Consider the following 55731-nt stretch of genomic DNA (forward strand, 5'->3'; position numbering starts at 1 on the left):
GCGCCCAGACCCCCTCCGGCATCCCGGTCACCATCACCGCGCCCGTCTCCGACCGGCCCAAGCGCAGCACCAACTCCGCGCGCGGACGCCGCAGCCGCCCCGCCCAGGAGCGGCGTCGCTCCATGGGCATGGCCGCCTGACCGAACCGGACGGCCGTCCCCGGCGGCTTGCGAGCCGCGGGGCGGCCGGTTCCCGCGTTCCCGCCGTTCTTCGCAGTCTTCCTTCCTGCCTTCCCCCGTCCCAGTCTGTGAGGCATCATGCGCTTCGTCATCGCCCGATACCCCTTCGACCTCGAAAAGACCGAGGTCGAGCAGAAGATGAAGGGAATCAAGGCCGAGCCCATCACGGGGGCGTCCGTGATCATCAGCCGCCGCTCCTACCCCGTCAAGCAGGTCGGGGAGGTCATCACCCGGCAGGACCGCCGCGACTTCACGGCGGCCGAGGTCACCCGGGCGCTCTCACGCCTCGGTTTCACCTGCCGCGACCTTGCGGTGCCCGTCCCGGCGACACCCCTCACCCCGCTCCAGGCGGCCTCGGCCCTCCTCGGAACTCCGGCCGGGGCCTGACCGCACTTGCTAGAGTCGGTGTCCATGTCGATCCCTGATGACCTGCTCATCGATCTCGCTGCCATGGTGGAGTCGGAGCAAAGCAATCAGATGTCCCTGACGGTCGTGGTTCACGGCGCGGTCATCACAGGCCGCCTCGCTCCTGAGCGCGTCTGGCGCCAGCGCGTGGCCGAGGTCCTCGAAGACTCCGCGCGACTGAGGCCGTTCGCCGGCATCTTCCGGGAGTCCGAACAGACCGGCCGCGACCGTCCGGCCTCCGGACCCCCCTCCCACCTGCACTTCCATGTCGCCAGGATCCTCCAGGGCACCCTGGGCATCCCGGAGACCGGCGGGATGTACCGCATCGCCGTCAAGGACGTCAGCGCCTGGACGGTCGGGGACTTCAGCTACTCCGACAAGTGAACTACTCAGCCACGTGAGCGCCGCCGACACGTGAGCGCCGCCGCCGCCCCATGAGCCCCTCGTACGCCCGCCTTCCGGCGGTGTGGACGGGGGGCTCGGTCGTGGAGCCCGCGCCGGGGGCGCCTACTCGCTGCGACCTCTCCTTCACCCCCGGTAGAGGAAAAGCGGCGGCCCTCCCCGGACGGCGGACCGCCAGGTGGTAGGTGATGCGTGGGGTACGTCATGATGTAGGCGGGTATATCCCCTGGGTCAGCGCGACGACGACCCCCGTCCATCGGGACCACTCCGTCGGAGGAGCGCAGCCGCATGCACCGTACAGACCTCACAGACGTCGCAACCCACGAGGCCAGGGCCTTGTCCGTGTCCCTGTTCCGGAGACTGGCGGAGCTGGAGGAGGGCAGCGCCGAGTACTCGTACGTCCGCAACACCCTAGTCGAGCTCAACCTGAGCCTCGTGAAGTACGCGGCCCGTCGCTTCCGGGGCCGCAGCGAGCCCATGGAGGACATCGTCCAGGTCGGCACGATCGGCCTGATCAAGGCCATCAACCGGTTCGACCCGGACCGCAAGGTGGAGTTCACCTCGTTCGCGATGCCGACGATCGTCGGGGAGATCAAGCGCTTCTTCCGGGACACCAGCTGGGCCGTGAAGGTCCCGCGCAGGCTCCAGGAGCTGCGGATCGACGCCGCGAAGGCGCACGACGCCCTGGAGCAGGATCTCGGGCGGGAGCCCACGGACAGCGAGCTCGCCGGGCACCTGCACGTATCGCCCGAGGAGCTCGTGGAGGGGCGGAAAGCGGCGCATGCGTACTCCGCGCGCTCCCTGGACGCGCCCGTGCAGGAGGACAGCGAGCGGGACCCCTACGCCGGGCGGCCCGCGCTCGGCGAGGAGGAGGCGGCGTACGACCGGATCGAGTGCCTGGAATCCCTCAAGCCGATCCTGGCGGAACTTCCCGAACGGGAGCGCACGCTGCTCGCGCTGCGGTTCGGGCAGGAGCTCACCCAGTCCGAGATCGGCGACCGGCTGGGCCTGTCCCAGATGCACGTGTCCCGGCTCCTGACCCGGACCCTCGCGCAGCTGCGCACCGGGCTCCTCAGCGACGAGGTCCCCGAGCTCCCCGATGCGACTCGGCAGTCGACCCGGGAACCGGTTCAGGAGCCGGTCCGGGAGCCGGTTCAGGAGCCGGTTCAGGAGCCGGTTCAGGAGCCGGCCCCGGAGCCGCCCCCGGAGTCCGCTCCCGCGCCCCCCGCCCAGGAGCCGGAACCTCCAGCCACACCGTCTTGCCGGGCCGCCCGCCCCCGGACGGCGCCGAGCCCCAGCTCCGCGAGAGCCGTTCCAGCACGATCAGCCCGTGCCCTCCCGGCAGTGCGCGGTCGCCGGGCAGGCGGCGGCGCGGAGGCTCCGGACTGTCGTCACTGACCTCCACGCGCAGTCGCTCGGAAGAGTGCCGCAGGACCAGTTCGCGGGGGCCGCCCGCGTGCAGGCACGCGTTGGTCACCACTTCGGAGACCAGCAGGAGCACGTCCTCCATGGCCTCCGGCGCCCTCAGCCACTGCCAGTCGGTCAGCGCCTGCCGGGTGAAGTCCCGGCACCGCGTCACCACTCCGGCCGTGGCGCCGCCTAGCACCAACCTCCGCGTCTGCTCGGCCACAGGGGCCTCCTGTCTCCGCGCCGCACCTACCCCTGCCGAGGATCCCAATCCTAGGCTCGCCAGTCCCAGCCTTCCCTGGTCTCGGCCTGCCATCCCCCCGCCTTTATTCCGCATGACGGAAGATATATTCCGGAATGCGAAAAGTGAGATTCCATCCAGCCGACCCCGGAGCGAGCCGGGCGCGGCCGACGAACGACGGGCGACGTCCTCACCCTCGACGGCGGTCGGCACCTCGTCTGAGCCGGAGGTTCCGGACGTCCACATCCTGGACAACTACGCTCGGAACATGAACGCAGAAGCCGACGCCCTCACCGCCGTGAAAGACGCCTCGAAAGAGAGCGTGAAAGACGCCGACCGGAAGCATGTCTTCCATTCCTGGTCGGCGCAGGAGCTCATCGACCCGCTCGCCGTCGCCGGCGCCGAGGGCTCGTACTTCTGGGACTACGACGGCAACCGGTACCTCGACTTCTCCAGCGCCCTCGTCTACACCAACATCGGCTACCAGCACCCCAAGGTCACCGCGGCCATCCAGGAGCAGGCGGCCAAGCTGTGCACCGTCGCGCCCGGCTTCGCCGTCGACGTGCGCTCCGAGGCGGCCCGGCTGATCGCCGAGCGCACCCCGGGCGACCTGGACAAGATCTTCTTCACCAACGCCGGGGCCGAGGCCGTCGAGAACGCGGTCCGCATGGCCCGGCTGCACACCGGCCGGCCCAAGGTGCTGTCCGCGTACCGCTCGTACCACGGCGCCACCTCCACCGCGATCAACCTGACCGGCGACGCCCGCCGCTTCGGCAACGACACCGCAACCGCCGGCGTGGTGCACTTCTGGGGACCCTTCGCCTACCGCTCGCCCTTCTACGCCACGACCCCGGAGCAGGAGTGCGAGCGGGCGCTGCGCCACCTCGAGGACACCATCGTCTTCGAGGGCCCGCAGTCCATCGCGGCGATCATCCTGGAGACCGTCGGCGGCGCCCCGGGCGTGCTCGTGCACCCCGACGGCTATCTGGCGGGCGTGCGCGAGCTCTGCGACCGCCACGGCATCGTCTTCATCCTGGACGAGGTCATGGTCGGCTTCGGGCGCACCGGCGCGTGGTTCGCCGCCGACCACTGGGGCGTCACCCCGGACCTGCTCTGCTTCGCCAAGGGCGTGAACAGCGGGTACGTACCGCTGGGCGGCGTGGCCATCTCCGCCGCCATCGCCGAGACCTTCGCCCGTCGGCCCTACCCGGGCGGGCTGACGTACTCCGGGCACGTGCTGGCCTGCGCGGCCGCCGTCGCCACGATCAACGTCATGGAGGAGGAGGGCATCGTCGAGCAGTCCGCCCGCACCGGCGCCGAGCTGCTCGGCCCGGGCCTGCGCGCGCTCGCGGAGCGCCACCCCTCGGTCGGGGAGGTCCGGGGTATGGGCACCTTCTGGGCGCTGGAACTCGTACGGGACAAGGAGACGCGGGAGCCGCTCGTCCCGTACAACGCGGCCGGCGCCGCCAACGCCCCCATGGCCGAATTCGGGGCCGCCTGCAAGAAGGGCGGGCTGTGGCCGCTCATCGCAGGGAACCGCATCCACATCGCGCCCGCCTGCAACATCGCGGAGCAGGACGTCTCCAAGGGGCTGCGGATCCTCGACGAGGCACTGTCGGTGGCGGACGCCCACACGGCCTGACCTGCGCTTCTGCGAGGTCGCCCAAGACGTCGGTGCGGGTATCGGAGGATCCGTACGGTGATCGACGCCCTGTACACATGCTGCAATCCGTGCAGGCCGTGACATCACTGGCCAAGTACCTACGGACCGGGATGCACGTCAGTCCCGGGGCGGTCCTCCGGGACCGAACGGCGGGGAGCGGGCCGACCGCTGGACGCCGGGCGTACGGATCCAGACAACCGGACTCCGTGTTCCCGAGTACCCGAAGGAAGACAGCATGAGCAAGCACGTCCTGGCGCAGAACCAGTACGGCAAGGCCGAGAACCGCATCGTCAAGGTCACCCGCAAGGGCAACGACGGGTCCTGGCACGAGATCCGCGACCTCAACGTCTCGGTCGCGCTCCGCGGCGAGTTCCGCGACGTCCACCTGACCGGTGACAACGCCAACTGCCTGCCGACCGACACCACCAAGAACACGGTGTACGCCTTCGGCAAGGAGCACGGCATCGCCTCGCCCGAGGCCTTCGGCATTCTGCTCGCCAAGCACTTCGTCTCCTCCCAGTCGCCGATCCGTGAGGCGCAGATCCGCATCGAGGAGTACGCCTGGGAGCGGATCCCGGTCCCGACGCGCAAGGAGCAGCACTCCTTCGTCCGCAAGGGGCAGGAGGTCCGCACCGCGCAGATCACCTACAGCGAGACGACCGGGCTGCAGGTCATCTCGGGTCTGAAGGACCTGACGGTGATGAACTCGACCAACTCCGAGTTCCACGGCTACATCAAGGACAAGTACACGACGCTGCGGGAGGCGTACGACCGCATCCTGGCGACCAAGGTCACCGCGCGCTGGGCGCACTCGGCGCTCGCCGCCGACGACGCCTCGTACGACTGGGACCAGTCGTACAAGAAGGTCCGCAAGAACATGCTGGAAGCCTTCGCGGAGACGTACTCGTACTCGCTGCAGCAGACCCTGAACCAGATGGCCGAGCGCGTGCTCGACAACTGCCCCAGGGTCAACGAGGTGCGCCTCAACCTGCCCAACAAGCACCACTTCCTCGTGGACCTGGAGCCCTTCGGTCTCAAGAACGACAACGAGGTCTACTTCGCGGCGGACCGGATGTACGGCCTGATCGAGGGCACCGTCCACCGCGACGGAGTGCAGCCGGTGATCGCCACGTCCGACTGGATCGTCGCCTGAGAGTGCCGCCCAGACCGCGCTGAGGGCGACTTTCGGCCTGGCCTTCGGTTTTCTAGCCGAGCGGGCCCTTGTGCCGGCCCCCACGCCCAAGGAGGCTGTGCTGCCGATGCGTTGACGACGAGGGGGCCGGTAGTTCATGCCGACGGCGATCTGGGAATGGCGGGGCTGGACGGGCGCGGCCCCGTTCTGGCTGAACTCGTTCCTGCTGCTCCTGGCCCCCTTCACCGCCGTCACCCTGCTCGCGCAGATCGGTGTCATCACGGCTCTGGCCGCTCTGGGGGGCCTGGCCCGGCACCTCTGGTTCGGTGACTACGGCCACCCGGCCATCCACCTCGCCGCCGCGCTGATGGGCGCGGCGGCGGCAACCCTCGTCGTGGTGTGAGCCGCCCCCGGCCGGCGGCTTCGAGGTGCCTGCGGAGGGGCGCTCGCCGCCCTCGGGCTGTCCGGCCACCACTGTCCTGGCTCGGCTGACCGGGCAGCGCCCCACCCACTGACCTCGGCGTCCCTCGCCTCGGCCGGCTGTCCGCCGAGGGGGGTGTCTTCCTCCGCCGGTCGGGGGCATCTTCGGGCCCATCCGGGAGCCGCCCGGCGTGTCGGGGCACACCCGACGCATGAGCGGGACACGGCGCGATCGGACGGTTCGGGCCGCACGGGCGACCCGTGCGGTACGGACGCTGAGAACAGCACTGACCAGGGCCCTGACGGCTGCCTGCGTGGTACTGCTCTGCGTGTTCGGCGCCGGGCCGGCCGCCGCGATGGCCGCCGAGCACCGCCCCGCCTCCAGCGCCCCCCTGGAACCCGTCGAGGGCCAGTCCGATCCGGCCGCTGAGCCGGAGACACGCGCCGCCGTACGGACGTTCGCGCGCTGGGGACCGGGCGTACGGCAGCTGCCGCTGCCGGTGTTTCACGTGAAACATGCGGACCGCCCCTCGTACGGCCACGCGTCGGGGCCGTCCGGACCGGCACTGCCCTCGCGGGCGGCGCGGAGTGTGGTCCTGCGCTGCTGAGCGGACCGAGCAGCAGTACGCGACCCCCACACCCCCTCGAACACACGTGAGGTTCCGCCATGCCCATCGACCCCTACACCGCCCTGAACGCCATGATCCGCGCCGAGGCCGTCCGCTACACCCCGCCGACCCGCCAGGCCGAGCCCACAGCGCCGAAAACCCCGTCCGCAGCCGTCGAGTCCGAGAGCGAACCGCAGCAGGAGAGCGCCGCCGCCGACACGGCCGTGTAGGAGCTCCGCCCGGAAAGGGGGAGGCGCCGGCTCCCATGCCCTCGGCAACGGAGCGTGGTCAGGTGAGGTTCGACCACGGGCACGGGAACCGGCGCCGCTTTCAGTCTCCGCTGCGGGGCCCACCGCCCGCCTCGGCCGGAGGTACGGAGCCGCGGGGCCGAAAGTACGGCTCCTCGCGGGCTCTTGCGATCAGACCGACGGCCAGCATCACTTCGGAGGCGACCGTGTAGCGCGGCATGTCGCCGAGCAGGTAGCCGCCGTCGACGGCCCTCGTCTCCCCGAAGACCTTGACGAGGCCGGCGGTCTCGATCGCGTGCCCGGCGGAGGCCGTGGGACTCAGTCCTCGTGGGTGTAGTAGCGGTAGAAGGCCACCACGGCGACGCCCGCGCCGACCGCGAGGGCGATACCGGTGGCGCGGAGCACACTGGCGGCGGTGAGGCTGTACAGGTAGCCCATGGCGATGGCCGCGAAGGCGCCGTAGGCGGCGGCGTGGAGCTCGCGCTCCAGCCGGGGGCCGATGCGGGCCAGGGCGATCAGGCCGGCGGCGAAGAGCACGCCGCACAGGATCCCGAAGAGGACGTTGCCCGCGTCGACCGGGCCCGTCTGGCGCTTGATGAAGGCGGCCCAGACGCCGTAGACGAGTCCGAGGAGCAGCGGGCTCAGGAGCGCGCTCCTGCCGGGGCGGGCCGTGTCAGCCGTCCGCCGCCGGCGGTACCACCTGGGGGCGGTGGGTGCCGCGTGTGCCATGACGGGCTCCTCTCTCCCATCCTCCAGGGCACACCCACTGCCACCGCCCGGCAACTGGATCAACCGCCGGTCCCCGCTCAGGGCGTGCGTACCGCCACCGCGTCGATCTCGAAGAGCATCCCGGGCAGGGCGAGGGCGGCGACGCCGATCAGGGTCTGGGCGGGCAGTTCGGCGCCCCAGGTGGCGTGCAGGTGCTTGAGGAGGACCTCCAGCTTCCGCGGGTCGTGGCCGACGATGTACGTGCCGATGCGGACCACGTCGGCGGGTGCGAGGCCGACCGCCGCGAGGGCGGTGCGGAGGTTGGCGAAGGCCCGCTCGACCTGGTCTCCGAAGTCCTCGGAGACGACGTGGCCGCTCTCGTCGGAGCCGTACTGGCCGGCTATGAAGACCTGCTCGCCGGGGGCGGAGACGATGTGGCTGTAGCCGTAGTCGGTCGGGGTGTGGAGGCCTGCGGGGTTGCTGATGCTGCGCGTCATACCGAGCTCCTTCGAGTCCTTGGGTCCGTCTTCTCGTGCCCGGCGGGGCGGCGAGGCGGCCCGCGTTGCCGCCCACGTCGGCCTGGGTGCGGCCTGCCTTGTCCTACGGGGTGCGTGTCCTACGGGGTGCGTGTCCTACGGGGCTGCGAGCCAGGCGCGGAGCCGTTCCGGGGCCTCGGGGGCCTGCCGTTCTGCCTGCTGCCGGATCTCGTCGAGGTCCTGGGCCGCCAGCGCCCGGCGCCAGGCCAGTTCGGCCCGGGTCATGGCGTGCGCGATGGCGCACCGGGGGGTCACCGCGTCCGATGCGACCGGCGAACCCGGCGCGCCCGCCGGCTCGGCCCCGGGCCCCTGCCCCCGGATCTCCGCGCACCGGAAGGCTTCCTCGGGCCCCTCGATCGCCGCGACCACGTCCATGAGTGAGATGGCTTCGAGCGGCCGGGCCAGCCGGAAGCCGCCGCGGGGGCCGGGCGTGGAGGTGACGATGCCCGCCCGGGCCAGTGCCTGGAGCTGCTTGTTGAGGTAGGCGGCCGGCAGGTCGTGCCACGCGGCCAGGCGCGCCGCCGAGACGGCCCGTCCGGGGCCGCTCCAGGCCAGGTTGACGCAGCTGTGCAGCGCCCACTCGACGCCCTCGCTCATCTTCATGATCCTGGATACTAGATATCCAGGATTAGGAAGGCAAGGAAGACGACACGTCGAACCCACCACCCGCCCGCAGCAACACCGCTCGCGCCGCGCGGCGCCCCGGCTTTCCCTGGTGACGTGCGCACCATCCTGTCGGCGGTACTCCTCATCCTCGTGGCCCTGCTGGTGCCCGCGAGCGCCGTCGCGTACTGGGCCGACCACGAGCTGGGCGACGCCGACCGGTACACCGCCGCCATGTCCCCGCTGGCCGCGGACCCCGCCGTACAGGGCGTCGTCGTCACCCAGGCCGGCCGCGCCCTCGCCGGCCAGATCGACGCCGGCCCGTTCCAGGGCGGCGTGGACGCCCTCCTCGGCGAGGCCCTGCGTTCCTTCACCGACACCCCGGCCTACCGGACAGCCTGGGACGCGGCCAACCGCGCCGCCCACGCCGCCTTCCTCCAGGCGCTCACCACCGGCCACGGCGACGCCGTCACCATCGAACTCGCGCCCGTCATCGCCCAGGTCAAGGGGGAGCTCGTCGCCGACGGCGTGCCCTTCGCCGACCGCATCCCGGTGACCCGCCTCTCCGTGAAGGTCATGGAGTACGACAACCTCGGCGCTCTCCGGAAGGGCTTCCGCATGCTCCAGATCGCCGGCGTCTGGCTCCCCGTACTGACGCTGGTACTGGCCGCGGCGGCCATCGCCGTCGCCGTCCGGCGGCGGCGGGCCGTGATGGCCACCGGGCTGGGGCTCGCGGTCGGGGCCGGACTGCTGTGGATCGCCGTGGGCCTGTGCCGGCGGCTGACTCTGGACGATCTGCCCGCCGACATCGACCGGTCGGCCGCCGAGGCGGTGTACGACGCCCTCACCGCGTTCCTGCGCACCACCGCCTGGGTGATTCTGGCGGTCGGGCTCGCCGCCGCGCTGGCAGCCTGGCTCCTCGGCCGGCTGCGCCGCACCCCATAAGCTCGGAAGGTGCCCACACGTACGCAGAACGCCCCACAAGCACGCAGACGACGTACACCAGGGCCTGGGCCGGCGCCTGGAGCAGCACGTGAGCCACAGCGCGCACCAGCGTCCGGACCAGCGCGCGAGAACCGATTCACCAGCGGCGCACGGAAGCGGGCATGAGCACCGAACGCACCGACCCCACGGAACCCCCGGAACCCACCGAGCGGATACCGTCCGGGCGAGCCCGACAGCATCCGCTGGCACCGCCCGCCTGGCTGCTTGAGGGGCTGCGGCCGAACAGCGCCCCGATCCCCTGGGCCGCCGTCGTGCGCGCGGCCATCGCGCTGGCCGCCCCGCTCGCCGTCGGATTCGCCCTGGACGAGCCCGAGTACGGGGCGCTCGTCTCCATGGGCGCCCTGTCCGGGGTCATCGGCGACACCGCCGACGCCTACCGGATGCGGATCCTGAACATCGCCGTCCCGCAGCTCTTCGGCGCCGTCGGCGTGGCGCTGGGCACCCTGGTCTTCGGTCGCGGCTGGCTGGCGGTCGGCGCCCTCACCCTGATCGCCCTGGTCTCCGGGATGATCTCCTCGATCGGCACGGTCGCGTCGGTCTCCGGGCTGCTGCTGCTCCTCAACGCGGTGGTCGGCGCCGGACTCGCGATGCCCGAGCCCTGGTGGACCGCCCCGCTACTGCTGAGCACGGGCGGGCTGTTCGTCCTCGTCCTGACCCTGCTGGGCTGGCCCCTGCGTGGCCGCAGGCCCGAGCGGGCCGCCGTCGCGGCCACGTACAGGGCCCTCGCCGCGACGCTCGAAGCCGCGGGAGGGCCCGGGTACGAGGAGCGCCGCCGACAGGTCACCCAGGCCCTGAACCACGCCTACGACCTGATCCTCGGGCGGCGGGGCCGGGTACACGGCCGCAGCCCCTCGCTGGTGAGGATGCTGGCCCAGCTCAATGTGGTGATCCCGCTGGTGGAAGCCGCGCCGGCCGCGCACCTGCGCGGCCGCCCGCTGCCGCCCGAGATCCCGGCGGCCGTACGGGAGCTCGCCGCAGCCGTCGAGGAGGGCCGCACCGGGATCCCCGTCCTCACGCTGCCGGCGCCGCACGGCCCGTCCGAGCGGGCCCTCGACGCGGCCCTGCGCCACGCCGCGACCATCGTGCACCTCGCCGAACCGGACCCGTACAACGTCGACGACCGCCTGGGCCGGCCCGCCGCCCTGCGCATCCGGGCCCGGCGGGCGGTGCGCGACATGATGCTGTCCGCGGCCTCCTGGCGGTACGGACTGCGGCTCGCGCTGTGCATCGGGCTCGCGCAGTCGCTCGTGTCGCTCATCGAGGTCGAGCGGTCGTACTGGGTCGCTCTGACTGTCACGTTCGTCCTCAAGCCGGACTTCGGCTCGGTGTTCTCCCGGGCCGTACTGCGGGCCCTCGGTACCGCGGCCGGCCTGGTGGTCGCCGCCGCCGTGCTCGCCGAGGTCCCGCGCGGCTGGTGGGACGTGCCGGTGATGGTGGGGCTCGCCGCGCTGATCCCCGCCTTCTCCGTCAAGGGGTACGCCTTCCAGACCGCCGCGATCACCCCCGTGATCCTGCTGCTCTCCGACCTGCTCAACCACCAGGGCTTCGACCTGATCCGCCCGCGGCTGCTGGACAGCCTGATCGGCTGCGCCATCACCCTCGTCGCGGGCTACCTGCTGTGGCCGGAGAGCTGGCACTCCCGGATCGGCGACCGCCTCGCCGACACCGTGGACGACGCCGCCCGGTACGTCGAGCGGGCCTTCGGCGCCCCGCAGGACGCCGACAACGCCGAGGACGCCGGCTCCGAGGCACGAGTGCGGGCGGCCCGGACCGCCCGGCTCCAGGCCCGGCGGCGGATCTACCGGGACCTGTCGGGCGTACGGAGCGAATTCCAGCGGGCGCTGACCGAACCACCGCCGACCGGGGCGCGGGCCGCCGCCTGGTGGCCGCTGGTGGTCGCCGTCGAGCGGATCGTGGACGCGACCACCGCCGCGCGGGTCCGGGTCAACCACGGGGCGCAGCCGCCCGCGGCGCCCGAGGTCGAGACGATCACCCGGCAGCTGCGGGCGCTGGCGGAGCGAGTGCGCAGCAGCCCGACTCCGGCAAGGGCCGAGGTGGAACCGCAGGGCGACGAGTCGAGCGTGCTGGCCCCGGTCCGCCAGGAGATCGCTGCGGCCCTCGCCGTCGCCTCCCCAACGTCCCCGACCTCCCCGAGGCCCCCGTCCTCCCCGACGCCTCCGTCCTCCCGGACCGCACCCGGCCCGCCCGGCGCCTGACCCCCCATCCCCCGCCGGCCCCCGCGACGGGACACCGGCGGCCCTTCAGGGGTCACCCGTACGGCTCACCGCCCGGGCCCGGCGGGCTCAGCCGGGAGAGCATCGGTACATGCGCCACCTCTCGCGCGCCCTGGTCATACCCGTCCTCGCCGCCACCCTGGCGGCCGCGGCCGGGTGCGCCGACGTGGAGGGCCTGCAGAGCCGCGGCGACCTAGGCACGGTCCACGCCCCGCAGAGCCTGTGGAAGGACATCCACCCCGCCCCGCCGGGCCCCGGGGAGCGGCCGGGAGCGGCCGCCGTGGTGCCCGGTCTGCCCAAGGCGGACGGCCCGACCATGCGGGGCGTGAACGCGCTGGCCGTCGTACGCGCCGACATCACCTCCGCCACCACCGAGGACGGCGGCACCGGCCGCCTCGTCGACCCGCGGGCGGTGCGGCGGCTCGCGCTCTGTACACAGGCTGTGGACGGCGGTCCCGACTGCCCGGTGCGGCCCGGTGTCCTGCACGACTTGACGGGCGACGGCAAGGAGGAGCTGATCACCGCCCTGGACATCGACGGCCGGCTCAGCGAGCTGCGCGTCTACACCGTCCGAGAGGACGGGTCCATCGCCCGGATCCTGTCCCGGCGGGCGATCCTGGAGGGCGTGGAGGTGGCCGCCGAGCACCTGGCGGTGCGCGAGCCGACCTCCAACCCGACGTACGTCTCCATCTCCGACTACGTGTGGGATCCGGAGGCCGGGATCATGAACCTGACCCAGCTCACCCTCGACGAGTGCCCCGGCCTCAAGGACGGCTCCACGCTCTGTTCGCCGTCGAGCGCCGCCTGAACGGGGGCGGGACGCGATGCGGGCCTTCAGCAGTCTGCGGTGGAAGATCGCCCTGACCACCACGGCCGTGTGCTGCACGGTGGCTGCGGTGCTGGGGATCCTGGTGCACAACGTGGTCGCCCGGCAGATCGTCGGGGAGGTCCGCAAGGACGCGGACCGGGACCTGGAACACGCCCTCGGCCACTACCAGTACGGCACCGTGCACGGCGATGTGAACGCCGGCCTGGACCCGCCCGGGCTGCCGCAGCGGCTCCGCGAGCTGGTCGCGCGCGGAGAGACCGGCACCATGGTCGGCGAGCACCAGGGCGAACCCTTCATGTGGGCCGCCGCCCCCGCCGACCGGAAGGCCCTCGCCGTCTGGCTCCCGTACGAGACCACCCGCGACCGGCTGCGGGACATGGACACCGCGATCCTCGCCTCCTCCGCGCTCGCGGCCGGAGTGGTGGCGCTGGCCGGGCTGTTCCTGGCCGGCCGGATCAGCCGGCGGCTGGTGACCACGGCCGCGGTGGCCCGCCGGATCAGCGGCGGGGACCTGGACGCCCGGGTGAACTTCCCGGCCGACGGGGACGGGCAGGGGCCGCCCCACTCCCGGGACGAGGTACGGGACGTGGCGCGGGCACTGGACTCGATGGCCAGCTCGCTCCAGGACCGGCTGGAGGCGGAGAAGCGCTTCACGGCGGATGTCGCGCACGAGCTGCGCACCCCGCTCACCGGCTCACTGGCCGCGGCCGCCCTGCTGCCGGAGGGCCGGCCGAAGGAGATGATCAACGACCGGCTCCAGGCCCTGCACCGGCTCACCGAGGACCTGCTGGAGATCTCCCGCCTCGATTCGGGCGTCGAACGGGCCGATCTGGCCCAGGTGGAGCTCGGGCGCGCCGTGGAACGGGCCGTGGCAGGGACCCGTCTGCCCGCGACGGTACGGGTGATCCGTGACGCCGTGGTGCTCACCGACCGGCGGCGCCTGGACCGGATCCTGGCCAATCTGCTGGTCAACGCCCACCACCACGGCCGGCCGCCGGTGGAGGTCACCGTGGAGGGCCCGGTGGTGAGGATCCGCGACCACGGGCCCGGCTACCCGCCCGAGCTGATCGAGCAGGGCCCGCAGCGGTTCCGCACCGGCGACCCGGGCCGCGGGCGCGGCCACGGGCTGGGCCTGACGATCGTGGCCGGCCAGGCTGCGGTACTGGAGATCGCGCTGAGCTACGCCAACGCCCCCGACGGCGGTGCGGTGACCACGCTCAGGCTTCCCGTCGGGCGGCTGCCGAACGGAAGTTGACCCTGTCGGACGGCATGTTTCACGTGAAACATCCGCCGGGCCGGTGGGCCCGTGTTTCACGTGAAACACGGGCCCACCCGACAAGTACCGCTGTTCAACCGGCCCGGTCAGACACCGATGTTGCGACCGTCCTTGCGCCAGACGGACACCACCGCCGGGCGGACGAGCTTGCCGGGGCCGTCGGGCCACGTCGACTGCGGCTTCTCGACGGATGCGCCGTCGACCTCGCCCGGGTGCTGGACGGCGACCAGGACACGCTTGTCCTGAATGACCGGTCCGCAGGTCTCGGCACCGCGCGGGACGGTCAGGAACTGCTTCAGCTCACCGCGGCGGTCACCGGTCGTCGCGACACCGAACAGGCCGTCGTGGCTGCCGAGCTGGTTGCCGTCGGTGGAGATCCACAGGTTCCCGTGCGCGTCGAAGGCCACGTTGTCGGGGCAGGAGATCGGGCTGACCTTGTCCTTCGGGAACCCCGCGAAGTAGGTGGCCGGGTCGTTCGGGTCACCGGCGACGAGGAAGAGCCGCCAGGCGAAACCGTCACCGGCCGGGTCGTCGAAGTTCTCGGCGAACTCCAGGATCTGGCCGTGCTTGTTGCCGTTGCGCGGGTTGGCCTCGTCCGCCGCGGCCTTGCCCGCCGCGCCGCGGTCCTTGTTGTTGGTGAGCGCGACGTACACGCGGCCGGTGCGCGGGGAGGGCTCGACGTCCTCGGGGCGGTCCATCTTCGTGGCGCCCACCTTGTCGGCGGCCTGGCGCGTGAAGACGTACACCTCCTCGGCGGTCATGCCCTCGACGTGCGAGACGTTGCCGGTGGCGAGCTTGATCCACACGCCGGAGCCGTCGAACTCGCCGTCGGCGGGGAGCTTGCCCGAGCCGTCGATCTGGCCGGCCGGGGCGTCGCCGGTGAGCTTGGCGACGTAGAGGGTCCCTTCGTCGAGCAGCGTGAGGTTGTGCTCCTTCGCGGCACGCGACGTGCCCTTCTTCATCTGCTTCGAGGAGACGAACTTGTAGAAGTAGTCGAAGCGCTCGTCGTCGCCCATGTAGACGACGGGGCGGCCGTCCTCGGTCAGGCGGGGCTGCGCGGCCTCGTGCTTGAAGCGGCCGAGCGCGGTGTGCTTGCGCGGAGTGGAGTCCGGGTCGTACGGGTCGAGCTCGACCACCCAGCCGAAACGGTGCGGCTCATTGGGCTCCTGCGCCACGTCGAAGCGCTTGTCGAACCGCTCCCACTTCCGCTCGGAGGCGGCGCCGCCGATGCCGTAGCGCTTGAGGCGCGCGGCCTGGACCGGGTCGGTGACACTGCCGCCGTTGGCGAAGTACTGGTTGAAGTTCTCCTCGCCGGACAGGATCGTGCCCCACGGAGTGGTGCCGCCGGCGCAGTTGTTGAGGGTGCCGAGCACCTTCGTGCCGGTACGGTCGGCCGAGGTCTTCAGCAGGTCGCCGCCCGCGGCCGGGCCGGTCAGCCTGAACTCACTGGTCGCGGTGAGGCGGCGGTTGAGGTGGTGGCGGGTGACCGCGGTCAGCTTGCCGCTGCGGTGGTCCTCCTGGACGACGACCACGGACAGGCCGTGCGCGGCCCAGCCGATCTCGACCTGCTCGCGGGTCGGGTTGGCGGGGTCGTACCCCTTGAACATCAGGTTCTCGTCCGTGTACTCGTGGTTGGCCACGAGCAGCTGCCGGCGCTCGTAGTCGCCGCCGAGCGGGAGCAGGCTGAGGAAGTCGTTGTTGTAGCCGAACTGACCGGCCTGGGCGGCGGCGGTCTGCTTGTCGGCGTTGAAGCCGGGGGCGCCCTTGAGGATCGGGTCGCCCCAGCGGATGACCACGTTCTGCTCGTGGCCCGCGGGGACGGTCACCCGGTCGTCGGTGTTCGGTGCGACCGGGGCGAAGCGCAGCCCGCGGGCGGCCTCGCCGTTCGCACCGGGGCCGGCGCCGTTGGTCCCGGGGAGGGAAGAGGCGTTGGCCGGGGAACCGTTGCCACCCAGGGTGACGGCGGTACCGGCGGCGGCTGCGACCGTGACGACGGCGGCCGAGCGCAGCATCGAGCGGCGGGAATACGCGCGGGCTATGAGATCTCCCGCATACTCGTTGTCACTCGTGTTCGGCACCTCGTGGAAGCAGGCGTCGCCACAGCGGTAACGGCAGGTGAGAGCGGAACGTCCGCTCCCATGGGGGTTGCCGATGAGCGGCAGGAGCTTGCGCACGAGTGTCCTCCGATTAGCTGCGTGGGCGCCGACAACGTGTCGGAATCAATCCAGCGGTGACGCTAGGCGCGAGGTGCGCCGAAGCGGCGGCGGAGGGATGAACGCCTGGTGAACCCAGCACGTCGAGGCGGAAGTTCGCTGAGGGTGGGAGGCTGTTCGCGCAGTGGACGCCACGAATGGCGCCCCTGCCGAAGATCCAGCCGAGCGGCCGATAACCTTACGTGTCCACTCTGGGCAGGGATCATCCGCGCAGCACGGACAAATGACGCACGCACTCATGAGAAAGGCCTGGCCCATGGGTATTCGGAGCTTGTTGCGCAAGGTTTTCGGACGGTCTGCGGAACCCGTTCCGGAGACGACGGACGCCGCTTCCGCGGCCCTCCCCAGCCAGGCGGATCGCACCCCCCTGGACGCGGCGGCCGAGTTGGTGGCGGCGTCCTTCGACAATCCGACGGTTCCCCCGCAGTCCGCTCCGCGGGACCGCGAACCGGGTACGGTCCTCACCGCTCCGGCCCCGGCTCCGGCCGCGGACCCGACGGTCCCGGAGGCCCGCCGCCCGGTCCCCACCACCCCCTCGGAACCGCACCCCGCGCCCACGCCTGCGGCCACCCCGCCGCAGACGGCCGAGGCCGCCACCACACCGGAGCCGCCGCAGGCCGAGCCTGATGCGGAGCCCCCGACCGCCCCCGCGGCCGAACCGGCCGAAGGCCAGGGCTCCGCCGCCAAGGCGGCCACCGCGCCCGAGCCGGTGGCCGACACCACCACGCCGGAGGCGGAGCCGCTCGCCGCCGCTGCGGCCGAAGGCCAGGACGTGCCCGCGCCCGAGGCGCAGGCCGAGGTCCCGGCCGAGCCCCTGGCCGCCGATGCCGAACCGGCCGCAGGCCAGGAACCCACCGCGCCGGAGGCGGATACCGCCGACGCGCCGGCGGAGCCCGCGCACGCGCTCGCCGCGGTGAAGCGGCGGGCGCCCGGGCTCGCCGGGGCGTACAAGGCCGCCGGGCAGGTCCTGCGGGCCAAGGAGAAGGCCGGCGCGCGGGCCAAGGTGTACCTCGTCCTGGACCGGTCCGGGTCGATGCGCGGGTTCTACAAGGACGGCAGCGCCCAGCACCTCGCCGACCACGCCCTCGCGCTCGCCGCGCACCTCGACGACGCGGCGACCGTGCACACCGTGTTCTTCTCCACGGACGTGGACGGCACCGCCGACCTCGACCTCGACAGTCACGACGACGCCTGGGTCGAGGCGCGCCACGCCGAGCTCGGGCACATGGGCCGGACCAGCTACCACCGGGCCGTCGAGGCGGTCCTCGAGCGCTACCAGAAGGACGGCGGCGCGGGCCCGGCCCTCGTCGTGTTCCAGACGGACGGCGCCCCCGACAGCCGCCAGCCCGCCAAGGCCGCACTGGTCGGGGCGGCCGCCGCCGCCCCGGGCATCCACTGGCAGTTCGTCGCCTTCGGTGACCACGATGCCAAGGCCTTCGACTTCCTGCGCAAGCTGGACGCCGAGAACGCCGGCTTCTTCCACGCCGGTCCCGCCCCCCGCGACCTGACCTCGGCCGCGCTCCTCAAGGGCATCCTCGACCGCTTCTGACCCGGGGGCGGCGCCGGAGGGCGCACACGACACCACGGCACGACACGAACACAGGGAAGGGCCCGGGATCCATGGATCCCGGGCCCTTCCCCATGCGTTCCGACGAGCCGTGCGGTTACCGCGCGGCGTCCGGGTGGACCGCCTCGGCGACCGGCTTGGCGTCCGTCGGCTTGGTCTCCACCGGCTTGCGCAGCGCGATGTTCAGCTCGCGCAGGCGGGACTCCTCCAGGACGGTGGGCGCGCCCATCATCAGGTCCTGCGCGTTGCCGTTCAGCGGGAAGGCGATGGTCTCGCGAATGTTCGGCTCGTCGGCCAGCAGCATCACGATGCGGTCCACGCCCGGGGCGATGCCACCGTGCGGCGGGGCGCCGAGCCGGAAGGCGCGCAGCATGCCGGCGAACTCGCGCTCGACGGTCTCCGCCTCGTAACCGGCGATCTCGAAGGCCTTCAGCATGACCTCGGGCTCGTGGTTGCGGATGGCGCCGGAGGACAGCTCGATGCCGTTGCAGACGATGTCGTACTGCCACGCCAGGATGTCGAGCGGGTCCTTCTCCTCCAGGTCCTTCATGCCGCCCTGCGGCATGGAGAAGGGGTTGTGGGAGAAGTCGATCTTGCCGGTCTCCTCGTCCTTCTCGTACATCGGGAAGTCGACGATCCAGCAGAAACGGAAGACGTTCTCCTCGAACTGGCCGGCACGCTTGGCGGCCTCGACCCGGACCGGGCCCATGATCTTGGAGACCTCGTCGAACTCGCCCGCACCGAAGAAGACGGCGTGGCCGGGGGCCAGGCCCAGACGCTCGGTGAGGACCTTGACGTTCTGCTCCGTGAGGAACTTGGCGATCGGGCCGGTCAGGGCACCGTCTTCGCCGACGCGGACCCAGGCCAGGCCCTTGGCGCCGAGCGAGATCGCGTACTCGCCGAGGCCGTCGAAGAACTTGCGCGGCTGCCCGGCGGTGTCCGGGACGGCCAGGGCGCGCACGTGCTTGCCCGCGAACGCCTTGAACTCCGAGCCCTCGAACACGTCGGTGATGTCGACGAGTTCCAGCTTGGCGCGCAGGTCGGGCTTGTCGTTGCCGTACTTCATCATCGACTCGCGGAACGGGATCCGCGGGAAGGGAGAGGTGACCTCGCGGCCCTTGCCGAACTCCGTGAAGAGCTCGGTCATCAGCTTCTCGATCGGCTGGAAGACGTCCTCCTGCTCGACGAAGGACATCTCCACGTCGAGCTGGTAGAACTCGCCGGGCGAGCGGTCGGCCCGGGCGTCCTCGTCACGGAAGCAGGGCGCGATCTGGAAGTACCGGTCGAAGCCGGAGATCATGAGCAGCTGCTTGAACTGCTGCGGGGCCTGCGGCAGGGCGTAGAACTTGCCCGGGTTCAGGCGGGACGGGACCACGAAGTCACGGGCGCCCTCGGGGGAGGTCGCGGTGAGGATCGGGGTCGCCATCTCGTTGAAGCCGAGGGCCACCATCTTGGAGCGGATGGAGGCGATCACGGCCGAGCGCAGCATGACGTTGCGGTGCATGCGCTCGCGGCGCAGGTCGAGGAAGCGGTACTCCAGGCGCCGCTCCTCGTTCACACCGTCGTCGGTGTTGATGGTGAAGGGCAGCGGACCCGCCGCACCGAGCACCTCGACCTCGGAGACCTCGATCTCGATCTCGCCGGTGGGCAGCTCCGGGTTGACGTTGTCCGCGCCGCGGGAGACGACCTTGCCGTCGACACGGACGACGGTCTCCTTGGTGACGCTGCTGAGCGCCTCGTTGGCCGCGGTGCCGGGACGGGCGACGAGCTGCGTGATGCCGTAGTGGTCGCGCAGATCGATGAAGAGGATGCCGCCCAGGTCTCGACGGTTGTGCAGCCAGCCGCTGAGCCGGACGTCGGTGCCGACGTCAGAGGCGCGGAGCTCGCCGCAGGTGTGGGACCTGTACCGATGCATCAGTCATCCAGTTCTTCGCTGTACCAGGGTGGATTCAACCCTGCCAAGGTTACCGCCCGGGCGGAGGGCGGGTCGGGCATGCCCGCCGGGCCTCCGTTGACGCGCCCGGTCGACACCGCGAACAGGCACCTCAGTCGTATGACCTGTAAAGATGACCAGTGTGCGCACCGAGGATGTCCTGGCCGCCATCGCGACGGGCCTGTGGCGATGGGACAACGCCTCCGGGACGGTCACCCTAGACGGCGAGGCCGCCCGGCTCCTCGGGCTGCCCGCCGAGCCCGTGGTGCTTCCGGAGGTGGCCGTACGCTCCCGCTTCCACCCCGTGGACTGGAACGAGATCAACGGCATCGTGACCCTCGCCGTGGCCGAGAACACCCTCGCCGAGGCACGGCTGCGGATCATGGACGGGGACGGGCGGGTGCTGCGGACCGTACGCAGCCGCTCCAAGCCGGTGGAGAACCGGACGGCCGACGGGCGCCTGGACTACGAGCTGATCGGCACCATCCAGGAGATCGCCGAGCCGCAGCCGGGAACCACCGCCGCGCACACCCCGATCACCGGCGACTGGCGGCGCTCCCGCGAGGCGTTCCTGCTGGACGCGGGCCGGGCGCTGGCGGAGGCCCGGTCCACGGCGGAGGTGCTGCGGGTCGCGGCGTCGCTGTCCATGCCCGGCTTCAACCCGGACGGTCTGGCCGTCTTCGGCGTGGCCGGGGACCGGCTGTCGATCATCGGCCACCACGGGCACGACCCCGGGGACGAGGAGCCCTTCACGGACATGCGGCTGGAGACGGACTATCCGGCCGCGGAGGTCGTCCGTACCGGCCGGGCGATCTACTTGCCCACGCCGGAGGAGTACAAACGGCGCTTCCCGCTCACCTGGCCGCTCGCGCAGCGCTTCGGACGGGTGTCCTGGGCGTTCCTGCCGCTCGTCGTGGCCGGGCGGACCATGGGCGCCTGGATGGCCGCCTTCAAGCACCCGGTGACCTTCTCCCCCGACGAACGCTCCGTCCTGACGACGGTGGCCCGGATGCTGGCCCAGGCCCTCCAGCGCGCCGGGGTGGCCGAATCCGAGCGGGAACTCACCACCGGCCTGCAACGGTCGATGATGCCGCAGCTCGGCCCGGAGATCCCCGGCATGAGGATCGCCGCGCGGTACGTCCCGACGGGCGGCGGCCTCCAGGTCGGCGGCGACTGGTACGACATGATCCCGCTGCCGTCGGGGCGGTTCGCGCTGGTCATCGGTGATGTCCAGGGCCACGACGTCCGCGCGGCCGGTCTGATGGGGCAGCTGCGGATCGCGGTACGGGCGTACGCGTCGGAGGGCCATCGCCCGGACGCGGTGCTGTCCCGCGCCTCCCGCTTCCTGGCGGGGCTGAGCTCTTCCCACGAGTCCGACGGGTACGAGGACTCACCCGCGGGCCCGGCCCCGGCGTCAGCCCCCGCGTCGGCCCTGGCCTCGGACTACCAGAGCCCCCGCTTCGCGACCTGTCTGTACGTGGAGTGCGACCCGCAGACCGGAATGCTGGAGGTGGCGCGCGCCGGCCACCCCGATCCCGCGATCCGCATGGCGGACGGCACCGTCCTGATGCGGCCCACCGCGGGCGGCCTGCCCCTGGGAATCGTCCCGGACACCGACTACCCCACGACCCGGTTCACCCTGGAGCCCGGCGAGACGATGATGCTGTGCACCGACGGGCTCATCGAGACCGGCGGACACGACCTGGACACGGGCTGGGCCCGCCTGCGCGCCGTCCTGGAGTCCGGAACGCCCGCGTCGGGAAGTCTGGAGACGGACGCTCTCGAAAAGCTGGCGGACCGCCTGGTCCAGGCCGTCCACGGACCGTCCTCGCACCACACCACCGGCCCGCTGGCCGACCGGCGCGAGGACGACATAGCCGTCGTGCTGCTGTGCCGCGAGGGCGAGGGCTGCGGCTGCGGGACCTCGCTGCTGCACCCGGCGCGCCCGGCGCGCCGTACGGTGCTGACGGTGGCCCAGGCGGAACCGGAACGGATCGCGGGCGCCCGGCGGCAGATCCGGGAACTGCTGCACGACTGGGCGGACGCCGAGCAGGTGGACTCGGCGGTGCTCATGGTCTCCGAAATGGTGACGAACGTCCTGACGCACACCGACGGCGACGCGCTGCTGATGGCGGAGGCGTCGGGCGAGCTGGGCGAGCGCCGGCTGCGCGTCGAGGTGGCCGACTCGAGCGACGAGCCTCCGCACAAGCGGCACCCCGGCGAGATGGCCTCCAGCGGCCGCGGCGTCCTGCTGATGGAGATGCTGGCCGACGCGTGGGGCGTGGATCCCCGGGGCGAGGGCAAGTCCATCTGGTTCGAGCTGAACGAGCAGTCGAAGCCCGGGCCCGACCCGCTGGCCTGACCCCCGGGCCGGCGGCGGCAACCGTGGTTGGATACAGCGGTGTTGACTCCCCCGACTTCGCCGGCGTCCCCCGGCTCCCGCCCGCCCCTGCTCCCCGATCCGGTGCGCCGGCTCGCCGCCTGGTGCGCCGTCTTCCTGCTGGTCACCGGTGTCGTCGCGGTCGCGATCTGGCTGTGCATCGTCCTCCAGACCGCCGTCACACCCGTGCTGCTGGCGCTCCTGGGCACCGCGCTGCTCGGGCCGATGCACCGGCGGCTGGTCGGGATGGGGGTGAACCGCTCCCTCGCCGCCGCGCTCACCTGCCTCGCCGTGGTCGGGGTCGTGGGCGGGGCGGCGTACATCGTGGTCGCCGCGCTCATCGAGACCGGCGACGAGATCGTCGCCTCCCTCCGGCGCGCGGGCCGGGACCTCGCCGAGCACTTCGGGGCGGCCGGGACCTCACTGGAGGACCTCGCGGCCAACGCCAAGGACCTGCTCGCCAAGTTCGGCGGTACGGCCGCCTCCGGCGTCATCAGCGGCATCAGCGTCGTCGGCGAGGTGATCGCCACCGCGATCCTCGCGCTCCTGCTGATCTTCTTCTTCCTGCGCGACTCCGACCACGCCGCCGGCACCCTGCGCTCGCTGGCGCCGCACCGCACGGGCGACATGCTGGAGGCGATGGCCCGGCGTGCCTTCGAGGCCGTCGAGGGCTTCATGCGCGGGACCACGTTCATCGCGCTCATCGACGCGATCCTGATCACCGTGGGCCTGCTGGTGCTGCGGGTGCCGGGTGCCGTGGGCCTGGGTGCGCTGGTCTTCGTCGGCGCCTACATCCCGTACTTGGGCGCGGTCATCTCCGGCGCCGTGGCGGTCCTGGTGGCCTTCGCCGACCGGGGCTGGGTGATCGGTCTGTGGGCCCTCGGCGTGGTGCTTGCCGTGCAGGTCATCGAGGGCAACCTGCTCCAGCCCGTGGTGCAGAGCCGGACCGTCCAGATGCACCCGGCGGTGGTCATGGTGGCGATCACCGCGGGCGCGACCGTGGCCGGGATCCTGGGGATGCTGCTCGCCGTACCGCTGACCGCGGCCGTGTTCGGGGTGATCTCGGAACTCCGGGTCCGGTACGCGCCCCAGGCGCCCGAACCCGCCACCGAGGGGTAGCCACCGCCTGCCCTCGCCGAAGACGGCGGTCTGCCCGGTGTGAACGGGCCGGCGGTCCTCACCCGCGGACCCGCGCCCGGGTTGACCACGCGTGGCCCGGCCCCTGAGGGCCGGGCCACGCGATCGACTCATCTACCGATCACCGGTGCCAGCGCTGGTAGTTGCCCGTGTTGCACGCGTGCGTGTAGATGGCCGGGGAAGAGTTCATGTCCAGACACTTGTTCCACTTCCGGCTGCGGATCTGGTAGCCGTAGGTGTTCTGGCTGAGCGAGAACTCCTGGTAGGTGCCGTCGTTGCACGGGTTCATGCGCACCTTGCCGTCGACGTTCGCGTCCAGGCACTTCAGAGTGGCACTCTGCTTGAGCCGGTAGTAGCCGTTGGCCTTCTTCTCGAACGCCCACTGCTGGTAGTTGCCACCGTTGCACTTGCTCGGGTAGATCTTGGCGCCATCGCCGTCCAGGCAGAAGCCGGTAGACGTGTTGATGAGCTTGCCGTACGTCAACGCCGACGCCGGCGCCGCACCCAGCCCCACAAGAGCCGCGGCCATGGACACGCCACCGAGAGCCAGGGCGGCCTTCTTCTTCATGCTCACGCTCGACACGCTTCCCCCTCAAATGAGTCGCGCAGGGGCGTGCCCCCCGCACGAAGAGAAACGCTAGCTACTCGAACCTCAGTACGCGTAGCGAATTACTGATCACACCCTGTGGCCTGGCTCACTGGCGCAAGGCCCCCCATGCTCGCCGTACTCGGATGGTTCGCAAGCGGAAACCGGGGCCGCGGTCAACCCGCTCGTCTTGCCCTCCGCGTGCCCCGTCTCGCGCATATGCCCTGCACCAAGGGCCCGTCTGCGCCGCGGTCAGATGCCCCCGGCCGGAATGGTCCCCAGTCGCCCCGCCTGGAAGTCGTCGAACGCCTGGGACAGTTCGGCGTGGCTGTTCATGACGAACGGGCCGTAGTGAGCCATCGGCTCGCGGATCGGGAGGCCGCCCAGCAGGACCACCTCGAAGTTCGCGCTGCGCGTGTCCTGCGCCGCGTCCGCACGGATCGTCAGCGAATCGCCATCACCGAAGACGACCGACTGACCCATCCGGAACGGACGGCGCTCGGCTCCGGCCGCGCCACTGCCCGCGAGGCCGTACGCGAGCGCGTTGAAGTCGGTTCGCCAGGGCAGGGTGACCTCAGCGCCCGGGTTCACCGACGCGTGGATCATCGTGATCGGGGTGTGCGTGGCACCAGGGCCGGCGTGGCCCGCGACGTCACCCGCGATCAGGCGGATCAGGGCGCCGCCGTCCTGCGAGGCGAGCATCTTCACGGTGCCGCCGCGGATGTCCTGGTACTTCGGCGCGATCATCTTGTCCTTGGCGGGCAGGTTCACCCACAGCTGCAGGCCGTGGAACAGTCCGCCGGACGCGACGAGCGACTCCGGCGGGGTCTCAATGTGCAGGAGGCCGGAGCCCGCCGTCATCCACTGGGTGTCGCCGTCGGTGATGACCCCGCCGCCGCCGTGCGAGTCCCGGTGGATGAAGGTGCCGTCGATGATGTACGTGACGGTCTCGAAGCCGCGGTGCGGGTGCCACGGGGTCCCCTTCGGCTCCCCGGCTCCGTAGTCCACCTCGCCCATCTGGTCCATCATGATGAACGGGTCGAGGTACTGGTAGTTGACGCCGACGAAGGCGCGTCGCACGGGGAATCCCTCACCCTCGAACCCGCTGGGAGCGGTGGTGACGGCCAGCACCTTGCGCGGGACCACCGCCTGCGGCTCGGCCACACGCGGAAGCGTCAACGGGTTCTCAACAGTCACTGCGGGCATGGTCAGGACCTCCTTCTGCTTCGAGTTTAGTTGAAACTCGAACTTTCTGCCACACCCCACAGAACAGCGGAGCCCCGGAGGACATTCCCCCGGGGCTCCGCCCGGCCTGACCTACGGTCACCCGCGCCGGCCTCCCGGCCGAGGACCGTCCGGCAGTCCCAGAGCTCCTGACCGTCCGGACCACCAGCGGCCCGGAAGCGCCATAAGTCCTGATCATCCCCCCACGGCCGTTAGGCACTAAAAGTGTTCAACGCCTGAAAAGATATCCGAGAATTGTCACGACTTCTCGATAAGCTCGCCTCACAAGCGGTCCGACCGGTGAAGACCCGCCTTCTGCTGTTAGCCTCACACGGTTGTAACCGCAAAACAGGGGAGAGTGAATTGCGCAGCAAGAAAATCGTTCAGGGCGGAATATCCGCACTGACCATGGCGGCGTTCGCAGTGGCCATGGCGCCGGGCTCTGCTCAGGCGGCAATCGACTGGGACCACGGGCCGATGCGTGATGGCGGCAGCGCCGCGGCGGCCTACTTCGAGGAGCATGGCGACCATGTGAAGGTCTGCGACACCAAGACCGACGGCAAGAAGGCGTGGGTCAACGTCTTCGACCACATGACCGGCGATTTCCTGTACAGCCTCACCGACACCCAGAACGACGGGAAGTGCAGTTACCGGAGCGCGTCGGACGGCGGCGTGTACAACCTTCCGGAAAACCACAACATTGGCTTCTCGGTCTCGATTGAGCCCTCGGACAATAGGGATTCCGAGTATTACGTGTACTTCAACGACCACTAGTAATGGTGCAGGTTGAGTGACACCGGGCGGGAACGGCGGGGGCCGTTCCCGCCCGGCCGTTCCGCCACGCATCTCGGCCGCCCGGACACGGTCAACCTCGCGGGATCCTCAGCCGTACATGCGGCGCATCGCGAAGTCGACCATCTGCTCGACCGCCTTCGCGTCGAAGACCATGCGGTGGTCGCCCTCCATGTCGAGGACGAAGCCGTAGCCGGTCGGTAGCAGGTCGATCACCTCGGCGCCGGTGATCACGAAGTACTTGGACTCCTTGCCGGCGTACCGGCGCAGTTCCTTGAGCGTGGTGAACATCGGGATGACCGGCTGCTGCGTGTTGTGCAGCGCGAGGAAGCCGGGGGTCTCGCCGCGCGGGCAGTAGACCTTCGAGGTGGCGAAGATCTGCTGGAAGTCCTCGGCGGCGAGCTGCCCGGTGGTGAAGGCCCGTACCGCGTCCGCGAGTGAAGGCGGGGACGGCTCGGGGTACAGCGGCTGCTCGTACCCCGCGCCGGGCATCTGCTGCTGCGGCGGGGCGTACTGCTGCTGGGCACCCGGGTTCTGGTCGTAGCCGTACATGAGGCGAAGCCTACCGAGCCGCCGCCCCGGCCGGAGCCGCCTTGAGTCCGGCGACGAACGGGACCCACGCGGCCGCGCCGATGATGAGCGCGGGCCCGCCGGGCCTCTTGGAGTCCCGTACCGGGACGATCCCGTCCAGGCCGTCGCCGACCTCGACACATAGCCCCTCAGGGGCGGTGCTGTAGCTGCTCTTACGCCAGCGCGCGGCTCCAGGGAAGCCTTCGGCGATCTCGACGCATTCGCCACCGGTGCCGTTGCTGTAGCTGCTCTTGCGCCAGTAGGCGGACGTCAAGTCAATGTCGGTGCTTGCCATGTCGGAAGTCCTCTGCAGCTGCGTCGATCCTCGCCAAGGACGCCTCAGGTGACAGCGCGGCAGCCCTGAGCAGATCGTACGACCTGCGGTACTCCTGGACGAGCGCCGGATAGTCGATGAGTTGCCCGCTGTGCAGGCTCTCGGTGTACACCACGGGGGGCGCATCCCCGAAGGTCATCAACCTGGCCATGCCCATCATGAACGGGTGGGCGGAAGCGGTTTCCGGAACGATCTGCAAAATGGATCGAGTGGTTCTGATTACGTGCGCGATGTGCTCCAACAGTTCGGCCGTCGCCTCTGCGTCAAGCACCGGCCGTCGGATCAGCGACTCATCCAGGATCGCCCAGTACTCCGGAGGGCTCTCCTGTCCGAACAGCCGAGCCCGCGCCATGCGGGCGGTCACCTTTTCCTCAACCTCGCTGTCGAGCGCCCGGGGCATCGCGGCCCGCGTGAGAGCCCGCGCGTATGCGGCCGTCTGCAGCAGCCCCGGCACGAGCATCGGCGCCCAGTCCTCGATCGTCCGGGCGCCCGGCTCCATCTCCGCGACGTCCGCGAAGTACTCCGCGTGCCCCGACTGCTTCGCCTTGCGCGCATCTTCACAGCGGCGCTCGAAAAAGCCGTCCGTCCCCAGCTTCGCGTCCACGTGCCGGGCCAGATCCGGCGGCATCCGGCGCTCGCCGCGCTCGATCTGGCTCAGGAACGGGACGCCCCTGAAGCTGCCGTCCGCCAGCTGCTCCAGCGTGAGCCCGGCCGCCTCCCGCTTGTAGCGCAGCTCGGCGCCGTAGAAGGAGGGGACATTCGCCGACGCGTCGGTGTCCTTACGAGGGGGCACAACAGACCACCGCCATTTGCCACTTGCCCAGCGCAATCCGAAACCCTTCCCACGGTACGCCGACCCGCGCCAGCCTGTGACCAGTTCGTCACAGTCCGCAAAGGAAGCGAAGGCCCCATGAGCGACCACCCCCACGACCGCGAAGCCATCGACGCCCTCAACCAGCTCCGCGCAGCCCTGGCCGCGCACGGCATCGTGCTGCCCTCACTCGACATCCACCTCCCCTCCTACGCCAGTAGCTACGGCACGCCGCCCCTCATCACCCTCGGCAACTGCAACGTGGCCACCGCCCGGCTCCTGGTCACCGCCCTGGCCACGCGGTGAACGCGGCCCTCACCATCCGGCTGCTCGCCGTCCCCAAAGCCGTCCCCCTCCTCCGCCACGCCGTGCGCGAGCACCTCGGGAGCGAGGCCTGTCCCGACGCGGAGCTGTGCGTCAGCGAGCTGCTGAGCAACGTGATCGCGCACCTCGGCGAAGGCACACCCGTCACCCTGCGCATCACCGGAAGGGCAACCCGTACGCGGGTCGAGCTCACCGATCCCGATGCGCGCGAGTGGCCCGTGCCGCGCCAGGCGACGGACACCGACGAATCCGGGCGTGGGCTGGCCCTGCTCGATGCCGTCGCCCTGCGCTGGGGTGTCCGGCAGGAACCCGACGGCAAGACGGTCTGGTGCGAGCTTTGACCCTGGTCACAGTCGGCCCGGAAGGGTTGCCGTTATTACCCGTGGGTAGCATCATGTTGTTACCGATTGGTATTGCACGAGGAAACCGTCTCACCGAGCCTTAACGGAGCCGTCGCCATGGGGCACTACAAGTCGAATCTCCGCGACATCGAGTTCAACCTCTTCGAGGTGCTCGGACGCGACAAGCTGTACGGCACCGGACCGTTCGGTGAGATGGACACGGAGACCGCCAAGAGCGTGCTGTCCGAGCTGGCCCGCCTCGCCGAGAACGAGCTGGCCGCCTCCTTCGAGGACGCCGACCGCAACCCGCCGGTCTTCGACCCGGCCACCAACACCGCGCCGGTCCCGGCCTCCTTCAAGAAGAGCTACCAGGCCTTCATGGACTCCGAGTACTGGCGCCTGGGCCTGCCCGAGGAGATCGGCGGCACCACCTCGCCCCGCTCCCTCATCTGGGCGTACGCGGAGCTGCTGCTCGGCGCGAACCCGGCCGTCTGGATGTACTCCTCCGGCCCGGCCTTCGCCGGCGTCCTGTGGGAAGAGGGCAACGAGGCGCAGAAGAAGATCGCCGAGATCGCCGTGGAGAAGCAGTGGGGCTCGACCATGGTCCTCACCGAGCCGGACGCCGGCTCGGACGTCGGCGCCGGCCGCACCAAGGCGATCCAGCAGGCCGACGGCTCCTGGCACATCGAGGGCGTGAAGCGCTTCATCACGTCCGGTGAGCACGACATGTCGGAGAACATCCTCCACTACGTCCTCGCCCGCCCCGAGGGCCACGGCCCCGGCACCAAGGGCCTGTCCCTCTTCCTCGTACCGAAGTTCCACTTCGACTGGGAGACCGGCGAGCTGGGCGAGCGCAACGGCGTCTACGCCACGAACGTCGAGCACAAGATGGGCCTCAAGGCCTCCAACACGTGTGAGATGACCTTCGGCGACCAGCACCCCGCCAAGGGCTGGCTGATCGGTGACAAGCACGACGGCATCCGCCAGATGTTCATGATCATCGAGTTCGCCCGCATGATGGTCGGCACGAAGGCCATCGCCACCCTCTCGACCGGCTACCTGAACGCGCTGGAGTACGCCAAGGAGCGCGTGCAGGGCCCGGACCTGGCGAACTTCATGGACAAGGCCGCCCCCAAGGTCACCATCACGCACCACCCCGACGTGCGCCGCTCGCTCATGACGCAGAAGGCGTACGCCGAGGGCATGCGCGCCCTCGTCCTGTACACCGCCTCCGTCCAGGACGAGATCCAGCTCAAGCAGGCCGCGGGCGAGGACGCCTCCGCGCTGGTCGGCCTGAACGACCTGCTCCTGCCGATCGTGAAGGGCTACGGCTCGGAGAAGTCCTACGAGCTGCTCGCCCAGTCCCTGCAGACCTTCGGCGGCTCCGGCTACCTGCAGGAGTACCCGATCGAGCAGTACATCCGCGACGCCAAGATCGACACGCTGTACGAGGGCACCACGGCCATCCAGGGTCAGGACTTCTTCTTGCGGAAGATCGTCCGCGACCAGGGTGCTTCGCTGAACGTCCTCTCCGAGACGATCAAGAAGTTCCTGGCCGAGGCCGTCGGCGGCGAAGAACTGGCCGGCGCCCGGGACGCGCTCGCCAAGGCCGCCGTCGACCTGGAGGCCATCGTCGGCCAGATGATCGTCGACCTCACCGCCACCGGCGAGGACGTCAAGAACATCTACAAGGTCGGCCAGAACACCACCCGCCTGCTCATGGCCTCCGGCGACGTCGTCGTCGGATACCTCCTGCTCAAGGGCGCGGCCGTGGCCGCCGAGAAGCTGACGACGGCCTCCCCGAAGGACGTCCCCTTCTACACCGGCAAGATCGCCGCAGCGAAGTTCTTCGCGGCGCAGGTCCTGCCCGGCGTCTCGGTCCAGCGCCAGCTGGCCGAGGCCGTCGACAACTCCCTCATGGAGCTCGACGAGGCCGCCTTCTAGGCCGCGCCCGCACCCGCGCGCACGGTGGCCGGACCCTCCTCGGCGGGGGTCCGGCCACAGTTGTCAGCGGTTCGTGGGACGCTCTTAGACATGAGTCCAATGGAGCAGCACCGCAGCAGGGGGTACTCCGTCCCGACCGGGCGGCCGTACGCCCTCAAGGAGCTGCAGGCGAACATCGGCGCGCTCGGCGACCGCGTCAAGGACCTGTACGACGGCGCGCACCCCGCCGAGTACGACGGAGTGGCCGACGCCCTCTACGTGGCCTTCCAGACGGCCGCCGCCCTGGCACCCGCCAAGAGCTACACCGGCTGCTCCGAGCACCCCAACGGCGCCCTCGATCCCGAAGCGCCCGACGGCTGGGGCCGCTGCCTCATCTGCAACGACCGGCGCCGGCTCGGCCGTCGGCTGCAGGGCGGCCGGGCGGCGAGCGCCTCGTCCGAGCAGCGGCGCCTGGGCTACCCCGTGCCGGAGCCCCCGTACACCCTCGACGGACTGCGCCACCACCTGCGCACCATCGAGGAGCAGCGCTTCCACCTGACGCTCGGCTCACCCGACCAGGACTTCGTCCGCATCGCCGACGACCTCCACCGCGCCTTCATCGTGGCCCGCGAGCTGTCACGGCCGCGCAACGCCTCGGGATGCTCCGAGCACCCCGGCGCACCGATCGACCCGGACGCGCCCCCGGGCGAGGGCTGTATCTTCTGCGCCGGACGCAAGAGACGCGCGCAGCGCTCCGCGCAGATCCCGGAGATGCTCCCGCGCATCCGCCGGGGCGAGCGCAGACAGCTCCAGCGCAGATTCGAGCGCCCGCCGGGCTGAGACGGGCGGGACCGCAGACCACCGACCTCGCGGACCCCCACCTCTCGGCTATCCGCCGCAGTCCGGCCATGGCGAACACGACCGTCGTTAAGGTGAACCACATGAGCTCTCCCGCCCGCTTCGACCGCGGCCACACCGACGATCTGATGACCTTTTTGACGGCCAGTCCGTCGCCGTACCACGCCGTGGCCAATGCGGCCGAGCGGCTGGAAAAGGCAGGCTTCAGGCAGTTGTCGGAAACGGACGCCTGGGATGCGAGCACGGGGGGCAAGTTCGTACTCCGCGGCGGAGCTCTCATCGCCTGGTACGTCCCGGAGGGCGCGGCCGCGCACACCCCGTTCCGGATCGTCGGCGCGCACACCGACTCCCCCAACCTGCGGGTCAAGCCGCTTCCGGACACGGGCTCACAGGGCTGGCGGCAGATCGCCGTCGAGATCTACGGCGGCACCCTGCTCAACACCTGGCTCGACCGGGACCTGGGCCTCGCCGGGCGGCTGACCCTGCGGGACGGCAGCGAGCGCCTGGTGAACGTGGACCGCGCACTGCTGCGCGTCCCCCAACTCGCGGTCCACCTGGACCGGTCGGTGAACACCGACGGCCTCAAGCTGGACAAGCAGCGGCACATGCAGCCGATCTGGGGCCTGGGCGAGGTCCAGGAGGGTGACCTGATCGCCTTCCTGGAGGAGGAAGAGGGCCTGCCCCAGGGCTCGGTGGCCGGATGGGACCTGATGGTCCACTCCATTGAGCCGCCCGCCTACCTGGGCCGCGACCGCGAGCTGGTGGCCGGCCCCCGGATGGACAACCTGCTGTCGGTGCACGCGGGGATCGTGGCGCTGGCCGCCGTGTCCACGGCCGAACAGCTCGACCACATCCCGGTCCTGGCCGCCTTCGACCACGAGGAGAACGGCTCCCAGTCGGACACCGGCGCCGACGGCCCCCTGCTGGGGAACGTGCTGGAACGTTCAGTCTTCTCGCGCGGCGGCTCGTACGAGGACCGGGCCCGGGCCTTCGCGGGCACCATCTGCCTGTCCTCCGACACCGGCCACGCCGTGCACCCCAACTACGCGGAGCGCCACGACCCCTCGCACCACCCGCGCGCCAACGGCGGCCCGATCCTGAAGGTCAACGTCAACCAGCGGTACGCGACGGACGGCAGCGGGCGCGCGGTGTTCGCCGCCGCGTGCGAGCGGGCCGGCGTGCCCTGGCAGTCCTTCGTCTCCAACAACTCGATGCCCTGCGGCACGACGATCGGCCCGATCACGGCCGCCCGCCACGGCATCCAGACCGTGGACATCGGCGTCGCGATCCTCTCGATGCACAGCGCCCGCGAACTGTGCGGCGCGGACGACCCGTTCCTCCTGGCGAACGCCCTGGTCGCGTTCCTGGAGGGCTGAGGCCCACTGAGCGCCGCGCACTGAGCCCCGCCCGGGGATTTTGGGAGTTCCCTGGGCGGGGCTCGGGCGTACTGCGGCTCCTCGCGGCCCTCGCGCCCCTGCCGCTACTCGGCGTCGAGTCCGGCGAGCACCAGCGGGAGCCGGGCGGCGCCGTCGGCGGTGACCGTCACCGGAACCCCCCAGTCCTGCTGGTGGACATGGCAGGCCGGGTACTCGTTGGACGGGTCGTCGTCGCAGGACGCCGCCATCGCCGAGACGTGCAGGACCCCCTCGGTGAGGTCCGGGTTCAGCGCCAGCTCGCGGAACAGGTCGGTCCCCGCGCCCTCGCCGGCCGCCAGCAGTTCCGGCGGTGTCGAGGAGACCAGCAGCCGGGTGGAGGGCCCGTACCGGGTGTCCAGCTTCTGGCCGCTGGGCGCCTGGAAGACCACGTCCAGCCGGAGCGTGCCGGGCGCCACCTCGGTCGCGGCCCGCTGCGTCCGGTGCGCCACGGACTCGACGCGCACCGCCTCCTCCGGCAGCCGCAGCCGGGTCAGTCGGTGCCGGGCGGACTCGACGACCACGATGTCCTCGCCGGCCAGCACCGCGTCGCTCGGCTCGCGCAGATCGGTCGCGAGCGTCGAGACCTCCCCGGTGGCGGGGTCGTAGCGGCGCAGCGCGTGGTTGTACGTGTCGCACACCGCGACCGAGCCGTCCGGCAGCGCGGTGACGCCGAGCGGGTGCTGGAGCAGGGCCTGGCCCGCCTCGCCGTCCCGGTGCCCGAAGTCGAACAGACCGGTGCCGACGGCCGTCCGGATCACGTACCCGTCGGGCGTGGCCTCCACGTACCGCAGGGCGCTGTTCTCCGAGTCGGCGATCCACAGCCGGTCCCCGGCCGCCGCCAGCCCCGACGGCTGGGCGAGCCACGCCTCGGCGGCGGGCCCGTCGTGCAGGCCCTCACTGGTCGTCCCGGCCGCGGCCCCGACCGTCCCGGCCTCGGGATCCCAGGTCCACAGCTGGTGGACGCCGGCCATCGCGATCCACACCTTGCCCTGCCACCAGGCCACGTCCCACGGCGAGGAGAGGTCCACCTCCAGCGCCGGCCCAGAGGCCGGCGAGCCCTGCCACCACTGCCGCCCCGTCCCGGCGACGGTCTCGACGCGGCCGGTCCGCGGGTCGTACGTACGCAGGGCGTGATTGACGGTGTCCGCGACCACCACCCGCCCGTCGGGCAGCAGCGCCAGCCCCTGCGGCTCGCTGAACCCGTCGGCGCCGAACCCGCGCTCCCCGCTGCCGATCCGCCGTATGACGCTCTCCCCGTCGGCGGCCAGCTCCACGAGCTGGTGCCGCGACGAGTCCGACACCAGGAGGTTCCCGCTCGGCAGCACGAGCGCCTTCCCGGGGAACCGCAGGTCGCTCGCCACCGGCTCGGGCGCCACGTACGGCCCGTCGCCGCGCCGCAGCGTCCCCTTGGCGGCATGCTCCGCCTCCAGCTCCTGCACGAGCCGCGCGATGGCGTGCGCATGCCCTTCACCGGCGTGCTGCGCGACGATGTACCCCTCGGGGTCGATCACCACGAGCGTGGGCCAGGCCCGTACGGCGTACTGCTTCCAGGTGGCGAGCTCGGGATCGTCCAGCACGGGGTGGTGCACCTCGTACCGCTCCACGGCATCGACGACGGCCGCGTGCTCGGCCTCGTGCACGAACTTCGGCGAGTGCACGCCGATGATCACGACGGTGTCGCGGTGCTTCTCCTCCAGCTCGCGCAGCTCGTCGAGGACGTGCAGGCAGTTGATGCAGCAGAAGGTCCAAAAATCGAGAACCACAATCCGTCCTCGCAGGTCAGCGAGGGTGTACGGAGTACCACCGGTGTTCAGCCAGCCCCCCTTCCCGACCAGCTCGGGGGCACGGACACGGGCACGTCGGGGCGCGGGCGCGGGGGTGTGCGCCGGGGCGGCATCGTTCATGGTTCAAGAGTGCCATCCCCGGACATGTGCACCCGCGGGGGTGACGACGGAGAGGACGGTACGACGGAGACGACGAGGGCAGGAGCCTGGCAGCCGGGTCTGACATCAGGCCAGGAAGCCGTGGAGGGACCGGACGAGCGCCGCGACGAAGCTGTCCTGGACGTCCGCCGGGAGCAGGTCCAGGGAGAGGTACGGGTTCAAGTCCTCCAGCTCCACCAGCAGGAGTTCGCCGGAGGGCGCGCGGCAGGCGTCCACGCGCTGGATGCCGTGGGCGAGGGTGTTCCACGCGATGAAGGCGCGCGCGAAGGCCAGGTCCGCCTCGGTCGGTGCGTAGGGCCGGAGGTCCCAGCGGCGGGCCGGGTCCGGGGCGTAGAGGGCGTACTGGAAGGCGTCGTCCACGAAGTAGAAGGAGACCTCGTAAGCGAAGTCGATGCGCGGCTGGATGAGGTTCTGCCCCGCCGGGCCGTCCGGGTGCGCGGTGAAGGTGAGGCCGATGGAGTCCGCGCCCTGCTTGGGCTTGACGGCGTACTGCGGCACCCGCGGCAGCTCCGGCAGTCGCGCCGGGTCGTCGATGGTCGGGATGACCGGGTAGCCGGCGGCCGTCAGGTCGAGCAGGTACTGCTTGCCCGCCATGTCGCCGCGGCCGGTCAGCGGGTTGTAGACGGGGGTCCCGGCGGCGAGGGCGGCCGCGCGGAAGGCGTCGTAGGCCTGCTGGTAGTGCAGGACCGGGCCGGTGTTGCGGACGATCACCGCGTCGAAGCCGGGCATCAGGGCCCGTGCGTCGCCGGGGTGGCACAGGGCCAGGTCGAAGTGGGTGCGTAGCCGCGAGGTGAGGAATATGTCCTCGTCGCAGTAGCGGCGGCCGCGCGCCGGGTACGCCAGGTCGGTCACGAAGAGCAGAGGCATGACGGCAACCTATCGCGGGCAACGATCAGCGCATGAAATACCTCGTACGGGACAAAATGCTGGCCATCGGGGACGACTACTGGATCGAGGACGAGGACGGACGCCACGCCTTCCTCGTCGACGGGAAGGCGCTGCGCGTCCGGGACACGCTGGAGCTGAAGGATCCGGACGGGCGGATCCTGATCACCCTGCGGGAGAAGGCGTTCAGCTTCCGCGACGCGATGACCCTGGAACGGGACGACCGCCGGCTCGCGGTGATCCGCAAGAAGCGGCTCTCGCTGCTGCGCAACCACTTCCGCGTGAGCCTGGTCGAGGGCACCGAGCTCGACGTCAGCGGGCGGATCCTGGACCGGGAGTTCAAGGTCGAGCACGAGGGCGAGCTGCTCGCGTTGATCTCGCGGCAGTGGTACCGGATCCGCGAGACGTACGCGGTCGACGTGATCCGGGAGGACGCGGACGCGGCGCTGCTGATCGCGGTCGCGGTGTGTGTGCTCCGGATGGCCGAGAAGGAGCGGGAGGAGGCCTCCTCCTAGATGATCGATTCCAAGGGATAGCTGCGCGGATGCAGGTTCCCGTTTCTGGTGGCGGATGCCCCATTGGGGTGGCGGCGCGATGGCGGATACGCCACCGAAGCGGGGATGCGAGGCGGTTGCCCTCAGCAGTTCAGCGTGAACGAGGCTTCCCCGTGGGATCGGCCGTTGACCTGGAGCTGCACCAGATGGACACCCGGGTGGTAGCGCCGCGTGCTGATCGGCTTGAAGGAGTGTCTGCGTGTCGCGCGCCACGTCTCGCCGGGAGCCAGGGACCGCGTGGTGAGTTTGAAGACCTTGGGGGTACGGGTCCCGTTGGCTTTCATATGGAGGACGACGTAGTCGACGACGAGGTGAGCGGTCTGATCGTGAGTGTTGGTCACCGAGTAGTCGAACAGCAGATGGTCGCCGACCCGGATCTCTGAAGCGTGGACGTGCGGGCCCTCGACAACGACAGGACTGTCCGGGGAGTGGCCGAGCAGCGTAAGGGCCCCGGCGTGGCCGGACTTGATCAGGGTCCGCAGGCCGTGCCGTACCAACCGGGTCGTCGTCGGTGCCGGGTCGCTCAGCCAGCGCGCCGCGACACCAGCGGCGATGTCAGGGTGGTCACGGCTGATGTCGTTGAGGTGGTTGGCCACTGATCTGCGGACGTACTCGGAGTCATCCCGGTACAGCGCGTCGAGCAGGGGCAGCGCGGGTGTCGGATCCGCGATCAGCTCCGGAAGCTGGGGCGCCCAGGGCAGTCTTGGCCGCGTGCCCTCACTGGCCAGTCGGCGTACGTGGAGGTCGGGATGCGCGGTCCACGGCGTCATGACCCGGAGCGCGCGTTCCAGGTCGGCACGGAGGAAGGGCCGGACGGCGGTCTCCGCGGTCAGGCGCGGGGTGAGTTCTGCCAGCAGGGCGAGCGCCGGTTCGAAGGCGTCTTGGCCCCGTACGGCGACGGCCTCGGTGACAGGGAAGATCATCCATCCGGTGAAATCGCCGTCCCGCAGTGCGGCGCGCAACACGTTCGCGAAGGCCGGGTAGTCCGCCGGAAGATCAGCCAGGACGGCATCTCTGATCAGGGCGACACGCTCGGTGAAGCTCAGCCCGTCCAGGACGGCGCCGCACCCCCGGGTCTCAGCCGCCGTGATCCCGTCACCGGCTCGCGTAAGGCATCGGGCGAGGTCGGCGACGGTGTCCGCGCTGAGTAGTTCGTCTGCCGAGGGCACAGCGTCATTCTCCTTGATCTCGGGGGCTATGCGGTGTGCAGTACTTGAGCGTGCCGCATCTCGTGCACTGTGCCGATTCGGCTGAAGAAGCCCTGCGCCCGGGGGTCGGTCGGCATTTCCTTGGCCGCGCGCTCGGCGACGGCGGCGGACGACCAGATGATGAAGTCCAGGACGGTGCCGTCGTCGAACTGGGCGAGGTGGGCGCCCTGAAAGCCGTCGCCGTAGCGCTCCTTGAGTAGTTCGACGAGCTGCTCCCGGTGGGCGGTGAGGGCGGCGGGGTCGTCGGTGTCGAACCTGACGTACTCGATGGTTGTGCTCATGGCATCACCCTTCGTCGACCACGTGACTCACGGAGTTGGCGGATCAAATCCGTGAGCTGAAGTTATCACGGGTTCGCTGACCTGAATCCAGTAGATTGAGGGGCATGACCATCCGGGACCTGCAGGAAATGCCGTGGATCGGCGAGGACCCGGTCCTCGACCTGGCCAACACCGTCGTCGTTGGCGCAGGCCCGGGGCGCGGCGACGTTGACTTCCTCGCCGATCGGGACCTCACCAGGCGATGGCGCGCCCGCGCCGCCGACCGCAGATTGGCCGCCCTCCCCTTGGAGGAGCTGGAGCGGCTGCGTGGGCTGGTCCGTGACGCGCTGGACGCGACGGCCGGACAGCGGCCGCTCCCCGACAGCCTGCGGACCCGCCTGAACGAACTGGCCTCGTCCGCCCCCGTCGTCTTCCGGATGACCGGCGACGGCCTGTTGGCACAGCGGGAACAGGGTGGCGGCGCCGACGCCGTCATCGCCCGCGAGACGCTCGTCCTGGCCGCGGGTCCAGACCGTCAGCGGGTGCGGCGCTGCCACGCCCCCAGTTGCGGCATGTTCTTCCTGGCCAGGCGCCGTGACCAGGCATGGTGTTCCCTCGGCTGCGGCAACCGGGCGAGGTCCACCCGGCGCCAGCCCCGAGAAACGGGAACCCACAGCTGATGAGACAAGGAAACCCAAAGTCAGGTTGTGACACCAGACTTGGACTCCCTCGCGACGGCACTCTATGCGGAGACCGACGACCTGCTGAAGGGTTCGCCGCAGCTTGCTCCGTGGCGGCCGGCGGTGGGTATCGCCCCGAAGCTCACCGACGCCGAGCTGGTCACGCTCGCGATGATGCAGGCCATGCTCGGCTTCCTCGCGCTGACCGCAGCGATCTGGCACAACGACTACATGGGACAGCCCGTCCTGCGCTCACTGACCGCCTATGACCACTGACCCCTTGGAATCGATCATCTAGTACGCCGACCCGGCCGGGCGGGTGAGTGAGCGGGCGAGTGGGCGAGTCGGCGACCGGCCTGGCGAGCGAGCGGGCGAGCCGCCGGGCCGGTCGTCCGCGCCGCCGCGCTAGCGGCCCAGGCGGCGGTCCTTGAGGGCCGGGAACTGCTCGCGGGTCTCGGCCACCTTCGCCGGGTCCAGGTCCACGGTGAGGACGTCCTCGCCGGGGCCCGCCTCCGCCAGAACCTCGCCCCAGGGGTCCACCACCAGGCTGTGCCCGGCCTGTTCGACGCCCGCGTGGGTGCCGGCCAGGCCGCACGCCAGGACGTACGACTGGTCCTCCACGGCGCGCGCCTTGCTGAGCAGGGTCCAGTGGGAGCGGCGGCGCTCGGGCCAGCCCGCCGCGACGACCATCGTCGTGGCCCCGGCGTCGACCAGGCCGCGGAACAGTTCCGGGAACCGCAGGTCGTAGCAGGTGGCGATGCCGAGGGTCTGTTCCGGCAGGGCCACGGTGGTCAGGGAGTCACCGGCCGACATGAGCACCGCCTCGCCCTGGTCGAAGCCGAAGCGGTGGATCTTGCGGTAGGTGGCGGCCAGCTCGCCCGCCGGGGAGAGCACCAGAGCGGTGTTGTAGAGCGAGCCGTCACCCGCGCGCTCCACGATCGAGCCCGCGTGCAACCAGACGCCGGCGTCGCGCGCCGCCTTGGACATGGCCTGGTAGGTCGGCCCGTCGAGCGGTTCGGCCTCGGTCTCGAACTGCTCGTAGGCGAAGGCGCCGACGGTCCACAGTTCGGGCAGGACCACCAGGTCGGAGCCGCTCTGTTCCCGTACGAGACCGGCCACTCGGGACCGCCGGGAAAGGACCGACTCCCCCTCATTCACTGCGATTTGGATCAGCGAGGCGCGCACACTACCACCGTCCTGGCATTCAAGCCGTCCACTCGGGCCTACGATCGTCACACGAAAGCACTGCCGGGGTGCTCACCGGCAGCGTAGTTTTGGGAGCGGAGTCCAATGTCCAAGGCTTCCAGAACGCGCCACTGAACAGCACCGCGAGGGGTCCCCTTGACCGTCCATCCCAGCCTTCAGCCCTATGCCGACGCGTGGACGCACTCCATTGAGGCGATATCCGAACTGGTCCTCCCGCTGCCGGAGGGCGAGTGGAACCGGGCCACCCCGTGCCCGGGCTGGTCGGTCCGTGACGTCGTGTCGCACATCATCGGCATCGAGTGCGAGCAGCTCGGGGACCCGCGGCCGATCCACACCGTGGCGAGGGACCTGCGGCACGTGGTGGACGAGTTCAGCCGGTACATGGAAGTGCAGGTCGACGTACGACGTCACCACACGGCACCCGAGATGACCGCGGAGCTGGAGTACACCGTCATCCGGCGCATGCGGCAGCTGCGCAACGAGAAGCGGGATCCGGCCACGATGGTGCGGGGGCCGCTCGGCGATCAGGTCACGCTGGAGCACGCGCTGCGGCTGCGGGCGTTCGACGTGTGGATCCACGAGCAGGACCTGCGGGCGGCGCTGGGCGTACCCGGGAACTGGGATTCGCCGGCCGCGTATGTGGCGCGGGACGTCCTGCTGTCCGGGCTGCCGAAGGTGGTCGCGAAGCGGGCGGGTGCACCGGCGAACTCGGCGGTGGTCGTCGACGTGCACGGGGCACTGGAGTTCATGCGGACGGTACGGGTCGACGCGGAGGGCAAGGGGTCGCTGGACAAGGCGCCGTCGCTGGGGCCGGCGGTGACGCTGACTCTGGACTGGGAGACGTACGTCCGCCTTGCGGCGGGGCGGGTCCGGGCGCATGTCGTGGCCGACCGGGTGAAGGTGGAGGGCGACCCCGCACTGGCGGAGGCCATCCTGACCCACTTCGCGGTCACCCCTTAGCCCGCGGGGCCGCGCCCGCGCCGGGTCCCGGGTCCGGTTGCGGGCGGGTGCCCCGCCCCGGGACCGGGCCGGCCACGCGTGCGGCCCGGCCGCGTCATCGGCGACGCTGCGACGGCGCGGGCCGTGTGCCTGTGCCGTGGGCGTGACGCTTTGGCGACGGCTCCTAGGGCCGGGCCACCGCGGGGCGGGCCGGTTCCGGGGGCGCGGCAGCGGCAGGGGCAGCGGCAGGGGCAGGGGCAGGGGCCCGGAGGGTGCCTTCGCGGGACAGGGCGCGGCCGCGCAGGCGGAGGATCTGGGCGATGCCCACCGCCTGAAGGACGAACACCGTCGAGAACGCCATGCGGTAGTTGTCGCCGGTGGCGTCGAGCAGCACGCCCACCACCAGCAGCGTGGTCATCGACGCGAGGAAGCCGCCCATGTTGGTGATCCCGGAGGCGGTGCCCTGCCGCTCCGCCGGATTCGCCGGTCGCGCGAAGTCGAAGCCGATCATCGACGCCGGACCGCAGGTCCCGAGCACCAGGCACAGCGCGACCAGCAGCCACATCGGCGCCCGGTCCCCCGGGTAGACGAGGACCGCGGCCCACAGGAGGGCCGTCAGCCCGACCGTGCCCAGGGCCAGCGGGATCCGCGACGACTGCCGGCGGCCGACGATCTGGCCGTAGACCAGCCCGAGGGCCATGTTCGAGGCGACGACCAGGGTGAGCAGTCCGCCCGCGGTGGTGCGTGACAGCCCCTGCGCCTCGACCAGGAACGGCATCCCCCACAGCAGCAGGAAGACCATCGCCGGGAACTGCGTCGTGAAGTGGACCCACAGGCCGAGGCGGGTCCCGGGTTCGCGCCAGGATTCGGCGATCTGGCGGCGTACGAAGCCTCCCGCACCTCCCCCGTCCCGCGCCGTGGGCTCGGGAGCGTGGCCCTCGGGGTGGTCCCGCAGGAACAGCACCAGCGGTACGAGGACGATCAGCCCCGCCACCGCGCTCCCCGCGAAGGCCGGCACCCAGCCGACCCCGTGCAGGACGGGGGCCAGCACCAGCGTGGAGACGAGGTTGCCGGCCATGCCGACCAGCCCGGCCAGCTGCGCCATCAGCGGCCCTTGCCGGGCCGGGAACCACCGGGTGCCCAGCCGCAGCACCGATATGAAGGTCAGCGCGTCGCCGCAGCCCAGCAGGGCGCGTGCGGCGAGGGCCATCCCGTACGAGGGGGAGAGCGCGAAGCCGAGCTGCCCGGCGGTGAAGAGCACCGCTCCCAGCGTCAGCACCTTCTTGGTGCCGAGCCGGTCCACCATCAGCCCCACCGGTATCTGCATCCCGGCGTACACCAGGAGCTGGAGCAGCGAGAAGGTCGCCAGCGCCGAGGCGTTGACGTGGAAGCGGTCGGCGGCGTCGAGTCCGGCCACGCCCAGGCTGGTACGGAAGATCACCGCCACGAAGTAGACGGCGACGCCGATGCTCCAGACGGCGACGGCCTTCCGGCCGCCCGGCGGGTCTTTGGCCAGGGTGGTGGTCACGGACGGGTGCGCGGTCACGGGTCCGCTCACGGGCGCGGTCACGGGTCCGGTCACCGGCCCGGCCCCCGCACGAGCGCCTCGACCCGCCCGATGTGCCCGCGCACCGCCGCGGCCGCCGTCTCCGCGTCACCCGCGCGCAGGGCGTCCAGGATCTCGGCGTGCTCGGCCAGCGTCCGCTCCACCCGGTCGGGATGGGAGTGCAGCAGGGCCACGCCCATCCGCAGCTGGCGGTCGCGGAGTTGGTCGTAGAGCCGGCACAGGATCTGGTTGCCGGCGCTGCGCACGATCTCCGCGTGGAAGCCGCGGTCGGCGGCCATCATCGCGGCGAGGTCGCCCTCGGCGGCGTACCGGCGCTGTTCCTCGACCAGGGCGGTGAGCCGGTCCAGCAGGCCGGGTGGCGCCGGCACGGCTCTGCGTACGGTGAACTCCTCGACCAGCAGCCTGGTTTCGAGCACGTCGGTGATCTCCTGCGCGGAGACCGCCAGGACCAGCGCGCCCTTCTTCGGGTACAGCTTCAGCAGCCCCTCGGTCTCCAGGCGCAGCAGCGCCTCGCGGACCGGCGTACGGGACACCCCTACGGCCTCGGCGAGTTCGCCCTCGGTGAGGAGGACGCCGCCTTCGTAGCGGCGGTCGAGGACGCCTTGCTTGACGTGCCGGTAGACGCGGTCGGCGGCGGTCACGGTACTGGTCGGGGCCGGGGTCGGGCCCGTGGTCGGGGCTGGCATGCGTACAGCATAGATACAACAGGGGTGCAAGCCCGGGCCTCGTCCAGGATGTGAAACACCGACGGTCGCCGCCGGCCCCGCCACGACTGCGACGACCACGGATCCGACGACCAGGGCTCCGACCGTCACCGCTCCGACCTCCCGGCTCCGGACCTCCTGGCTCCCCACTGCATCGAAGGATGTACCGGGCGTTCGTCCACGCGCACGACGTACTCCGTCCCGCCCGCCGGGACCCTGAAGTCATGGCCGACACCCTCCTCACCCCGATCGCGACCGCGAAGGCGGCCCGCCTCCCCCTCCTCGACGTCCTGCGCGGCGCCGCCATCCTCGGCACGCTCATGACCAACGTCTGGATCTTCGCCTCCCCCGGCTCCGAGTGGGGCGTGCTCCAGGGCGGCCTCGCGCTCCCGGACCCTCTCGCCGACCCCTCCCCCGCGACCGTCGCGGAGAGCGTCTTCCGCTTCCTCGCGGACGGCAAGTTCCTGGCGCTGCTGACGATCCTGTTCGGGGTGGGCCTGGCCATCCAGTACGACTCCGCCGCGCGCCGCGGCAACCCATGGCCCGGCCGCTACTGGCTGCGCGCCGCCTTCCTCTTCGTGGAAGGCACCGTCCACTTCCTCCTCGTCTTCGCCTGGGACGTGCTGATGGGGTACGCCGTCACCGCGCTCCTCGTCGCCTGGCTGCTGGCCCGCTCCGAGAAGGTCCGGCGGCGCGCGATGTGGACGGCCGGCGGGGTGCACCTGGCCCTGGTCGCCCTGTTGACGTTCGCCGCGCTGAGCAGCGCGTCCGGCACCGCTCCGCAGGCCCCCGACGAAGCGGCCGTCGAGCTGTACGCCCACGGCGGCTACCCCGCCCAGATCGCCTTCCGGGTCGACCACTTCCTCGCCCTGCGCGTCGAGCCCGTCTTCTCCTTCGGGCTGCTCGTCTTCCTCTTCCTCCTCGGCGTCCGGCTCCACCGCGCGGGCGCCTTCACCGCGACGGGCGAGGGCCGGCGCCTGCGGGCCCGGATGGCCGCCTGGGGTCTCGGCCTCGGGCTGCCGCTCAATGCCGCGACCGCCCTCGGCGGCGACGACTTCTTCCTGCTGGGCCGCTACGGCGCCGCGCCGCTGCTCGCCGTCGGCTACATCGGCCTGATCGGGATCGCCCTCGACCGGCTGTGGGTCCCCGAGCCGGTGGTCACGGCCCTCGGCTCCGTCGGCCGCGCCGCCCTGTCCTGCTACGTCGCACAGAACCTGCTCTGCATGCTGCTGTGCTACGGCATCGGGCTGGGCCTGACCGGCCGCCTGGCCGGCACCGCCGCCGGCCCTTGGTGGGTGATGGGCCTGTGGGCCGCCGTGAGCCTGGCCCTGACGGCCGGCTCCTGGCTCTGGCTGCGCCGCTTCGACCGCGGGCCGCTGGAATCCGTACAGCACTTCGCGCTCAGGCCGCGCCGGTCACGGTGACGCCGGCCGGGCGGGGCCCACGGAGCCGATGACCGGTCCCTCGTGCCAGCCCGCGCCTCCCCCGGGCTCCGTCCGGGAGGCGACCCCGCGCCAGTAGTGCTGGAGCAGGTGGTCGGTACGCAGGACGACGACTTCCAGGTTGAACCCGAAGCTGCTCTGGAGCATCCCGGTGACCGCGAGTGCGTCGTGTCCGAAGACCGCTCCCCGGCTCCAGGCCGAGCCGCTCGCGTTGCCGCGCCACCAGTGCTCGACCCGCCCTCCCGCGACGGCCACGCACAGCTCGTAGTTCCCGGCGGTGTCCTCGTCCCGGGCCCCGTACTGCGCCTCGATCAGGCAGGGCGCGGAGGTGGCGCCACTGCCGAAGACCTCCCCCGCGTGCCAGGTGAAGCCGTTCGCGTCGTCGCGCCACCACAGCTGCATGCGGCCGTCGGTGCGGGCGGCGACGAGGTCGAGGCGGCGGCCGCGGGTCTGCACGAGGGCGGGCCCGTAGTGGGCGATGCCGGAGGCGAAGCGGCCGCCGTCGTTCCAGGTCCAGGGGGCGCCGTTGATCCGCCACCAGTGGTTCAGGCGGCCGTCGGCGGTCCGGACGACCACCTCGAAGTTGCCCGGCTTGCCGTAGTCGCTCTGGATGAAGGCGGGGGTCGAGCCGACGGCGGCGTCGCCCGGGCCGAAGGCTCCGCCGTCGCGCCAGGCGCCGCCGGACTGCTCGTAGTACCAGTGGCGCAGCCGGCCGCCGGTGGTGACGTGCAGGGACTCCATGTTCCGGTTGTAGGTACTGCCGGTGAAGGCGGGCTGGCCGGAGGCATCGTGGGCGAAGGTGCCGGCGCGGGACCACCGGAAGGGCGCGTCGCCCTCGCGCCACCAGTGCTGGAGGCGGCCGCCGCCGGTCGTGCCGAGCAGTTCGAAGTTGCGGTGGGCGCGGCCGTTGCCGCTCTCGTAGACGTTGCCGGTGTGCAGGCGGCGCTTGCTCCACGGGTCGATGTCGGTACCGCGCAGGCCGCACTTGGCCCAGTGGTCGATGCCGGCCTCGCCGTAGGCGATGCGGCCGTAACCGCCGACGTGGAAGCCCGTCCCCCAGGAGTTCTTGAACAGCCAGCAGCCCGCCGCGTCGTCGTAGCCGACGATCAACACGCACTGGCCGCCCGCCAGTCGGTCGCTGGTGCGGTGGTAAACACCCGAACCGAGGCCGAAGAAGTCGTCGTACACGTCGAAGCAGGCGGTCAGCGGACCGACCGTGTCCAGCCAGATCTTCTGCTGCTCGACGTCGCCGAGCCGTACGGGGTCGGTGATCCGCACGGTGCGGCCCGAGCGGTCCCAGCTCGGCGTGTACTCGGCGCGCCAGGCCTCGCGGCGGTGGGCGGGAAGCGAGGCGGGCGGGGTGTTGTACGGCCAGCAGTCCGGGTCCGCGAGACCGCCGTTCATGCGGATCCAGTCCAGGGCGGTCTCCGGATCCGAGCCCTGCCCGCACGTGGACTTCAGCCCGTCGTGGACGTCCCCCTCCGACCGCTCGGCCCACACGCTGTGCTCGATGCGGGCCATGGACTCCACCAGGGCGGCGGCACAGAAGGCCCAGCTGGAGCCGCAGGGATTCTGGTCCTTCACCTTGGTGATCCACGGCCATCCCCAGCGGTTGCGCCAGTCCACGGCGACGGGCCGGGCGGCCGGGCCGGAGGCGGCCGCCGAGGCCTCCGCGGGGGGCAGCAGCCCGTGCGCGGCCCGGCGCCGGGTCAGGTGCGGATTGGCGCTCTCCCGCCCGATGAGCGCCCGTAGATCGACGAGGCCCACGGCCGCGGCGGGCGTCAGATTCGCCCCCGGCTCCAGACCGAGCGAGGGCCGCGGCAGGGGCTCCTCGTCGGCGAGGTGCTCAAGGACCGACCACCGTGCCCCGCGCGCCACGAGCCGCGCCCGTAACTCCCCCGCCGACTGGACGTGCTCGTCCGGCATACCGGCCCCCCAGCTGCAACCGTTCGGATGCGAGACCCGCGAGCCTCTCCCCGGCGCACGGACCCGTCAAGGGGGGCCGTACGGTCGCGCGGGGGCACGGGGGGCGTGCCGTGTGCCGCCCGGCGACCCAGCGGTGGCCGCCGGGTCTTCCGGCGGCCTTCCGGTACGGAATCCGGGCCGGCCGCGGCGGCTTCACGAAGTCACCGCTACGACCTGGCACTCGGGAGGCCCGGATAGGGTTTCCGCATGGGGACCTGGACCGCGCCGAGCGTCATAGAACGAGAGCTGCACGAGACCCGGGCGCGCGGGGACTGGGCCGCCTTCTTCGACGTCCTCGCGGTCACCGAGCTCTTCATACCGCAGGCCCGCGCCTACCAGGACGCGAACCCCGCCCTCGTGCGGCGGGAGCGCGCGTACTTCCCGCAGGTCCGCGCCGAGGCCTACATCGTCTTCACCGCCGGCATGCTCCCCGTACCCAGCCCGGAGCTGGTCTTCAGCAGCGTGAATCTCGGCTGGTTCGCCGACGGATACCCGGCGGGCGGACCCCCGTACCTCGCCGTCAACCCGGGAACCCCCTTCGAGATCTTCCTCCCCGCCGGCCCCGCCGACCGTGTCACCTGGGCCTTCCACTTCAGCCGGCGGCGGCGACCCGTCGGCCTGGAAGAGCACAAGGTCCACGCCCTGCACATCGGCGGTCCCCTGCACGGCCCCGTGGCCTTCGGGCTGGCCTGCGGCGCGCACCTCTCCGTACGCAACGGGATGTTCTGGAACGCCCTCGCCTACCACGGCCAGGGCTACACCGAGGAGCGCGAGAAGCTGAAGGAGTGGTGGGGCGTCACCACCCGCGAGGAGTGGCTGCTCAGCACCGAACGCCTGCTGACCGCCGACATGGTCAGCCCCGTATGGGAGTTCGCGCTGCGCGTCCGCGGGGCCCTCGCCAGGGACTTCGCGGGGCCGGTGGACATCGAGCACTGGCGGCACGCCACCGAGGCCACCCTCCGCGCCAACGCCGAGCGGGCCGCCGAGCCCCGCATCACGCCCGACGGCGTCACCGTCGCCCAGCCGCGCCCCACCGCCGAAGTCGAGGGGGAGATCGCGGGCATGCAGCGGGTCATCGGCCGCATCGCGCGCTACGAGCAGCGCTTCCGGGCCGACGGGCTGCTCGGCGAGAACAAGCACGTGCGTTCCGTGGAGGCCTGGGACTACGGGCGGGCCTCCCAGATGGCCCGCTGGGGCCTCGGCGCCCGTTTCGGCACCCTCGCGGAGGCCGAGGACGCCGTCGTGCGGGCCGGAAAGGCCTGCCGGCTCGCGTACCGCTCGTGGGAGGACCTGTCCGTCGGCTTCGTCCTCGGGCGCTGCCTGCAGTTCGACGAGGAGGAGCTCGGGCACTGGTACGAGGACATGGCGGCCGTGCACAAGGAGCTGACGACCGACCCAGGCAGCCCCTGGCTCAACCTTCCCTGGACGTGACCGTCCGCGTGGCCGTCCGCATCACCCCCACCGCGCCCCCCGGCCACGCCGCCCGCGCCGCCCGCGCCGCCCGCTGAGACACGGCTAGGGCAGCTGCGGGCGCACCGCCGACCAGGCGTCGACCGCCGCCGTCAACGGGTCGGCGTCCCGCAGGTGGGGGCGTACGAGGGCCGGCCAGGCGAGCAGGTTCTTGATGCGGCGCAGGTGGCGGATGCGGGCGCGCGGGAGATCCCGCCAGGTGCGGGCCTCCGCCAGCGCGGCCTGCGGCGTGAGGTCGATCAGCGCCAGCGCCTCCCGGCACAGGGCCACCGGGTCGCCGCCGCGTTCCGGGCCGAAGCGCTGGATCATGTACGCCCGTACGAAGGCCAGTTCGGCCCCGCGGACCAGATCCGGCGCGTCCTCCGCCTCCGCGCAGCGGTAGGTCGCGGTCAGCGCCACCCGGCCCCAGCGCAGGCGGCTCCCGTCCGGCAGCCCCTCGTCCCGCATCCGTCCCACGGCCAGGACGCGCAGCGTCCGCGGACGGGGCTCGTCCAGCAGCGGCGGGCCGGTGGCCAGCCAGTCCTCCAGCTCCTCCAGCGCATGCCCGTCGGGCGGCACCGAGGTCAGCACCTGCCCCCGGGTGAGCAGCGCGACCACGGGCCCCGTGAGGTGGACCTTCGCGACCTGACCGGCGTCGAAGAAGCCGACGGTCCGCCCGTACCGCTCGATCCGGCGCAGGCCGAGCCGCAACTCCCCCACGGCATAGACCTGTCCGGTGCGCGCCGCCCCGCCGACGCAGCGGACCACGCACACGCCGCCCGTGACGTCGGCCTCCTCGACGGAGTACACCTGCAGTTCGGCGATGGCCACCCCGACCTCCCTCCCGGCCGGAGGCTACCCCGTCACCCCTCGCGACGCGGTCCAGCGTCTGCCGACGGCAGAGGGTGTCCAGCAGCGCGGTCCGGGAGCCGCGGAAGGCGAGCCGCACCGGCCAGTCGGCCGCCCGGACCTCGTCCCCGAGCGCGCGCAGCTCCGCGGGCACCGGGGCCGGGAATACCCGGCTCCGGCCGGGGTCGCAGGACGGCTCGGCGCGGTAACCCGGCCAACCGGCTGCGGGTTCTGGGATGTACGGCTACGGCTACGGCTACTCATCGCACAGTCCCCGAGGGAAAGAACGCCCCTCACGTCCCGGACGGTTCCTCCAGCACCAGGCGGATCTCGCTGACCCGGTAGCCCGCGCGGTCGAAGGCGGCGGCCATCGGGGTGTTGACGGTGTCCGTGGTCGCGGTGATCCGCTCGGCACCCTCGGCCGCGTGGAAGCGGGTGATCTCGCCCAGGATCTCGTCGATCAGGCCCTGGCCGCGCTGCTCCGGTACGACACCCAGGTAGCCGACGTTGCGGTGGTACGGGGTCGCCGAGGGGATCGCCATGCCCGCCAGGGTGCCGTCCGGGAGGTGGGCGAGGCGCCACCAGGAACGCTCGCCGGGGCAGTCGAGGTAGAACTCGATGTCGTCGCGGGCCAGTTGCTCCGCGTCCATCGACCGGAGCTCGGTCCGCGTGTGCAGATCGAGGCTGCCGGCCGACAGCCGGACGAAGGCGTTGAGGAACTCCTCGTCCGTGCCCTCCCGGAAGACGAGCCGGCCGGTGGGCTCGGGGGTCCCGGCGGCCGGCGTCCACTCGTAGCGCAGGCGCTCGATCTCGCGGGTCAGGCCGGTCTTGTACGCCGCCTCCCGGCGCCAGGCGACCGCCCCGGCCATGGCGGGGTCGGCGCGCCAGTCGCGGGGCAGCGAGATGTTGTAGACGGGGAGGGTGCCGAAGGCCTCGTGGCCGGCCGCCATGAGCCCGGCGGCGACGGCGGCCGGGTCGGCCACGGTGGACCGCACCTGGAGGCAGTCGAGCGCGATCGGCCGCTCGCTGTCGGCCCGGCCCCACCACAGGGCGCGGGCCAGGACCTCGCCGTCCGCGTCCTCGGCGAACCAGGTCCACTCGGGGCGGAACTGGTTCCCGGCGAGCTCCTCACGGATCTTCTCGGCCGTCAGAGCGGGGACGGGGCCGTCGGCCGGGTAGGCGAAGGCGCGGTCGAGGCCGGCGGGCTCTGCGGTGGCGGCGCGGAAGAACATCTGGCGATGATCACCTGGGACGCTCTCCCCGGCCACGGGGTTTCGTCCGCGCCAGCGCCACGTGGGGGTGTCCTCCACTGCCGTCCACTGCCCCGTTCCCGTACGGCCGATGGCCGGCCGCCCCGAGGGGAGACCGGCCATCGGCCGAGTGGTGCCATCCGTTACCGGTCGTCGCTGCGCCTTGCCCGCTGCAGACGAACCGTCACGACCAGCTGATGAGACGGCGGGGGTGTTCCAGGACCGCCGCGATGTCGGCCAGGAAGCGGGAGCCGAGCTCGCCGTCGATGAGGCGGTGGTCGAAGGAGAGGGCGAGGGTGGTGACCTGCCTCGGCTTGACCTTGCCCTTGTGGACCCACGGCTGGAGCTTGATCGCGCCGACCGCGAGGATCGCGGACTCGCCGGGGTTCAGGATGGGCGTACCGGTGTCGACGCCGAAGACGCCGACGTTGGTGATGGTGAGGGTGCCGTTCTGCATGTCGGCCGGGGAGGTCTTGCCCTCGCGGGCCGTGGCGACCAGCGAGGACAGGGCCTCGGACAGCTCGGGCAGGGTCTTGGCGTGGGCGTCCTTGATGTTCGGGACGATCAGGCCGCGGGGGGTGGCCGCCGCGATGCCCAGGTTGACGTAGTGCTTGAGCACGATCTCCTGGGCCGCCTCGTCCCAGGACGCGTTGACCTCCGGGTTGCGGCGGACGGCCACCAGCACGGCCTTGGCGATGAGGAGCAGCGGGTTGACGCGCAGCCCCGCCAGGTCCGGGTCGGCCTTGAGCTCCTGGACCAGCTTCATCGTGCGGGTGATGTCGAACGTCACGAACTCGGTGACGTGCGGCGCCGTGAAGGCGGAGCCGACCATGGCCTGGGCGGTGACCTTGCGGACGCCCTTGACCGGGATACGGGTCTCCCTGGCCTGCGTCCCGGCCGGGACGGCCTGGGCCGCCTGAGCCGCCTGGGCCTGCGCGGCCACCGGGGCCGCCACCGGCTCGGGCGCCGCCGGAGCCTGCGGAGCCTGCGGGGTGAGGCCCGCGGCGGCCGCGGCGTGCACGTCCTCCCGGGTCACGACCCCGCCGTCCCCGGTCGGTACCACCGAGGCCAGGTCGATGCCGAGGTCCTTGGCGAGCTTGCGCACCGGCGGCTTGGCCAGGGGGCGCTCGCCGGCGCCCGCCTCGCCGTTGCCGTTCGGCTGCGCGGGGACCACCGGAGCCACCGGAGCCACGGGGGCAGCGGCCGGGGCAGCGGCCGCGTACGTGCCGTTCTGCGCGGCCGCGCCCGCCACCGGCTTGCGCGGGCGGCGCTTGGTGGAGGCGGTGGAGACTCCGTAGCCGACCAGGACGGGCTGGCGCGCCTCGGGGGCGGCCGGCTCCTCCGCGGCGTCGGCCGGGGCCGCCTCCTGCACCGGGGCCTCGGCGGCGTCGGAGCCGCCCTCCGTCCGCACCGAGATGATGACCTGGCCGACATCGACCGTGGTGCCCTCCTCGAAGAGGAGCGCGTGCACGACACCGTCGAACGGGATCGGCAGTTCCACGGCGGCCTTGGCCGTCTCGACCTCGCAGACGACCTGGCCGTCGGTGACCGCGTCACCCGGCTGGACGTACCACTTGAGGATCTCGGCCTCGGTGAGGCCCTCGCCCACGTCGGGCATTCTGAATTCGCGGATCGTCACAGGGCTCTCCTCAGTACGCCAGCGAGCGGTCGACGGCGTCGAGCACCCTGTCCAGGCCCGGCAGGTACTCGTCCTCCAGGCGGGCCGGCGGGTACGGGGCGTGGAAACCGCCCACGCGCAGTACCGGCGCCTCCAGGTGGTAGAAGCACCGCTCGGTGATGCGGGCGGCGATCTCCGAGCCCACGCCGAGGAACACCGGCGCCTCGTGGACGACCACGAGCCGGCGGGTCTTCTCCACCGACGCCTGCAGTCCGTCGAAGTCGACCGGGGACATCGAGCGCAGGTCGACGACCTCCACCGACTTGCCCTCCTCGGCCGCCGCGGCCGCCGCCTCCAGGCAGACCTTCACCATCGGGCCGTAGGCCGCCAGCGTCAGGTCCGCGCCCTCGCGCGCCACCCGGGCCTTGTGCAGCTCGCCCGGAATGGCCTCGACATCGACCTCGCCCTTGTCCCAGTAGCGCCGCTTCGGCTCGAAGAAGATCACCGGGTCGTCGCTGAGGATCGCCTGCTGGAGCATCCAGTACGCGTCCGACGCATTGCTCGGCGAGACCACCTTCAGGCCCGCCACGTGCGCGAACAACGCCTCCGGGGACTCGCTGTGGTGCTCGACCGCGCCGATGCCGCCCGCGTACGGGATGCGGATGACGACCGGCATCTTGATCTTGCCCAGGGCCCGCGCGTGCATCTTCGCGAGCTGCGTGACGATCTGGTCGTAGGCCGGGAAGACGAAACCGTCGAACTGGATCTCCACGACCGGGCGGTAGCCGCGCAGCGCGAGTCCGATCGCCGTGCCCACGATGCCGGACTCCGCGAGCGGGGTGTCGATGACCCGCTCCTCGCCGAAGTCCTTCTGCAGGCCGTCGGTGATCCGGAAGACACCGCCCAGCTTGCCGACGTCCTCACCCATGATCAGGACCTTGGGGTCCGTCTCCAGGGCCTTGCGCAGCGACTCGTTGAGCGCCTTCGCGATCGACATCTTTTCGATGGCCATGGTGGTCACTCCCCACCCTCGAAGGACGCGAGGTAGGCCGCGAACTGGGCGCGCTCCTCGTCGACGAGCGCGTGCCCGTCCGCGTAGACGTTCTCGAAGATCGCCATGGTGTCCGGGTCGGGCATGGCGCGTACGGCCTCGCGCACCCGCTTGCCCATGGCCTCGCTCTCCGCCTCCAGCTCCGCGAAGAACGCCTCGTCGGCGCCTCCGGTGGCCAGCAGGTGGGCCTTCAGGCGCAGGATCGGGTCCTTCGCCTCCCAGGCCGCCGTCTCCTCGTCCCGCCGGTACTTCGTCGGGTCGTCGGAGGTGGTGTGCGCGCCCATGCGGTACGTGAACGCCTCGACCAGGGTCGGGCCCTCACCGCGGCGCGCCCGGTCCAGGGCCCAGCGGGTCACGGCCAGGCAGGCCAGCACGTCGTTGCCGTCGACGCGGACGCCCGGGAAGCCGAAGCCCTGCGCGCGCTGGTAGAGCGGCACGCGCATCTGGCGCTCGGTGGGCTCGGAGATCGCCCACTGGTTGTTCTGGCAGAAGAAGACCACGGGAGAGTTGTAGACGGCCGAGAAGGTGAACGCCTCGGCGACGTCGCCCTGGCTGGACGCGCCGTCGCCGAAGTAGGCGATGACCGCGGAGTCGGCGCCGTCCTTGGCCACACCCATCGCGTAGCCGGTCGCGTGGAGCGTCTGCGAGCCGATGACGATGGTGTAGAGGTGGAAGTTGTTGGTGTTCGGGTCCCAGCCGCCGTGGTTCACACCGCGGAACATGCCGAGCAGGTTGGTCGGGTCGACGCCGCGGCACCAGGCCACGCCGTGCTCGCGGTACGTCGGGAAGACGTAGTCGTCGTCGTTCAGCGCCCGGCCGGAGCCGATCTGGGCGGCCTCCTGGCCGAGGAGCGAGGCCCACAGGCCCAGCTCCCCCTGGCGCTGCAGGGCGGTCGCCTCGCCGTCGAAGCGGCGGGTCATGACCATGTCGCGGTACAGACCGCGCAGGTCGTCGGTGGTGATGTCGGCGACGAAGGGTGCGAATTCCGCGTTCTCCGCGCTTTCGACCCGGTCCCCTTCGGGCGTCAGCAGCTGTACGAGCTGAGGTTCGACGTCCTGCGTCTGCGCGGTGGCAGCGGGGGTCGTGCGGGCGCTCGCGGCGCCTGCGGCCCGCTTGGTGCCGCTGCTGCGTCGCGGCTTGCGCGCGGCAGTGCTCTCCACGGTCACGTGTGCTCCTCCGTCGGTCCGGCACCCGGGTTCTCCGGGGTCCAGTGCGGCTCACCTGTATCCGTACCCGCGCACGGGGTGGGTGCGCGTCGCGTACGGGATTCAGGCGTGACAGGTGCCCCGGCGAGTGCCCTGCGCTATGCACGTTACCCAGTGCGCCGCATAACTGCGAAACCCCGTTTGACCTGCGATTTTGCTTGGATTACCAAGTAAATCCGCAGAAACGGGAACAACCACTGGTCACAGCCTTGCAGGGGGCCGGAACAACGGCACGTTATCCCGGGTAACCCCGTCAGGGAAGGGGTGAGTGTGTGAAACTGACTTCGTGCGCGAAGACGGAAAAATCAAGGTATTCCTCCTGGACGACCACGAAGTGGTACGTCGGGGCGTTCACGAGCTGTTGTCGGTCGAAGAGGACATCGTCATCGTCGGCGAGGCGGGTACGGCCGCCGACGCGCTGGTCCGCATCCCCGCCACCCGCCCTGACGTGGCCGTCCTCGACGTCCGCCTGCCGGACGGCAGCGGCGTGGAGGTGTGCCGCGAGGTGCGCTCCGTGAACGAGGACATCAAGTGCCTGATGCTGACCTCGTTCGCCGACGACGAGGCGCTGTTCGACGCGATCATGGCCGGCGCCTCGGGCTACGTCCTCAAGGCGATCCGCGGCAATGAGCTGATCAACGCCGTACGGGACGTCGCGGCCGGCAAGTCGCTGCTGGACCCGGTCGCCACCGCCCGGGTGCTGGAGCGGCTGCGCGACGGCAAGAACGGCAAGGACGACGACCGCCTCTCGCACCTCACCGACCAGGAGCGGAAGATCCTCGACCTGATCGGCGAGGGTCTGACCAACCGCGTCATCGGCGAGCGGCTGCACCTGGCCGAGAAGACCATCAAGAACTACGTCTCCAGCCTGCTGTCCAAGCTGGGCATGGAGCGCCGCTCCCAGGCCGCCGCCTACGTGGCCCGCCTGCAGGCGGAGAAGCGCTAGGCCCAATCCCGGTCCGGGTCCCGCGCGACACGCCGGTCGATTCGGGACCAACGTCCCAGATTAGCCGACAACTTCAATTCCCGGGACGCCCGGCTGTGGTCGGTGCAGTTCACCGGCACCGCGCGGATCGTGGAACCGACCACCGCCGAACTGGAGCTTTTCGGCCCGGGTCCGCCTTTCGTGGACGGAGCGGTCTTCGACCCCGTCCATATGCGGATCGAACCGCAGTTCGTCACCGTGCACTCGCTGGCCGGGAATGCGGACCGGCAGTACCAGCACGCACGCTGACCAGTACGTATTCGTCCAGATACGGGGACGGGCCCGGCGGAATTCGTGATTCCGCCGGGCCCGTTCGCGCAGATCGCTCCCGCAGGTCATTCCTCGTCGTTGCCGTTGCCCGTCGCCGGGGGCGACGGCGGCGGCGACTTGGTCGCCGAGGTCTTGGACGGCGACGGCGAGGCCGACTGCGACGCGGACTTCGACGGCGACGGCGACGAGGAGGCGGACTGCGAGGGAGAGGTCGACGCGCTGACGCTCGGCGCCTTGCTCCGGGTCTGGGTGTACGAGGGTTCGGAGTACGAGGGAGCCTCGGTCGTGCTCTGACGGGGCGGCGTCGTCTCCGGGGCGCCCGCGGAGCTCGGCTGCCCGCTGGAGGAGCTCTGGGTGACACCGCCCGGGGTTTTCGTGTCCTTGTCCTTGGCTCCGACGCTGTTGACGGCGAACGCCACACCGCCCGCGACCGCGATGACCGCGAGCACCGCGAACAGCCACAGCTTCCAGCGGCTGTCACCGCCGCGGTCGTCATAGCCGTCGTAGCCACCCGGGCCGCCGCGACCGCCCCGGCCCGCGCCGCCGGGGAAGGCCGAGCCATCGTCCGGGTTCAGCGGCGGCACCATCGGCTGCTGGAACTGCGAGGTCGAGGCGTGCGAGGTGTACTTCTGCTGTCCGCCGTTGCCGCCCACGGGCATCGCGGAGGTGTTGCCGCCCGGCGCCCCGTGCGGCAGGGCCATGGTGACCGGGCCGGTGTTCCAGGTGCCCGTGTTCGGCCCGTGGTCCTGCAGCATCTGGAGCGCGTACTGGACCAGCCCGCGCATCTCCTCGGCGCTCTGGAACCGGTCGTCCGGGTCCTTGGCCAGGGAGCGCATGACCAGACCGTCGAGCTCCTTCGGGATGTGGTGGCCCTCCGGCAGCTGCGAGGGCGGCACCGGGGCGTCCTGGACGTGCTGGTAGACCACCGACAGCGGGGTCTCGCCCGTGAAGGGGGGCCGCAGGGCGAGGAGTTCGTACAGCAGACAGCCGGTCGCGTACAGGTCGGAGCGGTGGTCCACGGCCTTGCCGAGGGCCTGCTCCGGCGAGAGGTACTGCGGGGTGCCCATGACCATGCCGGTCTGCGTCATCGTCGACTGCACGCCGTGCAGGGCGCGGGCGATGCCGAAGTCCATGACCTTCACCGCGCCGGACTCGGTGATGATGACGTTCGCCGGCTTGATGTCGCGGTGCACGATGCCGTGCTGGTGCGAGTACGCGAGGGCTTCGAGCACACCCGAGACGATGATCAGCGCCTGGTCGGGGCCCGGGGCCTCCGCGCTGAGCAGCAGCTCGCGGATGGTGCGGCCCTCGACCAGCTCCATGACGATGTACGGCACGGTGGTCGGGCCGACCCGGTCCTCGCCCGAGTCGTACACGGCGACGACGGCATGGTGATT

Annotated in this window: 51 protein-coding genes and 3 pseudogenes (1 of these 54 only partly in view); 29 read left to right on the top strand and 25 right to left on the bottom strand. The window is 71.3% G+C overall.

Going from position 1 to position 55731, the window contains the following annotated elements:
• The first annotated feature begins 257 nt into the window (after positions 1-257).
• The 3 genes and pseudogenes from ABZX75_RS06535 to ABZX75_RS06545 all read left to right on the top strand — a co-directional run.
• Complete coding sequence (locus ABZX75_RS06535; protein ID WP_355408521.1) at positions 258-566, top strand: SCO5918 family protein; 309 nt, start codon at positions 258-260, stop codon at positions 564-566.
• Positions 567-590: 24 nt separating this feature from the next.
• Positions 591-968, top strand: coding sequence for a hypothetical protein (locus ABZX75_RS06540; protein ID WP_355408523.1), 378 nt, complete (start codon positions 591-593; stop codon positions 966-968).
• Positions 969-1310: 342 nt separating this feature from the next.
• Positions 1311-2069 (top strand): annotated as a pseudogene (locus tag ABZX75_RS06545) (SigB/SigF/SigG family RNA polymerase sigma factor); the annotation flags it as partial.
• On the opposite strand, the gene ABZX75_RS06550 reads toward ABZX75_RS06545, so the two are convergent.
• Positions 2059-2880, bottom strand: coding sequence for an ATP-binding protein (locus ABZX75_RS06550; RefSeq protein WP_355409067.1), 822 nt, complete (start codon positions 2878-2880; stop codon positions 2059-2061). The pseudogene ABZX75_RS06545 and the gene ABZX75_RS06550 sit on opposite strands and share 11 nt — an antisense overlap.
• 22 nt (positions 2881-2902) lie before the next feature.
• Here ABZX75_RS06550 and ABZX75_RS06555 point away from each other — a divergent pair, with 22 nt between their 5' ends.
• From ABZX75_RS06555 to ABZX75_RS06575, 5 genes are all read left to right on the top strand, one after another.
• Positions 2903-4276, top strand: a complete 1374-nt coding sequence (locus ABZX75_RS06555) for an aspartate aminotransferase family protein (RefSeq protein WP_355408525.1) — start codon at positions 2903-2905, stop codon at positions 4274-4276.
• A gap of 256 nt (positions 4277-4532) precedes the next feature.
• Complete coding sequence (pucL, locus tag ABZX75_RS06560; RefSeq protein ID WP_355408527.1) at positions 4533-5450, top strand: factor-independent urate hydroxylase; 918 nt, start codon at positions 4533-4535, stop codon at positions 5448-5450.
• A 136-nt stretch (positions 5451-5586) separates the two neighbouring features.
• Positions 5587-5832, top strand: a complete 246-nt coding sequence (locus ABZX75_RS06565) for a hypothetical protein (protein WP_355408529.1) — start codon at positions 5587-5589, stop codon at positions 5830-5832.
• 229 nt (positions 5833-6061) lie between these two features.
• On the top strand, positions 6062-6457 hold the full coding sequence (locus ABZX75_RS06570) for a hypothetical protein (protein WP_355408531.1): 396 nt from the start codon (positions 6062-6064) through the stop codon (positions 6455-6457).
• Positions 6458-6516: 59 nt separating this feature from the next.
• The gene (locus tag ABZX75_RS06575; RefSeq protein WP_355408533.1) at positions 6517-6687 is read left to right on the top strand and encodes a hypothetical protein; all 171 of its coding nucleotides are present in this window, start codon (positions 6517-6519) and stop codon (positions 6685-6687) included.
• A 336-nt stretch (positions 6688-7023) separates the two neighbouring features.
• Here the strand turns inward: ABZX75_RS06575 and ABZX75_RS06580 are convergent, their stop codons facing one another.
• The 3 genes from ABZX75_RS06580 to ABZX75_RS06590 all read right to left on the bottom strand — a co-directional run bounded on the left by ABZX75_RS06580 (position 7024) and on the right by ABZX75_RS06590 (position 8546).
• Entirely contained in the window at positions 7024-7434 is a 411-nt protein-coding gene (locus tag ABZX75_RS06580) for a hypothetical protein (RefSeq protein WP_355408535.1), read from the bottom strand.
• Between the two features lie 77 nt (positions 7435-7511).
• The gene (locus ABZX75_RS06585) at positions 7512-7910 is read right to left on the bottom strand and encodes a RidA family protein (protein WP_355408536.1); all 399 of its coding nucleotides are present in this window, start codon (positions 7908-7910) and stop codon (positions 7512-7514) included.
• A gap of 135 nt (positions 7911-8045) precedes the next feature.
• Positions 8046-8546 (bottom strand): Rrf2 family transcriptional regulator, encoded by a 501-nt coding sequence (locus tag ABZX75_RS06590; RefSeq protein WP_355409069.1) that lies wholly within the window; start codon positions 8544-8546, stop codon positions 8046-8048.
• Between the two features lie 123 nt (positions 8547-8669).
• On the opposite strand from ABZX75_RS06590, the gene ABZX75_RS06595 reads away from it, so the two are divergent.
• The 4 genes from ABZX75_RS06595 (at position 8670) to ABZX75_RS06610 (ending at position 13875) form a co-directional block, all read left to right on the top strand.
• Positions 8670-9497 (top strand): hypothetical protein, encoded by an 828-nt coding sequence (locus tag ABZX75_RS06595; RefSeq protein ID WP_355408538.1) that lies wholly within the window; start codon positions 8670-8672, stop codon positions 9495-9497.
• Between the two features lie 161 nt (positions 9498-9658).
• Positions 9659-11773: an FUSC family protein gene (locus ABZX75_RS06600; RefSeq protein WP_355408540.1), complete on the top strand. Its 2115-nt coding sequence runs from the start codon at positions 9659-9661 to the stop codon at positions 11771-11773.
• A gap of 109 nt (positions 11774-11882) precedes the next feature.
• Positions 11883-12599: a hypothetical protein gene (locus ABZX75_RS06605; RefSeq protein ID WP_355408542.1), complete on the top strand. Its 717-nt coding sequence runs from the start codon at positions 11883-11885 to the stop codon at positions 12597-12599.
• Between the two features lie 16 nt (positions 12600-12615).
• The gene (locus ABZX75_RS06610) at positions 12616-13875 is read left to right on the top strand and encodes a HAMP domain-containing sensor histidine kinase (protein ID WP_355408544.1); all 1260 of its coding nucleotides are present in this window, start codon (positions 12616-12618) and stop codon (positions 13873-13875) included.
• A 107-nt stretch (positions 13876-13982) separates the two neighbouring features.
• On the opposite strand, the gene ABZX75_RS06615 is transcribed toward ABZX75_RS06610, so the two are convergent.
• On the bottom strand, positions 13983-16070 hold the full coding sequence (locus tag ABZX75_RS06615) for a PhoX family phosphatase (protein WP_355408546.1): 2088 nt from the start codon (positions 16068-16070) through the stop codon (positions 13983-13985).
• A 295-nt stretch (positions 16071-16365) separates the two neighbouring features.
• Between ABZX75_RS06615 and ABZX75_RS06620 the strand changes: the two genes are divergently transcribed.
• Positions 16366-17658, top strand: a complete 1293-nt coding sequence (locus tag ABZX75_RS06620) for a VWA domain-containing protein (RefSeq protein ID WP_355408548.1) — start codon at positions 16366-16368, stop codon at positions 17656-17658.
• Between the two features lie 115 nt (positions 17659-17773).
• On the opposite strand, the gene aspS is transcribed toward ABZX75_RS06620, so the two are convergent.
• The gene (gene aspS, locus ABZX75_RS06625) at positions 17774-19591 is read right to left on the bottom strand and encodes an aspartate--tRNA ligase (protein ID WP_355408550.1); all 1818 of its coding nucleotides are present in this window, start codon (positions 19589-19591) and stop codon (positions 17774-17776) included.
• A gap of 160 nt (positions 19592-19751) precedes the next feature.
• Between aspS and ABZX75_RS06630 the strand changes: the two genes are divergently transcribed.
• Together ABZX75_RS06630 and ABZX75_RS06635 are read left to right on the top strand one after the other, a co-directional pair.
• Positions 19752-21971: a SpoIIE family protein phosphatase gene (locus ABZX75_RS06630; RefSeq protein ID WP_355409071.1), complete on the top strand. Its 2220-nt coding sequence runs from the start codon at positions 19752-19754 to the stop codon at positions 21969-21971.
• Positions 21972-22010: 39 nt separating this feature from the next.
• On the top strand, positions 22011-23108 hold the full coding sequence (locus tag ABZX75_RS06635; RefSeq protein WP_355408552.1) for an AI-2E family transporter: 1098 nt from the start codon (positions 22011-22013) through the stop codon (positions 23106-23108).
• A 139-nt stretch (positions 23109-23247) separates the two neighbouring features.
• Here ABZX75_RS06635 and ABZX75_RS06640 read toward each other — a convergent pair whose 3' ends face one another.
• Together ABZX75_RS06640 and ABZX75_RS06645 are read right to left on the bottom strand one after the other, a co-directional pair.
• Positions 23248-23694 carry an RICIN domain-containing protein gene (locus ABZX75_RS06640; RefSeq protein ID WP_355409073.1) on the bottom strand — a complete coding sequence of 149 codons (447 nt, stop codon included), beginning with the start codon at positions 23692-23694 and terminating at the stop codon, positions 23248-23250.
• A 270-nt stretch (positions 23695-23964) separates the two neighbouring features.
• Positions 23965-24918, bottom strand: coding sequence for a pirin family protein (locus tag ABZX75_RS06645; RefSeq protein ID WP_355408554.1), 954 nt, complete (start codon positions 24916-24918; stop codon positions 23965-23967).
• 381 nt (positions 24919-25299) lie between these two features.
• Here ABZX75_RS06645 and ABZX75_RS06650 point away from each other — a divergent pair, with 381 nt between their 5' ends.
• Positions 25300-25710, top strand: coding sequence for a hypothetical protein (locus ABZX75_RS06650; protein WP_355408556.1), 411 nt, complete (start codon positions 25300-25302; stop codon positions 25708-25710).
• 108 nt (positions 25711-25818) lie between these two features.
• Here the strand turns inward: ABZX75_RS06650 and ABZX75_RS06655 are convergent, their stop codons facing one another.
• The 3 genes from ABZX75_RS06655 to ABZX75_RS06665 are packed head-to-tail and all read right to left on the bottom strand — an operon-like array spanning position 25819 to position 27425.
• Positions 25819-26280 carry an SseB family protein gene (locus tag ABZX75_RS06655; RefSeq protein WP_355408558.1) on the bottom strand — a complete coding sequence of 154 codons (462 nt, stop codon included), beginning with the start codon at positions 26278-26280 and terminating at the stop codon, positions 25819-25821.
• Between the two features lie 10 nt (positions 26281-26290).
• Positions 26291-26593: a DUF397 domain-containing protein gene (locus ABZX75_RS06660; RefSeq protein ID WP_355408560.1), complete on the bottom strand. Its 303-nt coding sequence runs from the start codon at positions 26591-26593 to the stop codon at positions 26291-26293.
• Positions 26574-27425, bottom strand: coding sequence for a helix-turn-helix transcriptional regulator (locus ABZX75_RS06665; protein WP_355408562.1), 852 nt, complete (start codon positions 27423-27425; stop codon positions 26574-26576). Before ABZX75_RS06665 ends, ABZX75_RS06660 begins: the two co-directional genes overlap by 20 nt.
• Before the next feature lie 117 nt (positions 27426-27542).
• Between ABZX75_RS06665 and ABZX75_RS06670 the strand changes: the two genes are divergently transcribed.
• The 5 genes from ABZX75_RS06670 to ABZX75_RS06690 all read left to right on the top strand — a co-directional run bounded on the left by ABZX75_RS06670 (position 27543) and on the right by ABZX75_RS06690 (position 32265).
• Entirely contained in the window at positions 27543-27749 is a 207-nt protein-coding gene (locus ABZX75_RS06670; RefSeq protein ID WP_355408563.1) for a hypothetical protein, read from the top strand.
• Entirely contained in the window at positions 27746-28108 is a 363-nt protein-coding gene (locus ABZX75_RS06675; RefSeq protein WP_355408565.1) for an ATP-binding protein, read from the top strand. Before ABZX75_RS06670 ends, ABZX75_RS06675 begins: the two co-directional genes overlap by 4 nt.
• 117 nt (positions 28109-28225) lie before the next feature.
• The gene (locus ABZX75_RS06680; RefSeq protein WP_355408567.1) at positions 28226-30052 is read left to right on the top strand and encodes an acyl-CoA dehydrogenase; all 1827 of its coding nucleotides are present in this window, start codon (positions 28226-28228) and stop codon (positions 30050-30052) included.
• Positions 30053-30142: 90 nt separating this feature from the next.
• Entirely contained in the window at positions 30143-30871 is a 729-nt protein-coding gene (locus ABZX75_RS06685; RefSeq protein WP_355408569.1) for a hypothetical protein, read from the top strand.
• Between the two features lie 101 nt (positions 30872-30972).
• On the top strand, positions 30973-32265 hold the full coding sequence (locus ABZX75_RS06690) for a M18 family aminopeptidase (RefSeq protein WP_355408571.1): 1293 nt from the start codon (positions 30973-30975) through the stop codon (positions 32263-32265).
• 104 nt (positions 32266-32369) lie between these two features.
• Here ABZX75_RS06690 and ABZX75_RS06695 read toward each other — a convergent pair whose 3' ends face one another.
• Entirely contained in the window at positions 32370-34208 is a 1839-nt protein-coding gene (locus ABZX75_RS06695) for an NHL domain-containing thioredoxin family protein (RefSeq protein ID WP_355408573.1), read from the bottom strand.
• A gap of 105 nt (positions 34209-34313) precedes the next feature.
• Positions 34314-35114, bottom strand: a complete 801-nt coding sequence (locus ABZX75_RS06700; protein ID WP_355408575.1) for a hypothetical protein — start codon at positions 35112-35114, stop codon at positions 34314-34316.
• 32 nt (positions 35115-35146) lie between these two features.
• Between ABZX75_RS06700 and ABZX75_RS06705 the strand changes: the two genes are divergently transcribed.
• Positions 35147-35647, top strand: coding sequence for an LURP-one-related family protein (locus ABZX75_RS06705; RefSeq protein ID WP_355408577.1), 501 nt, complete (start codon positions 35147-35149; stop codon positions 35645-35647).
• 122 nt (positions 35648-35769) lie between these two features.
• Here the strand turns inward: ABZX75_RS06705 and ABZX75_RS06710 are convergent, their stop codons facing one another.
• Positions 35770-36855: a DNA alkylation repair protein gene (locus ABZX75_RS06710; protein ID WP_355408579.1), complete on the bottom strand. Its 1086-nt coding sequence runs from the start codon at positions 36853-36855 to the stop codon at positions 35770-35772.
• A 26-nt stretch (positions 36856-36881) separates the two neighbouring features.
• Positions 36882-37175, bottom strand: a complete 294-nt coding sequence (locus tag ABZX75_RS06715) for a hypothetical protein (RefSeq protein WP_355408581.1) — start codon at positions 37173-37175, stop codon at positions 36882-36884.
• A 104-nt stretch (positions 37176-37279) separates the two neighbouring features.
• Between ABZX75_RS06715 and ABZX75_RS06720 the strand changes: the two genes are divergently transcribed.
• Positions 37280-37834, top strand: a complete 555-nt coding sequence (locus tag ABZX75_RS06720) for an ABATE domain-containing protein (protein WP_355408583.1) — start codon at positions 37280-37282, stop codon at positions 37832-37834.
• Between the two features lie 27 nt (positions 37835-37861).
• Positions 37862-38029, top strand: a pseudogene (locus tag ABZX75_RS06725) (IS982 family transposase); the annotation flags it as partial.
• A 210-nt stretch (positions 38030-38239) separates the two neighbouring features.
• On the opposite strand, the gene ABZX75_RS06730 reads toward ABZX75_RS06725, so the two are convergent.
• Positions 38240-39019: a carbon-nitrogen family hydrolase gene (locus tag ABZX75_RS06730; RefSeq protein ID WP_355408585.1), complete on the bottom strand. Its 780-nt coding sequence runs from the start codon at positions 39017-39019 to the stop codon at positions 38240-38242.
• 156 nt (positions 39020-39175) lie between these two features.
• On the opposite strand from ABZX75_RS06730, the gene ABZX75_RS06735 reads away from it, so the two are divergent.
• On the top strand, positions 39176-40000 hold the full coding sequence (locus ABZX75_RS06735; RefSeq protein WP_355408587.1) for a maleylpyruvate isomerase family mycothiol-dependent enzyme: 825 nt from the start codon (positions 39176-39178) through the stop codon (positions 39998-40000).
• A gap of 163 nt (positions 40001-40163) precedes the next feature.
• Here the strand turns inward: ABZX75_RS06735 and ABZX75_RS06740 are convergent, their stop codons facing one another.
• Complete coding sequence (locus tag ABZX75_RS06740) at positions 40164-41525, bottom strand: MFS transporter (RefSeq protein WP_355408589.1); 1362 nt, start codon at positions 41523-41525, stop codon at positions 40164-40166.
• A 32-nt stretch (positions 41526-41557) separates the two neighbouring features.
• Entirely contained in the window at positions 41558-42232 is a 675-nt protein-coding gene (locus ABZX75_RS06745) for a GntR family transcriptional regulator (protein WP_355408591.1), read from the bottom strand.
• Between the two features lie 242 nt (positions 42233-42474).
• On the opposite strand from ABZX75_RS06745, the gene ABZX75_RS06750 reads away from it, so the two are divergent.
• Positions 42475-43674, top strand: a complete 1200-nt coding sequence (locus ABZX75_RS06750) for a DUF418 domain-containing protein (RefSeq protein WP_355408593.1) — start codon at positions 42475-42477, stop codon at positions 43672-43674.
• Here the strand turns inward: ABZX75_RS06750 and ABZX75_RS06755 are convergent.
• Entirely contained in the window at positions 43666-45618 is a 1953-nt protein-coding gene (locus tag ABZX75_RS06755) for a C1 family peptidase (protein WP_355408595.1), read from the bottom strand. The two genes, ABZX75_RS06750 and ABZX75_RS06755, sit on opposite strands and share 9 nt — an antisense overlap.
• Positions 45619-45864: 246 nt before the next feature.
• On the opposite strand from ABZX75_RS06755, the gene ABZX75_RS06760 reads away from it, so the two are divergent.
• Positions 45865-47088, top strand: a complete 1224-nt coding sequence (locus ABZX75_RS06760) for a DUF1266 domain-containing protein (protein ID WP_355408597.1) — start codon at positions 45865-45867, stop codon at positions 47086-47088.
• A gap of 84 nt (positions 47089-47172) precedes the next feature.
• On the opposite strand, the gene ABZX75_RS06765 is transcribed toward ABZX75_RS06760, so the two are convergent.
• The 5 genes from ABZX75_RS06765 to pdhA form a co-directional block, all read right to left on the bottom strand.
• Complete coding sequence (locus ABZX75_RS06765) at positions 47173-47937, bottom strand: hypothetical protein (protein ID WP_355408599.1); 765 nt, start codon at positions 47935-47937, stop codon at positions 47173-47175.
• 311 nt (positions 47938-48248) lie between these two features.
• A complete protein-coding gene (locus tag ABZX75_RS06770; RefSeq protein WP_355408601.1) occupies positions 48249-49187 on the bottom strand; it encodes a GNAT family N-acetyltransferase in 939 nt (312 codons plus the stop codon).
• A 202-nt stretch (positions 49188-49389) separates the two neighbouring features.
• Complete coding sequence (locus tag ABZX75_RS06775) at positions 49390-50823, bottom strand: dihydrolipoamide acetyltransferase family protein (protein ID WP_355409074.1); 1434 nt, start codon at positions 50821-50823, stop codon at positions 49390-49392.
• Between the two features lie 31 nt (positions 50824-50854).
• On the bottom strand, positions 50855-51835 hold the full coding sequence (locus ABZX75_RS06780) for an alpha-ketoacid dehydrogenase subunit beta (protein WP_355408604.1): 981 nt from the start codon (positions 51833-51835) through the stop codon (positions 50855-50857).
• A 5-nt stretch (positions 51836-51840) separates the two neighbouring features.
• On the bottom strand, positions 51841-53040 hold the full coding sequence (gene pdhA / locus ABZX75_RS06785) for a pyruvate dehydrogenase (acetyl-transferring) E1 component subunit alpha (RefSeq protein WP_355408606.1): 1200 nt from the start codon (positions 53038-53040) through the stop codon (positions 51841-51843).
• 325 nt (positions 53041-53365) lie between these two features.
• On the opposite strand from pdhA, the gene ABZX75_RS06790 reads away from it, so the two are divergent.
• Positions 53366-54025: a response regulator transcription factor gene (locus tag ABZX75_RS06790; RefSeq protein ID WP_355408608.1), complete on the top strand. Its 660-nt coding sequence runs from the start codon at positions 53366-53368 to the stop codon at positions 54023-54025.
• A 63-nt stretch (positions 54026-54088) separates the two neighbouring features.
• Positions 54089-54313: pseudogene (locus ABZX75_RS06795) on the top strand (pyridoxamine 5'-phosphate oxidase family protein); the annotation flags it as partial.
• Between the two features lie 86 nt (positions 54314-54399).
• Here ABZX75_RS06795 and ABZX75_RS06800 read toward each other — a convergent pair.
• Positions 54400-55731: the 3' portion of a protein kinase gene (locus ABZX75_RS06800; protein ID WP_355408610.1), read on the bottom strand. The gene runs 255 nt beyond the window's last position; the window shows 1332 of its 1587 coding nt (coding positions 256-1587); the start codon falls outside the window, past its right edge; the stop codon is at positions 54400-54402.

Origin of the sequence: Streptomyces sp. NPDC003038 (assembly GCF_040611115.1) — a bacterium.
Lineage (GTDB): Bacteria > Actinomycetota > Actinomycetes > Streptomycetales > Streptomycetaceae > Streptomyces.

What these genes read in the sequence shown, in the direction of transcription:
- ABZX75_RS06535 (WP_355408521.1), top strand. Translation starts at nt 258, where the DNA reads ATGCGCTTCGTCATCGCCCGATACCCCTTCGACCTCGAAAAGACCGAG.
- ABZX75_RS06540 (WP_355408523.1), top strand. Translation starts at nt 591, where the DNA reads ATGTCGATCCCTGATGACCTGCTCATCGATCTCGCTGCCATGGTGGAG.
- ABZX75_RS06550 (WP_355409067.1), bottom strand. Translation starts at nt 2,880, where the DNA reads ATGTGGACGTCCGGAACCTCCGGCTCAGACGAGGTGCCGACCGCCGTC.
- ABZX75_RS06555 (WP_355408525.1), top strand. Translation starts at nt 2,903, where the DNA reads ATGAACGCAGAAGCCGACGCCCTCACCGCCGTGAAAGACGCCTCGAAA.
- pucL (WP_355408527.1), top strand. Translation starts at nt 4,533, where the DNA reads ATGAGCAAGCACGTCCTGGCGCAGAACCAGTACGGCAAGGCCGAGAAC.
- ABZX75_RS06565 (WP_355408529.1), top strand. Translation starts at nt 5,587, where the DNA reads ATGCCGACGGCGATCTGGGAATGGCGGGGCTGGACGGGCGCGGCCCCG.
- ABZX75_RS06570 (WP_355408531.1), top strand. Translation starts at nt 6,062, where the DNA reads ATGAGCGGGACACGGCGCGATCGGACGGTTCGGGCCGCACGGGCGACC.
- ABZX75_RS06575 (WP_355408533.1), top strand. Translation starts at nt 6,517, where the DNA reads ATGCCCATCGACCCCTACACCGCCCTGAACGCCATGATCCGCGCCGAG.
- ABZX75_RS06580 (WP_355408535.1), bottom strand. Translation starts at nt 7,434, where the DNA reads ATGGCACACGCGGCACCCACCGCCCCCAGGTGGTACCGCCGGCGGCGG.
- ABZX75_RS06585 (WP_355408536.1), bottom strand. Translation starts at nt 7,910, where the DNA reads ATGACGCGCAGCATCAGCAACCCCGCAGGCCTCCACACCCCGACCGAC.
- ABZX75_RS06590 (WP_355409069.1), bottom strand. Translation starts at nt 8,546, where the DNA reads ATGAGCGAGGGCGTCGAGTGGGCGCTGCACAGCTGCGTCAACCTGGCC.
- ABZX75_RS06600 (WP_355408540.1), top strand. Translation starts at nt 9,659, where the DNA reads ATGAGCACCGAACGCACCGACCCCACGGAACCCCCGGAACCCACCGAG.
- ABZX75_RS06605 (WP_355408542.1), top strand. Translation starts at nt 11,883, where the DNA reads ATGCGCCACCTCTCGCGCGCCCTGGTCATACCCGTCCTCGCCGCCACC.
- ABZX75_RS06610 (WP_355408544.1), top strand. Translation starts at nt 12,616, where the DNA reads ATGCGGGCCTTCAGCAGTCTGCGGTGGAAGATCGCCCTGACCACCACG.
- ABZX75_RS06620 (WP_355408548.1), top strand. Translation starts at nt 16,366, where the DNA reads ATGGGTATTCGGAGCTTGTTGCGCAAGGTTTTCGGACGGTCTGCGGAA.
- aspS (WP_355408550.1), bottom strand. Translation starts at nt 19,591, where the DNA reads ATGCATCGGTACAGGTCCCACACCTGCGGCGAGCTCCGCGCCTCTGAC.
- ABZX75_RS06640 (WP_355409073.1), bottom strand. Translation starts at nt 23,694, where the DNA reads ATGAAGAAGAAGGCCGCCCTGGCTCTCGGTGGCGTGTCCATGGCCGCG.
- ABZX75_RS06645 (WP_355408554.1), bottom strand. Translation starts at nt 24,918, where the DNA reads ATGCCCGCAGTGACTGTTGAGAACCCGTTGACGCTTCCGCGTGTGGCC.
- ABZX75_RS06655 (WP_355408558.1), bottom strand. Translation starts at nt 26,280, where the DNA reads ATGTACGGCTACGACCAGAACCCGGGTGCCCAGCAGCAGTACGCCCCG.
- ABZX75_RS06660 (WP_355408560.1), bottom strand. Translation starts at nt 26,593, where the DNA reads ATGGCAAGCACCGACATTGACTTGACGTCCGCCTACTGGCGCAAGAGC.
- ABZX75_RS06670 (WP_355408563.1), top strand. Translation starts at nt 27,543, where the DNA reads ATGAGCGACCACCCCCACGACCGCGAAGCCATCGACGCCCTCAACCAG.
- ABZX75_RS06680 (WP_355408567.1), top strand. Translation starts at nt 28,226, where the DNA reads ATGGGGCACTACAAGTCGAATCTCCGCGACATCGAGTTCAACCTCTTC.
- ABZX75_RS06685 (WP_355408569.1), top strand. Translation starts at nt 30,143, where the DNA reads ATGAGTCCAATGGAGCAGCACCGCAGCAGGGGGTACTCCGTCCCGACC.
- ABZX75_RS06690 (WP_355408571.1), top strand. Translation starts at nt 30,973, where the DNA reads ATGAGCTCTCCCGCCCGCTTCGACCGCGGCCACACCGACGATCTGATG.
- ABZX75_RS06695 (WP_355408573.1), bottom strand. Translation starts at nt 34,208, where the DNA reads ATGAACGATGCCGCCCCGGCGCACACCCCCGCGCCCGCGCCCCGACGT.
- ABZX75_RS06700 (WP_355408575.1), bottom strand. Translation starts at nt 35,114, where the DNA reads ATGCCTCTGCTCTTCGTGACCGACCTGGCGTACCCGGCGCGCGGCCGC.
- ABZX75_RS06705 (WP_355408577.1), top strand. Translation starts at nt 35,147, where the DNA reads ATGAAATACCTCGTACGGGACAAAATGCTGGCCATCGGGGACGACTAC.
- ABZX75_RS06715 (WP_355408581.1), bottom strand. Translation starts at nt 37,175, where the DNA reads ATGAGCACAACCATCGAGTACGTCAGGTTCGACACCGACGACCCCGCC.
- ABZX75_RS06720 (WP_355408583.1), top strand. Translation starts at nt 37,280, where the DNA reads ATGACCATCCGGGACCTGCAGGAAATGCCGTGGATCGGCGAGGACCCG.
- ABZX75_RS06745 (WP_355408591.1), bottom strand. Translation starts at nt 42,232, where the DNA reads ATGCCAGCCCCGACCACGGGCCCGACCCCGGCCCCGACCAGTACCGTG.
- ABZX75_RS06750 (WP_355408593.1), top strand. Translation starts at nt 42,475, where the DNA reads ATGGCCGACACCCTCCTCACCCCGATCGCGACCGCGAAGGCGGCCCGC.
- ABZX75_RS06755 (WP_355408595.1), bottom strand. Translation starts at nt 45,618, where the DNA reads ATGCCGGACGAGCACGTCCAGTCGGCGGGGGAGTTACGGGCGCGGCTC.
- ABZX75_RS06760 (WP_355408597.1), top strand. Translation starts at nt 45,865, where the DNA reads ATGGGGACCTGGACCGCGCCGAGCGTCATAGAACGAGAGCTGCACGAG.
- ABZX75_RS06770 (WP_355408601.1), bottom strand. Translation starts at nt 49,187, where the DNA reads ATGTTCTTCCGCGCCGCCACCGCAGAGCCCGCCGGCCTCGACCGCGCC.
- ABZX75_RS06775 (WP_355409074.1), bottom strand. Translation starts at nt 50,823, where the DNA reads ATGCCCGACGTGGGCGAGGGCCTCACCGAGGCCGAGATCCTCAAGTGG.
- ABZX75_RS06780 (WP_355408604.1), bottom strand. Translation starts at nt 51,835, where the DNA reads ATGGCCATCGAAAAGATGTCGATCGCGAAGGCGCTCAACGAGTCGCTG.